Genomic DNA, 57,671 nt, shown 5'->3' on the forward strand with positions numbered 1-57,671 from the left:
GGCTTAGCTGCTGGCTTGGCACCCGGCTTAGCCGCCGCTGGTGCAGCGGGCTTGGCACCCGGCTTAGCTGCTGGCTTGGCACCCGGCTTAGCTGCTGGCTTAGGCGCAGCCTTAGTCGCTGGCGCCTGTGCAGATGCGTCAGCACCCGCGCCAGCGTTCTTCTCTTCGTAGACCTTCTTCATCTTCCTGACGACGGGTGGTTCCACCGTCGACGAAGCGGTCTTAACAAACTCGCCCTGAGCCTTCAGCTCGGCGAGTAGTTCTTTGCTGGTGACCCCGAGCTGCTTTGCGAGCTCATGGACACGTAGCTTTCCGGACACTGCTCTCCTCACTAGTGGGGGCCGAGCAGCGCCCGATGGCGGATTTGTCCGCGCACCGAGAGCGCCTGCAGGGCTCCCTCTTATCTATTGCCGTTCATCGCTGATGCTTCATCGTGTGCTCATCAGTGTTCAGGTCTTTCTGTTGTCATCTTTCCTGCCTCCCTGCTTATCGACGTGCACATCGACGACGGAAATGGAATCCTCCGCCTCCGCTTCGTAGTGCGTGGCGATAAACTGTTTAACCGGAAACGCATCTACCTGCGTAGATACCTTCAGTGCGCGGCCAAATGCGCGGCGCTTGTCGGCGATCTCCCAAGCTTCTAGCGTTGGGGTAATCCATGCGCCCCGTCCCTGCATCCGACGACGCGGATCAGCAATGACCGCAACGGAGCCGTCTGGACGGGTGGTGGCGACAATGCGCAGCAGCTCCGAGCAATTGCGGCGCTGCTTAGTTGCAATACAGGTGCGTGTGGGGCCAGGTGTATGAGTTGTCGAATTCGGGTTTATCACCCGCGAAGCCGTCATACTCCTGACGCACCCACCTTCCTGCACAGAAAATCAGCGCGAAAATTCGCATAAGAAAATCACGCCTTGTCGTTTGGCCGCTTCCAAGCATAACCCGAAAAGGCGGGAAAGTGCCAACCCCCTAGGCACTTTCCCGCCTTTTCGCAACTTTTAGGACGCTGACGTTGCGTTTACTCCTGCGGCTACTCCGCGTCCGAGTGGATGTCGATCCGCCAGCCGGTCAGACGAGCCGCCAGACGGGCGTTCTGGCCCTCCTTGCCGATAGCAAGCGAGAGTTGGTAATCCGGAACCACAACGTGAGCACGGCGCTCATCCATGTCCACAACCTTTACACTTACGACCTTGGCCGGCGCCAGCGAATTGCCAACGAACTTCGCCGGGTCGTCGTCGTAGTCGATAATGTCGATTTTCTCTCCCTTGAGCTCGTTCATAATCGAGCTCACGCGCTGACCCCGCGGACCAATGCAGGCCCCCTTAGCGTTGAGGCCCTTGACTGTCGGACGCACGGCTACCTTGGTGCGGTGACCCGCCTCGCGGGCGATGGAAATCAGTTCTACTGCCCCATCGGCAACTTCCGGAACTTCGAGTTCGAAGAGCTTGCGAATGAGCTCCGGGTGCGTGCGCGAAAGGTGAATCGCAACACCGCGCGGCGTCTTATGCACACCGACGACGTAGCACTTAATGCGGTCGCCGTGCTTGAGCTCCTCACCCGGCAGCTGCTCTGCCGGCATCAAAATTCCATCGCGACCATTGGCTTCCGAACCGATGTGTACGACCACGATGCCCTTTTCATTGGCATAGACATCGCGCTGGACAACACCGGAGATGACCTGGTTAGACAGGTCGGCGTACTCGTCGAGAACCTTGTCGCTCTCTGCATCACGCAAACGCGAAAGGATGGTCTGACGGACAGCGAATGCAGCGGTGCGCTCGAAGTCCTCCGGAGTGTCGTCCCATTCGGAGATGAGATTGCCCTCGTCGTCTCGCTCCTGGGCGAAGACTATGACGTCACCGGTCTCACGGTCGATTTCGACGCGCGCGTACTGAGCCGGTGCGGTGGTATTACGGTAGCTTTCACGCAATGCGCGGGCGACCAGTCCCAGCATTTCGTCGACAGGAATACCCTTTTCCTTTTCCAAGGTTCGCAGGGCAGCTAGTTCAATCTTCACTTGTTATCCTCCAGCCTGGTCAAGGCATCGTCATAGTCTAGTTCCGCAAAGTCTTTCTCGGCTGCGGGCGGATTAGAGAATTCAACTTGTACCACTGCACGAGACACATTGGTTAATTGGACGCACTGGCCAACCGCCTTCAAACGTCCCTTCGGTCCCTTAGAGGTAACGAGAATGACGGACTCTTCATCCGGTGACAGTGCACCAATGCGGGCTGCGATCGCGGAACCGTCGGCAAGCGAAATCTCCGCGATACGACCACGGTTACGGCGCCAATGCCGAGGCTGGGTCAGCGGTGCGTCAATGCCAGGCGTGGAAACTTCCAAGGTGTAGCCCTGTGCGCCGAAGTCGGCGTCACCACGTGCCTCAGCGGCATCCAGAGCCGAAGATACTTCATGCGTGGCCTGCTCTAGAACATCGAGGTCAGGACGCTGATCTGCGTCAACCAACACAATGACCTGAGACTTTGCGCCAGCGCGGACGACCTTGACATCTTCTACGTCCAGGCCGATTTGTGCGAGCACAGGGCTCACAAATTGTTCAATTTTCTCGGGTGCGGGTATCGCCATAGTCGTAGAGTCTACAGGTCAAGCACTACGAATTGCGCACCTGGGCGCGTTCCTCGCACCACATTGATACAAATTGCCGCCCGCCGTGGCACCATAGTGAGGTGATTGTTGAGCCTCCCTACCCCAGTTTTGCTTTCGCATCGCGCCGCCCTCGTACGTTCTCTCGCCGTGGTTTCCTCACTGCCGCTCTCTCCGTGGGATCACTTCCTGCGCTCTCCGCGTGCTCGCAGCTGGTGGCACCACGCCCGGATTACGCCATTGAGGTTCTCCACGCGCTGGCGGCGCGCGATGCACATTTGCTTATCGACGGCAATCCTGCCCTCGCAGCCGTGCGCTCCGCGCAGGTCACCGAACTGGATAAGGAAATCACACGCGCCTGCGGTACCCGCAAGGACGGTAAACCTGTCGATGAATGCGGCTCGGACGTCGCAGTCCCAGGATCCCTGGCTGCCGGTGCCGATGCGAAGTTACTGCTCACGGACTCGCGAAATAATCCAGTACTGACGAAGGCTCTGGATTCACGCACGGCACTGCGGGAGAGGCACGCTGCGCGCCTTGGTACGGCTGTCGATGGCGGTTTGGTCCTCGCTCTGCGCACTGCAGGCGCCGAGTGGGAAGAGCTCATCCCCACGGTTCCCAGTGACAGGGATGAAATCTCGGGTGCCGAAGAACAGGTGGCCACAGCACTGCAGGCTGAGTACATGATGATCTACGGTGTCGGTGTTGCCGCACCGCGCGTCGGAGGCGATACCACTGCCGCGCTTTTGGCCCGTGGCGAGCGCCACCGTATTTTGCGCGATCGCACCCGAATTGTTTTGGAGGATGCCGACGCAGAGGTGCCCGAAAGCGCCGCAGGCTACATGCCAGAAGACGCGTCCTCGCCGGACACCGCACCCGTCGATTACATGATTGCGTTGGAGCGCTATTGCGCCCAGGCGTGGGAAGACGTATTGCTCGCTGCCAATAACCCTCGGATGCGTATGTTCGCGTTGCAGGCAGCGGGCGTGGCTGCCGCCGGAGCGGCAGCGCTGGGTGGCAACAACTTGGAGCCGTTGCCCGGGCTCTAGGCCTTGCGGACCAGTCCCGCGACGTGAGCCGCGATCCCGTCTGCTGCGACCTCGCCTGTTTCGTTGGTCAGACGGTTGCGCAGCTCCACCTTGCCGTCGGCGTAGCCGCGGCCAAAGATAACCACGAATGGCATCCCGAGCAACTCGGCATCCTTGAACTTCACACCGGGGCTGACCTTCGGGCGATCGTCGAAAAGCACCTCAATACCCTGCTGGCTGAGGTCTTCCGCCAGCTGCTCTGCCGCCTCAGCAGCCTCGGCATTCTTACCGGCCACTGCGATGTGAACCTTGTACGGAGCTGCGGCGACCGGCCACTTTAGGCCCTTGTCATCAAGCTGCTGCTCTGCGAGAACAGCCACAAGTCGGGACACGCCAATGCCGTAGGAACCCATGGTTGGGCGGGCGCGCTTGCCGTTGACATCGAGAATGTCAATCTCAAAAGCGTTAGTGTACTTGCGGCCCAGCTGGAAGATGTGGCCGATCTCAATGCCGCGCTCAATCTTCAGCGTGCCGTGTCCCTCCGGAGCCGGATCGCCGTCACGAACCTCTGCGACATCGCAGATGCCGTCAATCTGGAAATCACGACCGGCAACCACACCGATGATGTGCTTGCCAGCCTCGTTGGCGCCCGCAATCCAATTCGTGCCCTCCGCCACGCGTGGGTCGGCTAGGACCTTCACACCGTAATCGGCGAGCCCCTGCGGGCCGACGTAGCCCTTGACCAGGAAGTCATTGGCTGCGAAATCCTTTTCATCCAGCAAACGCACCTCACCCGGTTCGAATGCAACCTCGAGACGCTTTTCATCGACCTCGCGGTCACCGGGAACCAAGATTGCGGTGAGCTGCTCCGGCAGCGCGTTACCCTCCTTGTCGACCTTTTTCGGGTCGACAGCAACGAGAACACACTTCAAAGTATCGGCAGCGGTGACCTCACGGCCGAGCTCCGCACCGTTGGCCCAATCAACAAGTGCTGCGATGGTGGTGCAGTTCGGCGATTCGTAAACTCTCGCCTCCGGCTGTCCCTCAATCGGCTGCGGTTCAACGGCCGGAATCTGCACGGCTTCAACGTTGGCGGCGTACTCGCCATCGGTGGAGACCACGAAGGAGTCCTCACCGTTTTCACTGATAGCCAGGAACTCCTCAGAGGCCGAACCCCCCATCGCACCGGAGGTGGCGTGACAGATTTCGTACTTAATGCCCAGGCGGTCAAAAATGCGCTGGTAAGCACCGCGATGCTGCAGATAGGAATTCTCCAGCCCCTCGTCATCCATGTCGAAGGAGTAGGAATCCTTCATCACGAACTCGCGGCCACGCAGAATACCTGCGCGCGGACGAGCCTCATCGCGGTACTTGGTCTGAATCTGGAACAGCGTCGTCGGGAAGTCCTTGTAGGAGCTGAAAAGATCCTTGACGGCCAGCGCGAACATCTCTTCGTGCGTCGGACCCAGCAGGTAGTCCGCGCCCTTGCGATCCTTCAGGCGGAACAGCTCGGGGCCATACTCGGTCCACCGGTTTGTCGCCTCGTACGGTTCACGCGGCAGCAGTGCTGGGAATGCGAGCTCCTGTGCGCCGATGCCTTCCATCTCTTCGCGTACAACCTTTTCGACGTTGCGCAGAACCTTCAGGCCCAGTGGCAGCCAGGAATACACACCGGGGGCGGTTCGCCGGATATAGCCGGCACGGACGAGCAGCTTGTGGCTAGGGACCTCGGCGTCAGCGGGATCCTCACGCAGGGTGCGCAGGAACAGCTGGGACATTCGCGTAATCATGAATGCTGATTTTACCCGTCGATCATTCTTCGCAACATGCGGGGCATTAGTATGGTCCGCATGCTCGTAGTCCTACCCCCATCTGAGACCAAATCCACTGGTGGAAGCCATCCAGCAGTGGACTTTTCCTCGCTAAGTTTCAGTTCCCTCAACCCCATCCGGGAGCGCATTGCAACCGACCTCGTAGCCCTCAGCGCAGACCGGGATGCCGCGATGGAAACGCTGAAGCTGGGGCCGCGTCTTGCTGACGAAGTCACGGCCAACGCCGCTCTCTTGGCGTCCCCGACCATGCCGGCTCTCGAACGTTATACCGGAGTGCTTTACGACGCGCTCTCCCCCGCTGACCTACCGGAGGCCGGCCGTGCTCGACTCGCAGTCGGATCAGCGCTCTTCGGCGTCATCGGTGGCGAGGACCTCATCCCCCACTATCGTCTCTCCGGCACGGTGAAACTCCCCTTCGCAGATCACCCCGCCGACGCAGCCCCGACGATGAAGCGCCGTTGGGGCACTGCAATCACCGATGTGCTCAATGACATCGACTTCCTCATCGACCTTCGTTCCGGCACCTACGCCAATTTGGGCAAAGTCAAAGGCGCGACGACCATGACCGTGATCACCGCCGAGGGTAAAGTCGTCAGCCACTTCAACAAGCACTACAAAGGGCTGTTCGCACGCACCATCGCCCTGGCCGACACCGCGCCGACCTCCCCCACAGAAGCCGTCGATATCGCCCGCGCCGCAGGGCATGACGTCTCGCTTGACGACGGCACCCTCATCTTCCGCGTCCCGGAAAACTAAATGTCGTTGTTGTAGCGCTTACGGCCTGCCACAATGGCGGCGATCAGAGCAATCACAGCGATGAAAATGCTGTCGTAGCGCGAGCCCTCTCCGCCGAGGAGCAGCAGGCGGAAGATAATCATAGCCCCGAGGTAGAACACCAGGAAGGTCGCCGCGCCCAACCAAATGGCACTACGCAGCTGTTCGTCGGCAAGCAGGCGGGTAATCAGTCCCGCCTTTTGCTGTTTCGGATTCTGCTTGTTCGACTTATTGTTCTTACTCGGTTCGCTGTTCTTACTCATCGCCCTCATCCAGGCCAGCGACCTCACCGATAACGATGACGGCCGGGGGCTTGATTCCTTCTTCGACCATCTTTTCCCCCAGTTCACCGAGCGTGCAGCGCAGCGACCGCTGATTCGGCAGCGTGCCGTCCTGGATGACCGCGGCCGGGGTCTTGGGGCTACGGCCGGCATTCATTAGAGCCTCGGCAATCTTGGGGCCGTTCTTCACACCCATGATGATGGCAATGGTGCCGTGCATACGCCCCAAAGCGTCCCAGTTGACCAGGGAGGTCTTGTGCCCTGGGGGGACGTGGCCGGAGACAACAGTGAACTCGTGGTTGACCCCACGCATGGTCACCGGGATGCCAATCGTCCCCGGCACCGAAAGTGCCGAGGTGATACCTGGTACGACGCGCACCGGCACGGCCGCCTTTTGCAGCTCTTGAAGCTCTTCAAAACCGCGGCCGAAGATGTACGGGTCACCGCCCTTGAGCCGAACCACAAAGTAGCCTGAACGAGCACGATGAACTAGCAGTTCATTGATGCGCTCCTGAGCCATCGCGCGGCCGTAAGGCAATTTGCCCGCATCAATAATCTCCACATCCGGTTCCAAGTCGCCGAGCAGCGACAGTGGGCCGAGGTGGTCGGCCACGACGACGTCGGCAAGCCGGAGCAGGCGACGCCCCTCAACGGTAATCAGGCCGGGATCGCCCGGGCCACCACCTACGAGTGCGACCTGACCTGCCAGGTCACCAGCGCGAGACGCGCGACGACCAGTTAGCGCCACAGGAGTCAGAGGGCTGGAAGACCCGGTTTCATCATCGACGAGGATGCCCCGGCGGTGCCCCTCGAGTGTCACCTCCCGCAGCAGCGACTCGTCACAGCAGACCATGAGAGCCTTGCCCCAGCTCATCGCCTCGGTAAAACCGGTGCGACTCAAAGTAATGCGGCCGTCTGCAGCCCAGGCTTCAATGGCAGTTGTTACTTCCCCGCCCTCACACACAGTGACGTCAGCGCCAGAGTCCAACAGCCGAGGAATCACGCGCTCTGCAGCCGTGGAACCGCCAATCACCAACACACCGTAGTCTTTGAGAAGCAAACTCATAGCTAATACTTTACCCGGCGCACGAGGCGACGAAGCGACTGACGTTGCCCGGCGCACCCGCCGGATGAACATGCAGGTAGCCTGCGTGAATACGCCCAGACTTGGAAACGAAGCCGTCACGGACGGTCTCACCGTGATATCCGCGCCAACCCCAGGCAGGCTGCCACCCGTCCGCCGCAGCAGCCCTTGCGGTGTCATCGGTGAGCGCTGTCTTGTGGAACTCGTGCCCGCGCATCCGCGTCCCTGTCGGGCACAGGACAGAATCAGTCAGCGCAACAGCCTCCCGGTAACCCAACTTCAGTCGCGCCATGTTCGCGCGCCCCGGGATGATCCCACACATGCGGCGCCCACCGAGATCTTCAAGCAGCCAGAGCAGCCCCGCACACTCGCCGTGAATCAGTGCGCCATCGTCGGCGGCCTGCCGTAGATCCCGGCGAATGTCATCGCGAACAGACAGCGCATCAGCATGCTCTTCCGGGAAACCACCGGGCACGATGTAGCCTTCGGCTTCCGGCAGCTCGTCAACCAGCGGGTCAAAGTCCACGACTTCGGCGCCAGCGGCCTGCAATAGCTCACGGTGCTCTGCATAGGTAAACGAGAACGCAGGTCCCGCGGCGACCGCTACACGCACGCTGCGCTTAGTAGCCAGCGATTCAACGAACTGCGCTGGCGTCCAGGGTTCAGCTGGATAAGGCTGCCGCGCAAGCTGGACAAGCCGGTCGATGTCGATGTAAGTCTCCACCAAGTTGGCCATCGATTCGATGACCGCTTCTAGCTGCTCGCCTTGCTCGACTGCAGTGACCAGGCCTAAATGCCTGCTGGGAACCTCGATATCAGTCACTCGCGGAATAGCACCGAGCACTTCGATACCCATGGCCTCCACAGAACGGGTAATGATGTCCGCATGCCGCGGGCTGCCCACCTGATTAATAATCACACCGCTGACGCGGACATCAGTACGTAGCGTGGAAAACCCGTGAACGACGGCCGCCGCCGACTGCGACATGTGCCGGGCATCGATAACCAACACCACCGGCAGCCCCAACAGCGAAGCAATCTCAGCCGTCGACCCCTCCACCGACAGCGGATCGTCACCAATTCGGCCGTCGAAAAGCCCCATGACGCCTTCGACCACAGCAATATCGCTATCGGCAGCTCCGTGTGCGTAGAGCGGCCCGATCATCTCAGGGGCGCACATGAAGGAATCCAGATTTCGGCCGGGGCGACCAGCCGCTACCCCGTGATAGCCAGGATCGATATAATCCGGCCCGACTTTGAATGGCGCCACCGCGTGGCGGCGCGACAGTGCACGCATAAGACCAGTGGAAATTGTGGTCTTGCCCGTGCCCGAAGCCGTCGCCGCAATGACAATTCCAGGTGCTACCACTCGATGCCCTTTTGTCCCTTACGTCCGACATCCATCGGGTGCTTAATCTTGGTCATCTCAGTCACCAGATCCGCGACCTCCACGAGCTTCGGATCCGCATCACGGCCAGTCATCACCACATGCTGGCGCCCAGGACGGTTCTTCAATGTTTCCACCACATCGTCGACATCAATCCAACCCCACTTGATTGGGTAGGTGAACTCGTCGAGGACGTAGAAGTCGTGCACCTCATTTTCGAGGCGCCGCTTGATCTCCTGCCATCCTTCTGCAGCAGCTGCGGCGTGGTCCTCCTCGGTGCCCTGCTTGCGCGACCAGGACCAGCCTTCGCCCATCTTGTGCCATTCGACCGGGCCGCCCTCTCCCGTTTCGTCGTGAAGCGTGCCCAACCGACGCATGACAGCTTCCTCGCCAACCTTCCACTTTGCCGACTTCACAAACTGGAAGACACCAATGTTCATCCCCTGATTCCACGCGCGCATCGCCATCCCGAATGCCGCCGTGGACTTACCCTTACCTGGGCCGGTATGCACGGCAGTAATCGGAATCATGCGACGCTGCCTGGTGGTCAGCCCGTCGTTGGGAATTGATTTGGGGTCAAGCTTTCCTTGTGCCATGGTCTCGATGATAGGCATGGACTACGCCCGCCACGGCCTCGGCATTAAGCTCGGAAAGGTTTATGCAGGTCGCCCCTAATTCGACACTGAGTTCCCGTGCTAGCCCCAGTCGCACGCGAGAGCGTTCGCAGTCGATAACCACCGTCGCCGCCAACGCTTGACGACGAATCTTTGCGGCCACAGCCCGCGCCTGCTCCAGGCCATTCTTACCGGTTGCACGGCCATCGGAGAGCAGCACCATGATTGCGCGGCGCGTGGGCTCCCGGTGCGCTTCCCGCACCACCACTTCGTGCGCCTTCAACAGTCCTTCGGCCAATGGGGTTCGGCCACCAGTACGGACGTCTGCGAGACGACGCACCGCGGTATCAATGGACTTGGTCGGTGGTAAAACCAATTCGGCACTGTTGCCTCGGAAAGTAATAACGGCGACTTTGTCACGGCTTTGGTAGGCATCACGCAGCAGCGAAGTGACGGCGCCGGTGACGGCTGCCAGACGGTCGCGCGCGGCCATAGACCCCGAGGTGTCCACAACGAAGACGACCAGATTGGACTCAGTTCCCTGTCGGATGGCACCGTGAACGTCTTCCGGTTCCAGAGGGATCATGGAGGTGCCCATGCGGGCACCACGATTGGCCGCGGCCAGCACTGTCGCCGGCACGTGGAGACCATGACCGCCACGTTCGGCGCCAATGGTGCTGCCCCGGGGGCCAATGGCCTTAGAGCGACGGCCGGAATCTCCTTGGCCGACGCCGTCGACACTGATTTTACGAACGGCGAAAGGGGGCGCCTTCAGCGGCGCGACCTCCCTTCGTTCCGGCGGAGTTCGGCTGCTGTGGCTCCTGCGGCTCGGAATTGGCGTCGAACTCCGAGGGCTGCTCAGGTTTGGCTTCGGGCTGGTCTAAGGTCTCCGGACCCGAATCTGGCTGATTCTGGTCATCTCGGAACTGCTCTTCCGCATCCTCAAGAGCATCGTCGAGCTGCTTCTGATCCAATCCTGGTTCATCAAAGGGGTCACGGCGACGACGGTGCGGCAGTGCCATTTCTGCAGCTACCCTGATGTCTTCCGCAGTGATCTCAATTGGCTTACCCGGTTGTGGCTGCGCTGATTCGTCCCCAGCTACTCGCCATGCAGCGTGAGCGCGGGCGGTACGTGCAATGACGATGTCGGCACGCATCCCGTCCACATCAAAAGCAGCACATACGGTTGCAATTTGACCAAGAATGTTGGGAGTCAATTCGACGTCGTCAAGCAGTGTGCGTGCGCGATCGATGCGAGCGTACAGCGCATCGTCGTCGGCGGCGAAGCGCGTGACGAAGTTCTCCGGGTCGGCGTCAAAGTCGAGTCGACGGGCGACGATCTCCGCGCGGACGGCCGGATCCTTGGAGGCGGTGACGTCGATGGCGAGACCGAAGCGGTCGAGAAGTTGGGGACGCAATTCACCCTCTTCCGGGTTCATCGTGCCCACCAACACGAACCTGGAGGTGGCGGAGTGCGAGATGCCATCACGTTCAACAACCACACGTCCGGTGGCTGCAGCATCCAGAACGGAGTCAACGAGGTGGTCCGGCAACAGGTTAATCTCGTCGACGTAGAGAATGCCGCCATCAGCAGCGCTGAGTAGCCCCGGATTGAACCGTGCGTGTCCGGTGGTTAGCACAGTCTCCACGTCGATAGAGCCTACGACTCGATCCTCCGTAGCGCCGAGTGGCAGGTTTACCAACGATCCGCTGAGAAATGGCGCCAATGCGCGGACGGTAGTGGTCTTGGCTGTGCCCTTCTCACCTCGGATGACCACGCCACCTATCTCCGGGGATAGGGCGGTCAGAATCAACGCAAGCTGTAGTCGCTGCTGCCCGACAATCGCAGTAAAGGGAAAAGTGGGCTCTGTCTGTGCAGTGGTAGCTGACGTGATTTTTTCCATAAACACAGTTCTACCCCACTGCGAGCGAATGGCTCACGGCGGGGTAGAAAATGTTGGCTTAATTGAACTCTTTGAAGCTCTTCAGCGAGTTATTAGCGCTCCAGCTTCAGGGTCTTCTGGGAGGCTTCCCAGACCTCCTTGAACAGAGCCGGGTCATCAGCCAGGTGGGTGCCGTAGGACGGGACGAGCTCCTTGAGCTTTGGAGCCCACTTGCCCATGTGGCGACCGAAGCAGCGCTCAATCAGGCTAATCATCACAGCCGGAGCGATGGAAGCACCCGGGGATGCACCCATCAGGCCGGCGATGGTGCCGTCCCAAGAGTTAATGACCGCAGTACCGAACTCGAGGGTACCGAAGACCGGAGCCTTCATCGGCTTAATGACCTGAACGCGCTGACCAGCGACAATCAGCTCCCAGTCCTCTGGGCGAGCGTTCGGGACGTACTCACGCAGGGACTCGATACGAGCGTCGAAGTCCTTCAGAACCTCAGTAATCAGGTACTTGGTCAGGCCCATTTCCTGAACACCAACGCCCATCATGGACGGCAGGTTGGCCGGACGCAGAGACTTAATCAGGTCCAGGTTGTTACCGTTCTTCAGGAACTTCATGTTCCAACCGGCGTACGGACCAAACAGCAGGCCACGCTTGCCGTCGATAACACGGGTGTCCAGGTGTGGAACCGACATCGGCGGCGTGCCGACGGAAGCCTTACCGTAAACCTTGGCGTCATGCTGAGCAATAACGTCCTCATTGGTGCAGCGCAGCCACTGTCCGGAGACCGGGAAGCCACCGAAACCACGGATCTCATTAATACGAGCCTTCTGCAGCAGCGGCAGTGCGTCACCGCCGGCACCGACGAAGACGAAGTTAGCAACCAGGGTGCGAACGTCCTTGGTGTGCAGGTTCTTCACGGTAACAATCCACTTGGAACCGTCGCGCTTCAGACCGGTGACCTCGTGGCCGTAGCGAATTTCGGTGCCCATGTCCGACAGAGCGGCCAGGTACTGCTTAGTCAGTGCACCGAAGTTAACGTCCGTACCATTCGGGTTACGAATAGCAGAGACCGGCTTGGAGAAGTCACGCCCCTCCGACATCAGCGGAAGGTATTCTGCGAAACGATCCGGATCCTCGATGAGCTCCTGACCGTGGAACAACGGCTCCTTCTCAAGTGCCTCGTAGCGACGACGCATGAACGCCATCTGCTCCGGCCCCTGAGCGAAGGTGGTGTGGTCAACCGGGTTGATGAACTCCTTCGGGTCAGTCAGGGTGCCGTTTTCAATCAGCGAGGTCCACAGCTGACGGGAAACCTGGAACTGCTCGTTAATGGTCTTAGCCTTGGTGACGTCGACCTTGCCGTTCTTCTCCGGCGTGTAGTTCAGCTCACACAGAGCAGAGTGGCCCGTACCGGCGTTGTTCCACGGGGAGGAAGACTCCTTGGCGGGCTGATCGAGACGCTCGAACAGGACCTGTGACCAGGATGGCTCGAGCTCCTTGAGCAGCACACCCAGCGTCGCACTCATTACACCTGCACCGATGAGGACGACATCTACCTCGTCGCCACTGGAGGCAGGAAGCTTGTTATCAGCCATTTTGCTGTCAACATCCTTACTAACTTGATTAGTGATTCAAACTAGCGCTCGCTCACATGCGCGCACACACAACTAAAGACGCAAAAGAGAGCTGCCGTCTCAGTCCATAATCTATTGTGTCACACATTCACACTACCCCCGGTAATCGGCGCTAGGCTTGACCCTGTGACTACCGATATTCCCGATTTCACTACCCCCGCCTTTAACCCCGATAACCTAGGCGATGGCTACAGCCAACATGTCATCGAACTCGGCCAGGACCCCGACGGCGAGGGGTCAGTACGCGCGGTTTTGGTACGATACTGCCCCGATTCGTCGGCAAGCGACTTCCAAGCGCGTCCGGCAGTTCTTTGGATCCACGGGATGTCGGACTACTTCTTCCAAAAGCACGTGGCAGAGCGTTACCACTCCGAAGGGTACGCGTTTTACGCCATTGACTTACGTAAGTGCGGGCGCGCTCACCAGCCGGGACAGACTTGGCATGGTTGCAGCGATCTAACGCATTACTTCGAAGACCTCAATGGCGCACTCGCGGTGCTAGACCACGCCGACCATAAGACTGTCACTGTTAATGCGCACTCCACGGGCGGCCTCATTGCAGTCCTGTGGCTCGACTGGCTACGCAGTCTGGGCGGCCATTGCCCGCAGGCACCTAATATTTCCGTCACGTCCGCTGTCTTGAACTCACCGTGGCTGACTCTGCACGTTTCCCGCGCAAAGGCTCCCGTGTACTCGCTGGTGACTCGCGTTATGTCGCGACTGCGCCCAAACAGTCTCATTCCGGTGCAGTCTTCGGGCGGCTATGGCAAGTCGATTAGCGTCGACCACGAGGGGCGCTGGGAGTATAACCGTACCTTCAAGCCGCTGGCTGGACATGACAAGAACTGGCGATGGCTCAACGCCATCATCGTCGCCCAGCAGCGTGTCAGCCGCGGTATCGACACCGGTGTGCCGACGCTCGTCCTTCACTCGGACAACTACCTTCTCGGCTCCGACTACACCCCGGAACTCAGCCGCGTTGACTCGGTCCTCAATACTGAGCAGATTGCCGATGCCACTGCCCACCTAGGTCCACAGGCTCGCAATGTTCCAATTCCGGGAGCCCTCCATGACGTGTATCTCTCGGAGCCCGAGGTCCTGAAACGCGCTTTTGATGAGACCTTCCAGTTCCTCGCCACGGTCAAGCCGGAAGGCAGCTCGGAATAAGAGCTCGGAATAAATCAGCATTCAGTACGGTTGAACAAAACTAGTTCGACCAGAATGCTAGGAGTGCTTGTGACCACTGAGAATTCCCCTGAGACTTCCCCCCGCCACTACGACGTCATCATCATCGGAACCGGGTCCGGTAATTCCATTCCCGCCCCGGAGTACGACGATGTTCGAATTGCGCTCGTAGAGGAAGGACGTTTCGGCGGTACTTGCCTCAACGTTGGTTGTATTCCCACGAAGATGTTTGTTCTGGCCGCTGATGCCGCCCGCAACATCCGCGAGGCCAGCCGCCTGGGCGTGCACGGCACCTACGACTCCGTTGATCTCAAGCAAATTCAGGATCGCGTTTTCGCCCAGCGCATCGACCAGATTGCCGTCGGCGGCGAGGCATACCGCCGCGGGGACGAGACTCCCAATATCGATGTCTACGACCGCCACGCGACGTTCGTCGGCCCCCGCACCATCCGTACGGGCATCGGCGAGGAAACCGTCGAAATTACAGCCGACAACATCATCATCGCCGCGGGCTCCCGTCCTCACGTCCCGGGCCCCATCGCAGAGTCCGGGGTGGATTACTACACGAACGAGAACATCATGCGCGTCGAAAAGCTCCCGCACGAGATGATTATCGTGGGCGGTGGCTACATCGCCAGCGAGTTCGCACACGTCTTTGCTTCCTTCGGCACGAAGGTGCACATGCTGGTGCGCTCCGACGTCATGCTGAGAGGCTCCGATGCCGCAGTCTCGGAGCGCTTCCACGAGGTTGCCCTCCGCGACATTGACATCCGTCTGAACACCTCCATCACCGAACTCTCCCAGGAGGGCGAGATTGTCACGGCCACGCTTAACGACGGCACGGAGCTTGCCGCCGACGCCCTGCTTGTGGCAACCGGGCGCATCCCCAACGGCGACCGCATGGACCTTGCAGCCGGTGGCATCGAGATGCACGACGACGGTCGCATCAGGGTTGACCAGTACGGTCACACCTCTGCCGAAGGTGTGTGGGCGCTGGGCGATGTCTCCAGCCCCTATCAGCTGAAGCACATTGCCAACCACGAGGCCAAGGTTGTCTTCCACAACGTGCTGAACCCGTCCGATCTGCGGGCATTTGACCACCGCTACATTCCGTCGGCAGTCTTCTCACATCCGCAGATTGGCCAGGTCGGTATGACCGAGGACGAAGCTCGCGAGTGGGCTGCGGAAAACGACACAGAAATTACCGTGAAGGTACAAAACTACGGGGACGTTGCCTACGGCTGGGCACTGGAAGACCGCGACGGCTTTGCCAAGTTGATTGCCGACCGCGCTACCGGCCACCTGTTGGGTGCTCATTTTATCGGCGAGCAGGCCGCGACCTTGGTGCAGCAGTGCATCCAGATGATGAGCTTCGAGATGGACGTCCGCGAAGTTGTCAAGGGCCAGCACTGGATTCACCCAGCACTGCCCGAGCTGATTGAAAACGCCATCTTGGGCCTGGAGTTCGATAATTAGCCCAACTGTTCAATACCTGTAGCCTGGGCCAATGCGGGCCCAGCCAGGTGTTCTTCGACCGCATCGGCCAACAGGTCGACCTGCCGCAGGCGCTCTGCGGCAAAAGAGGTATCAGAGCTGGCCTTAAATCCGTCCCGGCCGACGGCAGCGGCCACTTCGCTCAGCAACTCACGGCGCACCTGGTCATTTTCTAGGCATCCGTGCCGATGAGTGCCGATCAGCATGCCACGCCGCGCTCCTTCTTCCTCAGGCTCAGTGATAAAGGGCGCCTCGCTGCTTCGTACAACCTGCCCATTGTGCACTTCGTAGCAACCATCAGGGTGGCTCACCAGTGTCTTTTTGTCCGCGAATTCAATGTCGGTGTCGAACACTCCGAGCCCGTTCACGGTTCCGGCTGCCGACTCCACCGAGTCAGTGATGGTGGTGCAGAGCATTTGGAAACCACCGCAGATGCCAATCAGCGGCAGCCCCCGGGCGGCTCGGTTCTCCAGCACGTCGTCAAGCCCGCGCTCGCGCAACCACTTAAGATCGGCGACCGTCGACTTTGACCCGGGCAACACGACCAGATCTGCGCGAGCCACGACCGAAGGGTCAACGGTCCACTGCACCTGTACCCCTGGTTCACAGGCCAGCGCCTCGATGTCCGTGGCGTTGGAGACACGTGGCAGGCGAATGGCAGCCACGGACAGCGTTTCCGTTCCCAGCGGGGCGCTCGCAGGCCCTACCGACGCACCAGCGACTGTGCCGAGCGAATCCTCCGCATCAATCCACAGCCCCGGAATAAACGGCACCACGCCGAGTACGGGCACGCCGGTGTGCTCGCGCACCACGTCCAATCCCGGAGTCAACAACGACACGTCACCCCGGAACTTGTTGACAATAAAACCGGTAATCCGCGCGCGGTCTTCGGGGCTCAAAATTGCATGCGTGCCGACGAAATGTGCAAGCACCCCACCGCGGTCGATGTCACCGGCAACCACTACGGGCAGATTAGCGAGCTCTGCCAACCCCATGTTGGCAATGTCTGACTCTCGCAGATTGACCTCGGCGGGACTGCCGGCGCCTTCACACAGGACGACATCGTACTGTTGCCGCAGCTCTGACAATGTTTCTGCGACTACCCCGCGCAGCGCTTTCCTCCGCGATCGGTAGGTCAGCGCGCTCACGTGCCCATCGGCCTTGCCCTTGACCACCACCTGACTGGTGTGATCCGAGCCCGGTTTGAGAAGTACCGGGTTAAAGGAGACATCTGGCTCCAGCCCGCAGGCCAGCGCCTGCAGAGCCTGCGCGCGCCCAATCTCGCCGCCGTCGAGCGTGACAGCGCAGTTGTTGGACATGTTTTGGGCCTTGAAGGGTGCGACGCGCACGCCGCGGCGCGCGAGCAGCCGACACATACCGGCGACCAGAACCGACTTACCGGCATCCGAGGTGCAGCCGGCGATCAGAGCTGCAGGAGCCTGCACGGGTTAGGCCTCGGGTTTCCAACCAGTCTGGAACTGGCCGGGAACGTTCTGCTCATCCGGCAGGGTGAGGATCTCATAACCGTCGGCAGTCACCAGCACCGTGTGCTCGAACTGAGCAGTGAACTTGAAGTCATCATTCTGCACAGTCCAGCCGTTGTCCCAGATGTGGTACGGCAGCTCACCGAGGTTAATCATCGGCTCGACGGTCAGAGTCATGCCTGGCTCGAACACGGTGTCCTGGCTCGGCTCGTCATAATGCAGCACAATCAGACCATTGTGGAAGGTGGTACCGACGCCGTGACCGGTGAAGTCCCGAACGGTGTTGTAACCAAAACGCTTGGCATAGGACTCAATCACACGACCGATGACGTTGATCTCGCGTCCCGGCTTGATGACCTTAATTCCGCGCATAGTAGCGTTGTAAGTGCGCTCCACCAACTGGCGGTGCTCCTCCGAGACATTGCCGGCGAGGAAAGTAGCGTTGGTGTCGCCGTGGACGCCATTCTTGTAACCGGTGACATCGACATTGACGATGTCGCCGTCCTCAATAACCTGAGTATCCGGAATACCGTGACAGACAATCTCATTGAGAGAAACACAGCAGGACTTCTCAAAACCGCGGTATCCCAGCGTGGACGGGTAGGTGTCATGGTCCAACAGGTACTCGTGCACCACCCGGTCAATCTCATCCGTGGTCACGCCCGGAGCTACCGCCTTACCGGCCTCCACCAGGGCGTTGGCGGAAATGCGAGAGACCTCTCGCATATTTTCAATATCTTCCGGGGTCTGTACCAGCGGCTCGCCTACGCCTTCCTGAACCTCGTCCTTCCAGGCGTACTCCGGCCGTTCAATATGAGCCGGAACAGTGCGAATTGGCGTGGACTTTTGCTGAGTAAGTGGAGAACGCTGAGTCATGGCACATACTCTACCCCTACCCCGGATTGGCCTTTCGGCCTGTGCCGGTTTCGAAGCCAGTAGTGCTCTACCCCTCGGCCTCTGAACCTTCATCCATATTGGCGAAGAAGGCATCGGTAATCGCCACGGCATGCTCGGAACCGCCACCGCCAACGATGAGCGTGGCAAAGGCCAAATCATCGCGGTAGCCAGTAAACCAAGCGTGGGAGCCGCCAGCGTACTCGGCCTCACCGGTCTTTGCGTAGACTTCGCCTCGACCGGCAATGGCCGAACCAGTACCAGAGGTCACAACCGCACGCATTAGTGTGCGAACTTCATTCAAAACCTCAGGTGGCAGAGGCTCCGACGTCTGCGACTGCCAGGTCCCCGCGCTGGGCACGAGTGACGGCGTCGGGGTGCGTCCGGCCGCCACTGTCGCGGAAACAAGAGCCATGCCAAACGGGCTGGCCAAGTCATTTCCCTGCCCATAGCCCGCATCAATGCGTTCGACTTCGTCACTGCCGTCAGAGACGCTGCCGGTAATAGTGTCAAGTCCTGCGATGTGATAGTTGATGCCGATACCGAAGTTCTTGGACTCCTCCTTGAACTGCCCGGGCTTCAACTTGTGAGAGATATTGCCGAACGTGGTGTTGCAAGACCGCGCGAACGCATCGCTCAGCGATGTATCTCCGACACCACTTCCGTTGTAGTTGGTGACAATACGCGGCCCAATCTCCATCGACCCTGGGCACGGCACAGTCGATCCCGCGTTCAGCCCCTCGTGCTGCACACCTGCAGCGGCAGTGACGATCTTGTACGTCGATCCCGGCGGGAACTGCCCCATCAGTGCTAGGTCGCCATCCTTATCTGCTTCCGCCGTCTGCGCTACCGCCAGAATCTTGCCGGTCGACGGCTGCACAGCCACCAGCATCGCCTTCGCATCTTGGCGTGTATCCACTGCCTTCTGCGCGGCATCCTGCACCTTCTTACTAATCGATGCCTGCACCGCCGGCGCTACATCCGGAGACACCTCATAGAGCGTGCCGACGACGGCTCCGCCCTCGTTGGCCGCCACAATATTCCAGCCATCGGCACCGTGATCACCGGTGTCCACTAGTCTTTCCACGCGGCTCATCAAATCGGGCGCGAACCCCGGGTCGGGTCGCACCATAGCGGCTTCATCGTTAACCGAAATTCCATCAATGTCAGCGAGATCATCTTTGACACGCTGTGGCGTGGATGCCGGCAACACGATCAGCGAAAAATTACCCTTTCCGCCGCTCGCCTGCTCCCCCACAGCGCGTGCGTCGAGCTTCGGACCGTCTTCCGGCATTTCATTATTGATGACCGTCGCCGCCCGATTAATGGATGACTGCACATTCTCCACCCGATCACGATCGACGATCACGCGGTGCACAGTCCCTGGCTCGAGCAAGGCCGCACCGTCCGAGCCAACTACAGACGGACGCGGAGCTGCGATAGTGCGCAACTCCGGGTGCTGGTTTCGCCCCAGCTGTGGATGCAGTGATGCTGGCGACCAGCGCAGTGCCCAATCCCGTTGCCCCGACTCAGTCTTGGTCAGCGTGAAAGTAGTGTCATAGCCCCAGCGTCGCTGATGTGGCAGCTGCCAATTCATGGTGACTTCGGCCGAGGACTGATTCGAGCTGGTATCGATACCCTCGATCTCGTAGTCAAGCCCCTCCGGCTGCAGGCCGTCAGTGGCCGCCTTCAGATCCCCCTCAGCGGAGTCCGGGTGATCGGTCAGCGCCGCCGCCTTAGCGACATCCCCTCCCGCCAGCGCCCCCAGGAATTCCTCTAGCACCTCGCGCCCGGTGTCAGGCCGCGGCGTACACGCGGCGGATGACAACACCAGACCCGTGATTGCCACAGCCGAGATACTGCGAAGCAGGGGCTTGCGGCGCGAAGTTTGTTCCATGTGGGCTGACGTTAGCACCGCTTTGCTTTACGACGATGCTGGCACGCCGCAACCTGCTGTCAGCGGTTCAGCACAATTGGATTGACCACGTCAGCGGCCATGACCAGAACACCGAACACCAGCAAAACTGCGGTAAAGGCCATAGTGATTGGCATGAGCTTGGTGTAGTCGGCAGGGCCGAGCGCTGGCTTGCCGAATGTCTTACGAATTCGATCCCGAATGCGCTCGTAAATGACAACAGCGATATGACCACCGTCCAGTGGTGGCAGCGGCACCAGGTTGAACACGGCCAAGAAGTAGTTGAGGTTGGCCAGCAGCAGGAAGAAGGACGGCCACTGGTTCATCTCTACAAGTTCACCGCCGGCACGCGAAGCACCGACGACACTCATGGGGCTGGCCGGATCACGCTGAGCGCCGAAGATGGACGCAACCACACCGGGAACCTTCTCCGGGATGGAGAGCAGCCCGTTCCATACCGCCCCGAAAAGGCTGCCTGTGAAGCTGGCAGCACCACCGATGGCGGTCACTGCGTTGTACTCGTGGAGAACAGTTTCTGGGCGTTGGAAGGCGATACCAATCGCTGGCTGGTCGATGTCCTGGCCGTCGTTAGTCTTGCGTTTGACGACTTCCGGGGTGACCGTGACCGTCTGGGAGGTGCCATTGCGGTCGATGATCATTTTGATGTCCCCGCCTGCAGAGCTGCCGATGAGGGACACAGCTTCGGGGTAGGAAGTGATTTTGGTGCCATTGATCTTCTCGATTACGTCTCCAGCACGCAGCCCTGCACGCTCTGCGGGCCCGGAGCCGGTGCAGGGCTCGAGGGTACCGTCGGCACGCTGTGCCGGCGAGACACACTGCACCGCCTGAATGCGTGGTGCCATTTCCTTACCCATATTTGGCAACCCCCACGTCACGGCGATGAAGTAGAGGATGAGGAATCCAATGACGAGGTTCATAGCCACTCCGCCGAGCATCACGATAATGCGCTGCCACCACGGCTTTTTGTACATGGCGTAGGGCTCTTCGGCAGGGTCGATTGGATCCATTGCAGTCATGCCTGTGATGTCGCAGAATCCGCCGAACGGAATTGCCTTGACTCCGTATTCAGTGTCGTGCCCGCCTGCCGCGGCGTGATGCCGCTTGAAGGAAAACAGCGTTGGGCCGAAGCCGATGAAGTAGCGGCGCACTCGCATTCCGCACAGTCGAGCTGCGGTGAGGTGGCCCCATTCGTGAAGGGCGATTGTCACCGCGATGCCGATTGCGAAGAGTAAAACTCCAAGAAGAAATGTCACGAGTGCTCACCCTACCCCCACTTTGGGCGAACCAGAACACCGGCGGAGAGTTTCCGGCCGGGCGAAGTCCCAATTTCAGCAAGTTCTAAGGTATCCTTACACCCGATACTCAAGATTGTCTGAAAATGCGCTCAGTCGCTTTCAGCAAAATCGCAGATAGACTGAAGTGCATATAGAGTGCAATTCGCCGAAAGTGTTAACAGGAGGACTTTCAAGTGAGCAACCACGAGCCAAAGGAAGAGATTTACCGCGGCGTCAGCACCCTCGACGAGCCGTCGGCGAAGTGGGGCTGGCACGGCCTTAGCAAGAGCGCTATGCAGAAGGCCGGCTGGATTTCTGTGATCTTCCTGCTGGGCATGACCATCGGTAACCACAAGGGCAACGTCGAGAACTGGTGGCTGGTCGCCATTGCTGCCCTTATTGCCATTGGGCTGCTGCTGCAGCTGTTCGCCCCGCAGGGTTCCCAGGTCCGCACTGTTACTGCTCACAACAAGCCGGAAGGCCACATTGAGCCTGAGTGGGCACGCGACCAGGTCAACGGAACTGGCGTCTACGCTGACCTGACTGACTCTCAGCTGCGCTCCTGGAACCGCTTGCCGGAAGGCCAGGATCAGTAAAGCTAGCTGCTTTTTCAAAGAAAGTCTGGCTCTAACAGCTCTATAGCGCTACAGAGCACAAAAAGATCCGCACCGGATTTGGTGCGGATCTTTTTCTATTCGCTGGCTAATCCTCTTCGGCTGCCAGCTGGCCGCATGCTGCGGCAATCTCGTTGCCACGGGTATCGCGAACCGTACATGGCACTCCCTGAGCCTGTACGCGGCGGACAAACTCTTCCTGCTGCTTCTTCGGGGAGGCGTCCCACTTCGAGCCCGGAGTTGGATTGAGTGGAATCAGGTTGACGTGGACGCGTGAGCCCAGAGCATTGTGAAGCTTCTTACCCAGGAGATCGGCACGCCAATCCTGGTCGTTGATATCGCGAATCAAAGCGTACTCGATAGATACGCGACGGCCAGTCTTATCGGCATAGTAGCGGGCAGCATCGAGAACCTCGGCCACCGTAAAACGATTATTGATTGGCACCAGCTCGTCGCGAAGCTCATCATCCGGAGTGTGCAAAGATACCGCGAGGGTGACGGACAGGTCCTCGTCGGCAAGCCGTCGGATGTTCGGCGCGAAACCGACCGTAGAGACAGTGACGTTGCGCATCGAGATACCGAAGCCCTCCGGCGACGGGCGCGTAATGCGGTGGACAGCGGCGAGAACGCGGTTGTAGTTCGCGAGCGGCTCGCCCATGCCCATGAATACAATGTTGGTCAGACGGCCACCCTCTGCGGCCATGGTGGCAGCGGCCTCACGAACCTGATCGACAATCTCTGCAGTGGAGAGGTTACGCTGCAAACCGCCCTGACCCGTCGCACAGAACGGGCATGCCATACCGCAGCCGGCCTGCGAGGAAATGCAGAGCGTCGCACGATCCGGGTACTTCATCAGCACGGATTCCAGCAACGTCCCGTCACCTGCACGCCACAGAGTCTTACGGGTTTCGCCGTCGTCACAGGTGATGTGACGCACGGGCGTCAGCAGAGGTGGGAAGAGACTGTCCTTGACCTTTTGACGATCTGCTTCCGGCAGGTCAGTCATCGTCATAGGGTCAGCTTCAAGCCGACCGTAATAGTGCCGGGCAATCTGATCGGCGCGGAAGGCCGGCAGACCCAGTTCCTTGACCGCAGCCTTCCGTTCCTCAACATCGAGGTCCGCAAAATGGGTCGCGGGCATGCCGCGACGTGGAGCTTTAAGAACGATTGGAAGTGAAGTTGCCATGATGGCACCTATTTTCGCATGTAACGACGGTTTTGGCCTAATGAGCGACTAGGCGAGCGCGGCTAAGTGGAACTTTACAAGTGGTACATACCTGCCAAAACGTGTTGAATGATAGGTATGACTAACGCTAATCAGCCGAATAATGACAGGCCGCTTTTCGACGATGCTCCGTCGTACTCCCCTAATGATTATGAGGCTCCCGCAACTGAGCAGGACAACCTGCCAGAACCAGTCGTTGACGCGCCGGAAGAAAAGGAGCCCGCACCGGCTCCGACGCCTGCCCCTGGACCGCGCAAGGTAAAGAAGACCACAGCGGGCTCGATGTGGGTTGGCCTGGTCATCAGTGCAATTTTGCTGATTGTTCTGCTGGTATTTATCCTGCAGAATCAGCAGGAGACCGCACTAAACCTGTTCGGCTGGACCTGGAACTTCCCGGTCGGTGTCGGAATGCTGTTCGCTGCTATCCTCGGTGCCCTCATCACCGCGCTGATTGGCGGCTGGCGAATGCTGGATTTGCGACGCCAGATTCGTAAGGGCGACAACTAGAACCTGATTAAAGCAGCCTGACTAGCCCAACCTGACTAGACCAGGCTGAAAAGCTGCAACATCAGCCATGTCATCGCGGCTGATGGCAGCATGCCGTCCAGACGATCCATCAGACCACCGTGGCCCGGCAACATCGATGACATATCCTTAATGCCCAAATCTCGTTTGAACTGGGATTCCATCAAGTCCCCGAGCGTGGCAGAGATAACCAGGGCTATGCCCAACACGATGCCCTGCCACCACGGCGCATGCAACATAAAGATTGCACAGAGCGCTCCGGTAATAGTGGCAAGCACAAGAGAGCCGCCGAACCCTTCCCAGGACTTTTTGGGACTGACCTTCGGGGCCATCGGGTGCTTTCCGAACATGACACCGGCGGCATAGCCTCCGACGTCATTGGAAATAACGCCAAGCATAAAGGTCACAATGACCAGGCGGGGATCAACTCCCCAGGGATTATCCATTTGCACCAACTGCACAGCTAGCGCAGCAAAGAACGGAATCCACATCACCACGAAAACTCCGACTGCGACATCCCGCAGCCAATTCCGTGGTGCTTCGGCCATGCCGTGCAAAAACAGACGGGCGACCAACAAAAGCATCAGGGTAACAGCCAGGCCCATGACCAGGCCGTCAATCCCCCAATAGGCGGACAGCCACACCATTAGCTGGCCACCGAGAATCATTACCGGGCGAGGGACCTGCCAATCGGACTCGCGGAGTCGCTCACAGACCTCCCAGGTGGCGAGCCCAACCGCGGCTGCGACAAGTACCGTCCATGCAAGCGCCCCTAGCAGCAAGCCGATGATGACGACTGCACCAAGTGCTACGCCCACTGCAATCGCAACCGGCAGATTTCGCCCTGCCGAGTTGCGTGGCTTGATAAGACGTAGCTCGTCTAGAACACGATCCTTATTGGACGCTGGCTTCAACGTTGGCATTGGCGCCTCACATCCCCTCTCCCGGTTGAATATGAAGGCCTAAACCTCCATCAGCTCCGCTTCCTTGCGTTCAACCAAGGAGTCAACCTGCTCGACGTAGTTCTTGGTGACCTGGTCCAGCTCCTTCTCGCCTGCCTGCACCTCATCCTCGCCAGCGTCGCCGTCCTTCTGAATCTTCTTCAGAGTCTCCATGCCCTTACGACGGACATTGCGAATCGCAATCTTGGCGTCTTCGCCCTTCGAACGTGCAACCTTTACCATCTCACGACGGCGCTCCTCGGTCAGCTGCGGAATAGTAACGCGCAGTACCTGGCCATCGTTAGTCGGGTTCACACCCAGGTCGGAGTTGCGAATCGCATTTTCGATGTCACCCATGACGCCCAGCTCATACGGTTTGATCAGCAGCATGCGTGGCTCTGGAACCGAAATGGTAGCCATTTGGGTAATCGGAGTCGGAACACCGTAGTATTCCGCAATAACGCCGTTGAACATCGCCGGATTCGCACGACCAGTGCGAATGTGCGTCAGCTCCTCGCGGCAGTGTTCTACGGAGCTACCGTACTTTTCTTCGCAGTCAAGCAGGACTTCATCAATCATTGTGTTTTTAACCTCGGGTTTCTTGTACTCGGGTATAGAGAGTTCTAGAGCGCTCTGGGCAAAGAACGTATTACGAACAAATTTATCAGCTGTGAACGAGAGTACCGATTCGTTCACCGGCTACCGCGCGCGCAATGTTTCCGTCGGTAAGCAGATTAAACACCAGAATCGGCATATTGTTGTCCATGCACAGAGAGAAGGCGGTGGCATCGGCAACACGGAGGTCGCGTTCAAGAACCTCACGGTGGGTGATGTCGTCGAAGAGCTCAGCGTCCGGCACCTCACGTGGGTCGGCCGAGTAGACACCGTCAACGGCCTTGGCCATCAGCAGCACCTCGCAACCAATCTCCAGGGCGCGCTGGGCGGCGGTGGTATCGGTGGAGAAGTACGGCATGCCCATACCTGCACCGAAGATAACCACGCGTCCCTTCTCCAGATGGCGCTTAGCACGCAGCGGCAGGTACGGCTCTGACACCTGTGCCATGTTGATAGCAGTCTGAACGCGGCAGTCCACACCCTCCTGCTCGAGGAAGTCCTGCAGAGCCAGACAGTTCATGACCGTGCCGAGCATGCCCATGTAGTCAGAGCGTGCGCGGTCCATACCGCGCTGCTGAAGCTGCGCGCCCCGGAAGAAGTTTCCTCCGCCGATGACGACGCAGACCTCGACACCCTTTCGGGAAACTTCCGCAATCTGTCGGGCAACGTTCTGCACCACGTCCGGGTCAACGCCAACCTTGCCGCCGCCGAACATCTCACCACCGAGCTTGAGCATCACACGTTTGAAGCCATTGCGCTCGACAGATTCTGCCATGACCATGCACCTTTCTCGCACCGTTTAAAAAGTCGCAGACGAGTCTACCCGGTCACGACAGCAAGGCACACTTGACGCTCCGTAGTGTCGGCAACATGACAGCAAAATGCCCCACTCGGACTCCCGAGCGGGGCATGTGAACTAGCTCGCAGCTAGAGGTTAATGCACAAACTGCAGCGAATTAGTGCTGGCCAACCTCGAAACGAACGAAACCGGTCAGGGTAACGCCAGCCTCGTCCATGAGCTGCTTAACGGTCTTCTTGTTGTCAGCGACAGACGGCTGCTCCAGCAGGACGACGTCCTTGTAGAAGCCGTTCAGACGACCCTCGACAATCTTGGCGATAGCCTGCTCCGGCTTGCCCTCTTCGCGGGTGATCTTCTCGTAGACAGCGCGCTCTGCCTCGACGCGATCGGCCGGGACATCCTCGCGGGACAGGTACTGTGCCTTCAGAGCGGCGACCTGCATAGCTGCTGCGTGAGCAGTCTCTGCGGCGTTGTCACCCTCGCCGGTGTAAGCAACCAGAACACCGACAGCTGCCGGCAGGTCTGCTGCACGGCGGTGCAGGTAGACAGCGATGTTGTCGCCCTCGAGAGTAGCGGCGCGACGCAGCTCCAGCTTCTCACCGATCTTTGCCGAGAGCTCCTGGGTAGCGTCGGCTGCGGACTGACCATCAAGGTCAGCGGCAGCGAGCTCTTCCGGAGAGTTTGCCTTGACTGCTGCAGCAGCGTCGGCGACCTTGTTGGCGAAGTCGATGAACTCCTGGTTCTTGGCAACGAAGTCGGTCTCGGAGTTGACCTCGACCATGGTGTTACCAGAAACAGCAATCAGACCCTCGGCAGCGGTGCGCTCTGCACGCTTGCCGACGTCCTTAGCGCCCTTAATACGCAGGATCTCGACAGCCTTGTCGAAATCGCCGTCGGTCTCGACGAGTGCGTCCTTACAAGCCTTCATGCCGGAGCCGGTCAGCTCGCGGAGCTTCTTGACGTCAGCAGCAGTGAAATTCGCCATGCTGGGCGTTCCTCCTTGTGGTGGTTAGAACTTGTGGTGGTTAGAAAGTTCAGCTTTACTCAGCGGATGCCGTCTCAGTTGCAGTGGAACCCTCGGCGTCCATCTCTGCAGCCTGGTCGGTGTTCTCCGTGGCGGACTCGATCGGAGCGTCGCCAGCTGCCTCGCGAGCAGCGTTGGCCTCGCGCTCAGCGCGAGCCTTGCGGCCCTCTTCAACAGCGGTGGAGATGATGCGGGTCAGCACGGAAGCAGCGCGGATAGCGTCGTCGTTGCCCGGGATCGGGTAGTCAACGTCATCCGGGTCGCAGTTGGTGTCCAGGATGGCAACAACCGGGATGCCCAGCTTCTTGGCCTCGGAGACAGCGATGTGCTCCTTGTTGGTGTCAACGATCCACAGTGCGGACGGAACCTTGGACATGTCGCGAATGCCGCCCAGGGTGCGCTCCAGCTTGGTGCGCTCGCGGGTCAGCATCAGAATTTCCTTCTTGCCGCGACCCTCGTAGCCGTTTTCAGCAGCGTCCATTGCCTGAAGCTCCTTCAGGCGAGCCAGACGCTTGGAAACCGTGGCGAAGTTGGTCAGCATACCGCCGAGCCAGCGGTGGTTGACGTACGGCATGTCAACGCGCTCTGCCTCGTTCTGAACGGCTTCCTGAGCCTGCTTCTTGGTACCGACGAACAGGATGTTGCCACCGTGAGCGACAGTCTCCTTGACGAACTCAAAAGCCTCGTCGATGTAGGTCAGGGTCTGCTGCAGGTCGATGATGTAGATGCCATTGCGCTCGGTGAAGATGAAACGCTTCATCTTCGGGTTCCAACGACGGGTCTGGTGACCGAAGTGGACACCTGCATCGAGCAGTTCTCGCATGGATACAACAGCCATGTCATATTCAGGGAAGATCCTCACGTCCAGCCTGACTAGGGCTGCGGCTGCTTCCCTTCCTTTCTTATCCGATATAGGTGGTTACAGTTCACGCACAGGCTTTCCCTGTGCCCTAGCGCTCCCCCGCTGCTTCACACCCGACAGACGTTCCTGCCGAGCACCCGTGAACCAGCCGGAATGGGTCGCGCGCGTAGTCTTTGTGCTAGTGGCCGCCCCATTAAGGCAGACACCGCGAGCGTCATCTTATCTGATACATCGTGCAGGTCGCAAGATCTGACACACCCCGCTATCCACAGGGCAAAAGGTCATCCACAGCTAGGACCATTTGCAATGCATTATCGCTTGTCGACGGGTGCAGCGTCCGCCACACTATCGCGCATGACAACCAATCAGAGTTTCAGCCGCTCGCTAATGCGCACATTAGCGCTATTTGTGCTCGCTGTCGCGCTAACAACACCCCCAAGCCCACCTGTAGCGGCCAGCAAGCCCATTTCCACTATTGCACACACCCTCCCCGTCCACGGCAAAGTTCTACGCGACTACGCCCCGCCGGAAAAACGCTGGCAGTCCGGACATCGTGGAGTGGACCTGAACGCCTCTCCGGGCCAGCCAATCCGAGCTTCAGCTCCCGGTACGGTGCACTTCGCCGGTCCGATTGCCGGCATGACGTCGTTGTCGATAATGCACGCCGATGGCATCCGCACCACCTACCAACCCATAGATACTGCACTGAAAAAGGGCGACCACGTGACCGCAGGCCAGGTAATTGGTCATCTTGCAGTCAACGCCAAACATCCCGAACCGGGCTTGCATTGGGGAGCTCTTCGCGGCAAGGACTATCTCAATCCGCTTGATTTGGTACAGCGGAGGCCAATCGTGCTCAAACCTGTGCGCCATTAAGCGCGCGGATGTGCTCGCTTATGCACCTCACGGAGGCGATCCGCCGAGACGTGGGTATAAATCTGTGTAGTAGCCAGACTCGAATGACCGAGCATCTCCTGCACCACACGCAAATCAGCGCCACCTTCCACCATGGCCGTGGCCGCAGAGTGCCTGAGCGCGTGCGGTGAAACATCAGCCCACTTATGAACAACTCGGCGCGCCTGCCGCGGATTCAGCCTACCTCCGCGCACGCCGAGAAAAAGCGCCTCCTCTGCCTGTGACGAAGGGTGAAAGTCTCCACGCACCTGCAGCCAGTCTTTCAGCGCCGCCTCCGCTGGAGCACCAAAGGGCACGATGCGCTCTTTGTTGCCTTTTCCCACCACCGAGATGATGTGGCTGGAGAAGTTCACATCAGAGACATCAGCTTTGCACAGCTCTTCTACACGCATGCCAGTGGCATACAACAGCTCAACAATGGCCAAGTCGCGAGCTGCTACTGCACCATCCTCAGAGGACAGGTTCTCGATTGCTGTCTCAACTTTCTCTGGAGAGAGCAATTCCGGGAGGTGCTGGTGCTTTTTGGGTGTTGACAGGCGCAGCGACGGGTCCGCGTCGAGAATTTGCCGAGCTACGAGCCAGCTGCAGAACTGCCGAATGGACGTCGTCAAGCGAGCCAGCGATGACCGCGCCGCACCCTCCGCATACTTCGCGCCGAGATGCGCACGGATAACGGGCGTTGAGAGCTCACTGATGTGGTCCAACCCGACGAGGAGGGGGAGGAGGTCGGCCCGGTAGGCGCGGACGGTTGCGTCGGAGAGCCTGCGGGAATACGTCAACTCATCGAGGAAATCCATGAGTACGGCCTCAATATTGGCGGATACCCCCAGATCCTGCTTAGCCTTTTCGTCGTTATCGGATGCGCGCGTCACGGTCATGACCCTACAGGGCTAATACGGAAAAAGGCAGTGACCCCGACTTTCGCCAGAGCCACTGCCCTATTGCCTCACCCATGTCACAAGCCCGTTTCCGTAACAGTTACTTAGGCTTGCCTTGCCTATATTACTGAGCGTACGGAGAATTGCAATACCTAATTCAAAATTTTTTTGAAGTTCTCTACAGAGGTTTTCACGAATGTCTCACTCACGTTTCTATGTCTGGCGCAACCACCCACCCTCCACTCGAGTAGTCAGCCCCTGTACCTGCAGCTCTAGCAACAAATGTGTCGTAAGCGCCACGGATAATCCCGCCTGCGCGGCGACCTCTCCCACCGGCGTTGGCTCCGCAGAATTCAGGGAGTCGTAGACGGCGAGCTCGTTACGCGAGAGCTTCTGCACCGCCGACTGCTCCCACAACAATTCCAGTTGAGCATCCTCATTCACTGTGCCAACTGTCCGATACAGTGACCGCACATTGTCGGCACTACACACCAACACAGCCTCGCCGTTGCGTATTAAGTCATGACAGCCAGATGTAGTCTGCAGCGTCACCGGCCCCGGCACCGCCCCGAGGGGCCGGTTCAACCGCACTGCCCAGTGCGCTGTATTGCGCGCACCTGAGCGCCAGCCTGCCTCGACAATGGCGGTTGCTTGTGCGAGGGCTGCTACCAGCCGATTCCTGGTCAAGAACCGGTGGCGCGCCGGCCGCACTCCCGGTGGATACTCCGTAATCAGCGCACCCCGCCCTGCAATCCGATCGAAGAGCTCTGCATGCGCCCGCGGATAGTCAACCCCTACACCACCTGCTCCCACCACAACCGTAGTGCCGCCAGCGTCGAGCGCAGCTCGGTGCGCCGCGGCATCAATCCCTAACGCACCACCGCTGATGACACTCACCCCGGCACTCGCGAACTGTCCCGCGAATTGGGCCGCCACCTGTGTTCCGTAGCTGCTGGCTATCCGCGTTCCTACAATCGCCACCGCTTCACTAAGAATCTCCCGCAGGTCACGACCACGCACCCACAGCGCAAGTGGTGGCGCATCTGCGCGGTCACGAACTTCGAGCGTCGTAAAGCAGGAAAGCAATTCCTCTGGCCACTCTGGGTGACCTGGATAAATAAGCCGCCACCCCAGCGTCGCTGCCACATCCAAATCACGGGCGCTCTGGTCAATTTCCGCCCGCGCCTGAGTCGTATTAAGCAGGCTCTCCGGCAGCCCGGCGCGAACCTTGATTCTTTCCGCTACTTCTACCGGCCCAAACTCCGTCACCAACGGCACAATCTGCGGATGCGTCGCCTCTATCACACGGTTCAGGTAGGCCCATGCGTGAATTTCGTCCATTGTCTCCCCCTTGATAATGGTTCGGTTGTATTAGCCACTCGTTGTATTAGCCGCTATCGCGGTCGTGCAGCTGGCAAGCGCGTTGCACATGCTCGAAGGTAAACGCGTCGACCCCCTCGAGATCTGCGAGCGTCCACGCTACTGCGACTACTTTGTCCACTCCGCGCTGGGTAATCTCTCCACTCCTCAGCTGGAAGTCCAATAACGCCATGGCCTCCTCGTCCAGTTCCGCGTGACGACGGAGAAGCGAGCGTGGCACACTCGCGTTGGTGACGGCGGTCTCGTCGGCAAGCCCGAGGGACTGCCATCGGTGACATGCACGGTCGCGAGCGGCTTGCACCCGTTCGCGAACTGCCGCAGAGGTCTCATTGTGGGCCTTGTCTTTGATCCCGAGCGTGGCGCCAGCAGGACTGAGCGTGACGTTGACGTCCATGCGGTCGCGCAGCGGACCCGACAGTGCGCGACCATGTTTGACTCGCTCGGTACTAGAGCAAGTGCATTCGCTGGCATACGCGGCCCCACAACGGCACGGGTTAGTCGCCATGACCAACTGCGTTCTCGCCGGAAAGGTCACTCGATGATGCGTGCGCAGATGGACAACCAGGCCGTTTTCCATCGGCATCCGCAGCGCGTCCAGTACCGCCGGGCGCATGAGAGTAACTTCATCCAAGAAGAGCACCCCATGGTGGGCGAGGCTAATCGCGCCGGGCTTGGGCACAGCACCGCCTCCGACTAGTGATGCCACAGTCGCGCTGTGATGTGGAGCCACAAAAGGCGGATGATGCACAAGAGTGTCCGTAGTATCGAGCGCTCCGGCCACCGAATGCAGCGCGGTGACCTCCAGCTGCTGCCACTTCTGCAATGGCGGCAGGATTGTCGGCAGGCGCTCGGCGAGCATGGACTTCCCCGTCCCCGGAGAGCCTTGCATGAACAGATTGTGCCCACCTGCTGCGGCCACCTCGAGGGCGAAGCGCGCCTCGGGTTGGCCATCGACATCAGCTAGGTCTACCGAGAAGGCTGGTTCGCTGGGGTCGTCGTTAAGCGCAGGCGTCAAACCGGAACCGGTGAGTACCCAACCCCACAGTTGTGTCAGATCGGCGGCGGTGCAGACGGCTATGCCGTCAACAAGGGCCGCCTCAGCGGCATTGGCAACGGGGACGACAACCCAGCGGGCACCGGCCTCGCGGGCAGCAAGGACCTGTGGCAGTACCCCGCGCACCGGGCGAATGGAACCGTCGAGCCCAAGTTCGCCAATGAGCACCGTGTGGCGGAGACGGCCGCGGGCCTCCATGTCATCGCTGGTTGCGATAAGGATGGCGCAGACGATGGCGAGGTCAAAGCTGGTGCCGTGCTTGCGGATATGCGCCGGCGACAGACTCACCACGACCTTTGTCTTCGGCCAGGGCAGCTGCGAGTTAGCAACCGCCGTGCGCACGCGATGCTTGGCTTCCCCGACGGCTGCATCGCCGAGCCCTCCGATGTACATTCCCGGCAGGCCACGGCCGACATCTGCTTCCACCTGCACAATTGTTCCCTCAATGCCGCTGAGGCTAACTGCGAGAGCTGTTCCGACAGTCATCTAGCAGTCCCACATGGTGGTGTCGCAGATTGCGGGAATGTACGTCACCACTACGACGGGAGGACTGGGCGAAGGACTGGACACGGTGACTTCTGCACAGTCGATTACTACAGCACCCAGCCAGTAGGTGGAGCTTTCCGACAGCCACTGCGCCACTGCCTTGCGCAAATGACGAAGTTTGGCTGCTGTGATTGCCTCTCTGCCGTCCCCAAACTGGCTGCTTCGCGAGCTCCGCCGCGTTTTTACTTCCACAAAATGCAGCTTGCCGTCGGCGTCTTCAGCAATAAGATCGAGCTCATAGCGCCCGACGCGCTCATTGCGAGCGATGACTTCCCACCCCTGATCCTCCAGCATCTCAGCGACGAAATCCTCCCCAAACGTGCCGAGCTGCCTCGTAGTCAGTTCTTCAAAGCTCTGTGTCATGTCCGCGGTCCCCCTAGCTCCCCGTTGAATTGTGCCTTGGTTGATCTTTGCCTTGGCGGTTGGGAAACACTCTTGCACAGCGAGCATGACAAAGGCCTTCCGAAAGGTGCTCGGAAGGCCTTAACTGTGGATAATTTTTCGACTGTGGATAACTACTCGCAACTAGCTATAACAAACTATGACTAGCTACGGCAGTCGCAGGTCAGGCTTATCCAGTTCCTCGATATTGACGTCCTTGAAAGTGATAACGCGCACGTAGCGGACAAACCGCGCCGGGCGGTGGACGTCCCACACCCAGGCATCCGACATACGCAGCTCGAAGTAGACCTCGTTTTCGCTGTTGTGCGGGATTAGCTCCACAGCGTTGGCAAGGTAGAACCTGCGCTCCGTCTCAACAACGTAGGAAAACTGGCTAACGACATCGCGGAACTCCTTGTACAGGGATAGTTCAACGTCAGCCTCGTAGTTTTCTAGATCTTCTGCGCTCACGACCGCGACGGCTCCTTCGAGTGTTTACATGTTGCTCTTTTGTACATGTTGGCCTATTCGGGGTGCTCAAGGTACTCCGCGTGCGCCAGGCGCACATTGCGGTATGACCACCGATGCTCCGGGGTCGCGCCATGGCGTGAAATCGCTTCCATGTGCGATGCCGTGCCGTAGCCCTTATGCCCCGCCAGACCATAGTCCGGATACTTCTCCGATAGATCAACCATAATGCGGTCACGGGTGACTTTGGCTAAGACACTCGCAGCAGCGATGCATCGGCAGGCAGAATCGCCACCAATCACGGGCAAATAGGGTGCCGTGAAGCCAGACACCTTGAGTGCGTCGGTAAGCACATAGCCAGGGCGCTGCCCCAACCCGGCCACTGCGCGTCTCATTCCGGTGACATTCGCGTCCTGGATGCCGAATTGGTCGATGTAGGACGCGGAAATCGTCGTCACGCAAAAAGAGGTCGCGAAGCGTTCGATGAGCGGAAAGAGCCGTTCGCGTGCAGCCGGCGTGAGCTTCTTAGAATCGGTGAGCTTATCGAGCTCTGCGATGGGGCGTTCAGGAAGACAGCAGGCGGCAATAACAATCGGGCCTGCACAGGCACCGCGACCAGCCTCATCGACCCCAGCCACAGGGCCAAAGCCACGCTTTGCCAGCGCGACCTCCATCGTGCGCGCTTGCTTCAATCGACGCAGTTTCGGCGCCAGGGGTGGCGCGGGCAGACTGTGCAGACTGTGCAAACTAGTTGTACTGAATTTAGTTGTGTTGGATGTCCGGATCATCGACGCCACCGATGCGATTGAACGGCAGAATGATTGCCTGCACCTTGCCGACGACGTTATCCAGCGGCACAGTACCCTGCAGCTCGTCGCCCATGTGGTAGCGCGAGTCCGCGGAGTTAGTGCGGTTGTCACCCATGACCCACAGGTTCCCCTCCGGCACCGTCACAGGGCCGAAGTAAGGACCGCCGCACTGTTCGGAGCCAAGATTCTCCACCACTGGCTTGTCCGCCGGAGTTTTAATGAAATCCTGCTCTGTCATCTTGCCGTCGACCATGATTCCGGGATCCCCTGGGCGACACTGCACAGTCTGCCCGCCGGTGGCAATCACACGCTTGACCAACGCATTTTCATCCGGGGCGACAAGGCCAATCCAGGATCCAACCGTCTGCAGCGAGTTCGCCACCGGGTTAGTAGAACGCTGTGACACGTAAGTGCTGTTCCACGATTCCGGGCCATTGAAGACGACAACATCGCCAGGCTTGGGATCTGAGAATTGGTAGGAAACTTTGTCCACCCAAATGCGGTCACCGGTGCACCCGGCACAACCGTTGAGCGTCGGTTGCATCGACTCGGACGGAATCACGTAGACGCGGCCGATAAACGACTGCACACCTGCGCTAATGAGCAGGGCAATCACGATAATGATGGGAATTTCGATGTACCACGGCGTTTGCTTTTCAGGCTCCTCGTCAAGTTTTCGGAAGCCTTTCAAGTCCTCAGCACGGTCTTCTTCTTGGCCGTCAGTCTGTTCGCGCGAATCGTCGTCGGTCATGGGAAAAGACTATACGCGATAGAAAAATCCCCACCGAGCTCAACACTCGATGAGGACTATCTTCCGCCAAAAGATTAGCGGCGCTCCTTGATGCGTGCAGCCTTACCGCGCAGGTTGCGCAGGTAGTACAGCTTCGCACGGCGAACGTCGCCCTTGAAGACAACGCGAATCTCATCGATGTTCGGGGAGTGCACCGGGAAGGTACGCTCAACAGCGATACCGAAGGATACCTTGCGGACGGTGAAGGTCTCGCGGACGCCACCGCCCTGGCGACGGATAACGACGCCCTTGAAGACCTGAATACGCTCAGTCTTACCCTCGACGATCTTTACGTCGACCTCGACGGTGTCACCAGCGCGGAACTCCGGGATATCGTCGCGCAGGTATGCTGCATCAACCTTGTCAAGAATGTTCATGGAAACTTATTCCTTTACTTTTTGCATAGACAGAGGACCCTGGCGGCACTTTCCCTCGGAGGGACGCTCGGCCGGTTCATGCCCGAAACAGGTAAAGCTGCCTATAAAGACAACTTGGCGATTATTACACACCCCCTGGTCAGAAACCAAATTCATCTATGTTCGGAGGGTCTTCGGTGTCGGGTGAATCGGTGTCGGGTGAGTCAGTGTCGGGCGAGTCAGGGTCTTCGCCCTTGCGTGCTTCCTCGACCAATTTCTGCGATTGCTCAATCAGCTCTTGGCGATACTGGTTATATTCTTCCAGCGCTTGCGCCATTCGCAGGCCCCGCTTGTCAAAGGTGTAGCGCCCATGCCCGGCGAGCGGCCCATCTTCCATGCTCACCGTCTTTTTGCCCGTGCTTGACGACGTCCAAAGTTCCACACCATCTCGATCCCGTGCAACATTCCATAGCCCAGCCGTTTTCATGTTGTGGTGTCGGCGACAGAGGCAGTGGAGGTTAGGAGTTTCTGTTGCCCCACCCTCGGCTGGGTTTTCCTTGTTGTAGGGCTCGATATGGTCAATGTCGCAGAATTCCGCTGGGACATCGCAGCCGGGGAAGCGGCATGTCCCGTCACGGCCTTGGATGTACGCCCGCTGACTTTCGGTTGGGGTGTAGCCCTCCGCAGATTCGTCGGCAAGCAAGCGGATATGCGTAACCTTGTCAATCCACGCCTGCGTTGCCAACTGCGAGATCCACCCCACACCACCAAGCCAAGCCGTGCGCGGGCGTTCCTCGGTGGCGGGACAGTACAGGTTGAGAACGACCTTCGCCTCCGCGGTGCCACGGATGAGATGCGTTAGAGCTTCGACACGGGTACAGCCCGCCGAGGTTGAGATAGCTTGGAGAGTGGTCTTGAATTCGAGAGCGCGGGTCTTTTCCAGCTCCATGAAAACTTCCGCGAAGTTGTCGCCTTCTTCAAATCCGATGCTCTCCCCCACTATCTCGCGCTCACCGGGGGGAACTAGCGGGTCAACGTCCCCCGGAAGATTTTTCGGACGCAGCTGGGGTTCAATTTGCTCGATTACCTGTTGCAAGAACTTGTGCAGACTACGAATTCCTCGGAGAACTTCACCTTGTCTGCGAGGAATAACAAAGCGCGCAATCTGTTCCTCTACGACCTCGCGCACCTCTGGGTTTTGCAGCGGCGCCGTTGCGCGGGCGATGGTGAGCAGATGCCGAAAAGGCAAGTGAGCACGAGCCTTGACGAAAGCCCCCAGGCGAGGCATGAGGGCTAGCTGGATGCCGACCTCCACATACTCCAACGCTTTACCGCGGGCAATCCCCAGCTCAGGTGCAATCTCAGCAATGTAGGCATCCACATCTATTTCAAGCGACTGAGGCGCACAGCTCAAAGAAATATCCAGCTCTAAGCGATTGCGCTGAATCCCCGCTACGGCCAACGGATTAGTGGATGCCTCATGGAAAAACTGCGGCGCTTCAGGCAGCAAAGCCGCTTCGTACACATCGGACGGTCGGTTGGCTGGACTAACTTGATTAGACATTGTTCCCCCAAAAGCCCCAACACCGAGAAAAGATGCTCAAGCACTTCAAGTTCTTGATACCCCTATTTTAGCACTCGCTTTCGATTGCGCAACCCTTATTTGACAACTTTTATCGCACTTCTTTTCGACCTTATTGTTCGAGCCGAACCATGCATTACCAAGGCACACGAGCAACGTGCATCACCAACGTGCAATACCGCCCCACCTCAACTGCTAAATTGTCTCCATGCAGCAGATTCCACGCTTTGACCCCTGGGTTGTTCGAGGAACAATCATCGCCCCGTGCGTACTGGCCATTGCACAGCTTCTGTGGGTAATTGCTATTTCCGATCGACTACCGGAGCAAATAGCAACGCACTGGAGCGGCAGCGACACCCCCAACGGTTTCATGCCGCCAATTCAGAGCACATTAATCATGGCTGTTGTCGTCATCGCATGTGCGCAAATTGGTTGGATCGGCGCTAAGACCAGCACGCCCCTAGTCGTTCGCAAACCCATTGCGATAATCAATCTCGCCCTGTGCGGCTTCTTAATCGCCTTAGAATTCGCAATCATCATCCCGCAAATCGGCACGACAAACCCTACGACCGCCCGAATTAGCTGGGTATATGCAATAGTTGGTGTGGTCATCGGCCTAGCCGCGGCCCTGCTCGTTGCGCGCCGCCTCAGGGACTACTCTTCGCTTACCGACGCCACGGTCACCGAACCTACATCGCCAGAGTTGCCACATCGAGAAGGAGACCCGACGCCCATCGATGTCAGCGTAACTATCTCCAATGGTGTCAAGGTTGCCTTCACAGTTTGGTGCGTAGCGTCTATAGCACTTGCGGTATTCCTGCCGAGCCTCGGCATCGTTTTTCTGCTGTGCACGCCGCTATTCCTCATCGCATATGAGACCGGAATGACGCTGGATACTAACCCGATGACAGATTCCATCACCGTTTTTAACGGTTGTGGACCGCTAAAGATGAAGCACCACATCGAACTTCGAACCATCAAGTACGCGAAGCCGGGGAAATACAACTGGGCCGACGGTGGCGGTATTGGCCTCCGCCTCGGCAATGACGGCCGCATCACCGTAGCGGCCAGGTCAGGCGAGGCCGTCAAGATTGAGACCTCGGGAGCCAATTACACCATCGTCGTGGCAGATGGAACGTCTTCGACTGTCGCAGGGGAAATCAACAGCCGCATCGACGCTATGCGCTAATAACGCAATGCGCTAATAGGTCAAACGCTAAAAGCCCGCTCTGCGTAGCGCGTCAGCCATAGAACCGCCGGCTCCACCGCGAGCTCCACCGCGCTTCTTATTCTGAGAGCCCCGCTTTCGGCCACCTCCACGGCCTTCTTCGCGACCACCGGCACGCTTCGGCTTGGCATCCGACGTGTCGTCGTCAAGCCTGAGCGATAGACCGATGCGGTTTCGTTCGACGTCAACGTCGAGCACCTTCACCTTGACGACCTCGCCCGAGCGGACGACCTCATGTGGGTCGGAGACGAAACCGCGGGCCATGTTGGAGACGTGGACGAGACCGTCCTGGTGAACTCCGACGTCAACGAAGGCGCCGAAGGCCGCGACATTGGTGACGGTGCCCTCGAGGATCATGCCGGGCTGAAGGTCAGAGACCTTCTCCACGCCTTCCTTGAAAGTGGCGGTGACAAACTCGGGACGCGGATCGCGGCCGGGCTTGTCCAACTCGGTCAGAATGTCCTGGACTGTGGGCAAGCCGATGCCGGCGGACTCGTCGACGAAGTCTTCGGCACGCACCTTGGACAGGACGCGGGAGTTGCCGATGAGCTCCTGGACACTAACGCCGGTCGAAGCGGCGATGGCATCGACGACGCGGTAGGACTCCGGGTGCACGGCTGACGCATCGAGCGGGTTGGTGGCGCCGTGGATGCGCAGGAAGCCAGCGCACTGCTCGAAGGCCTTAGGGCCGAGCCGCGGAACCTTCAGAAGCTCCTTGCGAGAGGTGAAGGCGCCATTTTCGTCTCGATAGGCGACGATATTGTCCGCAACGGTCGAGGACACGCCAGCAACGCGACCGAGCAGCGGAGCGGAAGCGGTGTTGACCTCCACGCCGACAGCATTCACGGCGTCCTCCACCACAGCATCCAGGGAGTGCTCCAGTTTGGTCTGGGAAACGTCGTGCTGGTACTGGCCGACGCCGATGGACTTCGGGTCGATTTTGACGAGCTCGGCAAGCGGATCCTGCAGGCGACGGGCAATCGAGACTGCTCCGCGGAGAGAGACGTCCATGTCCGGGAACTCAGCTGCGGCCAGGGACGATGCGGAGTACACCGAAGCGCCGGCCTCAGAAACCACCACAGGGGTCGGCTTCTTTCCACCGGCCTGAGCGATGAGGTCGGCGATTTCGCGGGCCAGGGTTTCGGTCTCGCGGGAAGCGGTGCCGTTGCCGATAGCCATGAGCTCCACGCGGTGCGTGGCACAGAGAGTGGCCAGCTGTTCTTTGGCACCGGACCAGTCATTGCGCGGCTGGTGCGGGTAGACGATGGCAGTGTCGAGCACCTTGCCGGTGGAGTCGACAACGGCGCACTTCACACCATTGCGGTACCCCGGATCCAGGCCGAGCGTCGCGCGTTGGCCAGCGGGGGCAGCCAGTAGTAGGTCGCGCAGGTTACGGGCGAAGACATCCACGGCCTCGGCCTCAGCACGCTCCTTCAGTCGAGTGCGGGCATCGAGAGCAGCAGAGACCTCCAACTTGGTGCGCCAACCGAAACGAACGGCCTGGTCAATCCACTTGGAGGCACCACCGTCGGGAAGCTCGAAGGCCTCACGAATCATGTGCTCGTAGGTCTCATCTTCACCCGCATCGATGTTGAGAGTCAGGATGCCCTCGGCCTCTCCACGCAGCACGGCCAGCACGCGGTGGCTGGGCATGGTCTCCAGCGGTTCGTTGTGCTCGAAGTAGTCGCGGTACTTCGCGCCCGCAGTCTCCTTGCCCTCCACCACGGCAGCGGCGGCGGAACCGGAAGACCACACCTGCTCACGCACGGAGCCAACAAGGTCGGCGTCGGTGGCGAAGCGGTCGACCAAAATGGCACGAGCACCAGTCAGGGCGTCCTTCGCATCCTTGCCAGCTGCCTCACCGTACTTGGCGGCCAGAGCCTCTGGGGCCGCCGCGGGGTCGGCCAAGAGCTCCTCCACCAGCGGTTCGTAACCGGCCTCACGCGCAATATCGGCCTTGGTCTTGCGCTTCTTTTTGTACGGCAGGTAGAGATCTTCCAACCGTGCCTTGGTGTCGCAGGCGAGGATGGCGGCCTTGAGGTCGTCGTTAAGCTTTCCCTGCTCTTCGATGGCGGCGAGAATCGTCTGCTTGCGCTCTTCTAGTTCGCGCAGGTAGACGACGCGTTCCTCGATGAAACGCAGCTGTGTGTCGTCGAGCCCGCCGGTTACTTCTTTGCGATAGCGGGCGATGAAAGGCACGGTGTTGCCTTCGTCGAGAAGCTTGATAGCGGCTGCGACGGCACTTTCGGCAACGTCCGCACCAGTGGCGGCGAGTTCTCGGGCAATTACTGATGAAATCACCCGGGCAACTTTACTATCGTGGAAGTACCAATTGGCGAACGCCCCACAGAAGGCTCGCAGTTAACACCGGAAAAGGAGCCCCATGAAGCAAAAACTCTGTGCCGAATACCTGCGCATTTCCGATGAGGAGGCAGCGCGGTTAGTTGAGGTCGCAGCACCTGCGGCGACCAGCGACGGCGGCACGGCGGGGCTCGTTAACGACGGCGCGGAGAAGATTATTCTGCAGCACTTCGTCGACGTTCCGGACGAAGATGCCCTGGACATCGACACGGACTGGGAGTCCCTGCTGCGCACCCTGACCGGCAATCCCATCGACGGCCAGGCGCTCGGCGACCCGCTGGCGGAGGCCATCCTCGGCGCCGACCGCGTCTGCCGCAAGCCGCTGTCTGCAGTCATCCGCGCCGATCGCGTCGGGGATGTGTACCAGACGCTGGCGAACATCGATCTCGCCGCCCGCATCAAGGACAACGGTTCGCTTATCGACGAAGCCACTGCGACCAAGCGCTACCGCGAACTCGTGACCTTCTACGAGGAGACTAAAGCAGCGCGTAGCGCCGTGCTCGTGGCCATCTCCTAAGTACGAGCAGCGCAACAACCAAGCCCACGACGCCGGCGATGAGGCCGCCGATGACATCGGTGAGCCAGTGCGCCCCAACCCACACACGAGAGAGTGCCACGGCGCCGATAAGCGCGACGATGGCCAGGTCGAGCAATTTACGGGCTGTGCGACGCAATACCGGGATGGCCAGCTGCATCGCGGCCATACCGCTGGAAGTAACTGCCGCCACATGCGCGGAAGGAAACGCTGCATCATGCAGGTTGACCAGCGAGAACTCATCCCCGGGCCGGTCGCGATCCAAAAACCACTTCATGGCATACGTAACCGCAATCGCGGACCCGAATGATGCCGGCAGCAACAGCGCCCACGCGCGGAAACGGAACCACAGGAGTGCCGCCGCAACGAGCGTGACCGGCGCAATGTAAATCGGTCGGATAATCTCGCTCAAAGTCAGCATCAAACTATCGACGCGGCCATCCTGTGCTCCATGCAGGTCACTGACCCAGCCTGCAAACGACTGATCTACGCTCCCCGCCAGCTGCGTTTGAGTGAACCACGCCAGTGCCCCTAGGACAGCTAACCAACCAATGACGTGCCGGGGTCGCGCAATTCGAACACGTGCCACTAGCAGTTCTCCTCGGTTACTTCCTCAATGGCTTCTTGAATTACTTCTCGGTCACGGGCGCTGAGGTCGACGTCGGCAAGCAAATCCGGACGACGTTCGGCCGTACGAATGAGTGACTGATCGCGCCGCCAACGGTCCACCAGCGCGTGATTGCCGCTGAGGAGAACGTCCGGCACTTCTAGTCCACGCCACTCGCGCGGCTTTGTGTAGGACGGCCCTTCGAGCAGACCGTCAGAGAAAGAGTCCTCCTCGTGGCTCTTGCGGTTGCCCAACACACCTGGGATTAACCGCACGACGGACTCCGCAATCACCAGCACCGCCACTTCCCCGCCGATCAGCACATAATCCCCAATAGAGACCTCACGCACGCGATAACGATTAGCGGCATCATCAATAACGCGCTGGTCAATGCCCTCGTAGCGCCCGCACGCGAACACAATGTGCTCCTCGTGTGAGAACTCCTGCGCCATCTGCTGCGTAAACGGCTCGCCCGCCGGGGTCGGGACAATCAGCAGGGGCTTCGCTGAATCTTCTTCGCTTAACGACGGCACTTCCACTGCAGCATAGGAAGATTCCTCGGCCAAACCCAGTTTCTGATCATGGCGGACATTGTCCAAATGGGGCACAGCGGATGTCAACGACTGCTCCACTTTCAGCGTCGCGACCTCGTCGAGAGCGGGACCCCAGACATCCGGCTTCATAACCATGCCGGGGCCACCGCCGTAGGGCGAGTCATCCACGGCTTGGTGTACACCTGGCGCCCAGTCGCGCAGGTTGTGCACTCCGACGCTCAAAATGCCCTGTTCAATAGCCTTGCCTAGCAGCGCATGACGCAGCGGCTCGAGGTACTCCGGGAAGATTGTGACTACATCGAGACGTAAGCTCACAGCTCCAACAGTCCTTCCGGCGGGGTGATGGTGACTGTTGAATTCTCAAGGTCAACCTCCGGAACGATTTCCTCTACCAGAGGGACGAGAACCTCCCGGGCGCCGTCGTCAAGCGTGACTTCAAGGAGACGGTGGGCGGGTGCGCGGACGATAGAAGTGACCTCGCCGATATCGGCGCCATTGTGGACTACGCGCAGACCTTCAAGCTCAAAGTCGTAAAAATCCTCATCTTCGAAGACGGGCTCAGCATAAAACTTCATACTTCGATGACGCTCGGCTTCATTGCGACCTGGGATTTCCTCAAAGCGAACCAATAGCCGCCCCTGGTGCGGACGTGCCGTTTTCACGGTCAGCTGTTCCTCGCGGCCAGCTTGTACACCCAACAGCGTGGTCCCGGCTGCGAAACGCCCCTCCGGGTCATCCGTTGTTGCATCGACGACGACTTCCCCGCGCACACCGTGGGGCTTAATCACTCGGCCAATAAGCACCATGTCAGCTACCGACACGTGCACACTCCCTCTCTTATAATGACTCTGTAAAAACGTCCGCGTAAAGCAAAGGGGCGCCACCCAACACTTCGTCTTGAAGTATAAGGTAGCGCCCGGATTAGCTAAGCGGCGTACTCAGCGTCCTTATTACTCGGCGTCCTCGGAAGCCTCGGACTCAGCAGCCTCAGCCTCGGCAGCCTTTGCGGCCTCCTCAGCTTCCTTAGCAGCCTTAGCTGCTTCCTTGGCCTCACGGCGCTTAGCGGTGATGGCCTCAGCGGACGGGCCGTTGTTGGCCTCTTCCAGAGCCTTGTTGAACAGCTCGAGCTTGGTCGGCTTCGGCTCAGCAACCTTCAGGGTGCCCTCTGCGCCCTCGAGGCCCTTGAACTTCTGCCAGTCGCCGGTGACCTTCAGCAGAGCCAGAACCGGCTCAGTCGGCTGTGCGCCGACGCCCAGCCAGTACTGAACGCGCTCGGAGTCGATCTGGATAACCGACGGCTCTTCCTTCGGCTGGTAGATACCCAGGTTCTCGATGACCGCGCCGTTGCGGCGGGTACGAGCATCAGCAACGATAACGCGGTACTGAGCGGTACGAATCTTACCCAGTCGCTGCAGCTTAATCTTGACTGCCATGAGGAGTTCCTCTTCCTTCTATGTCACTGGACAATACTTATGCATCCGAGCTCACTAGTAATTACTAACGAAGTGCCTCGGACCGGTTTTGCCCTTGGGATATTTACACTGCGCGTGACCACCGGGCGGCCGTGGCCGGATCCGATGAATTCGCAGTTGTGTCTCGGCCAAGCATTTTCAATCAAATGAGCAATCTCACCGAAACAACTCGAGGTATATTACCAGCAGGTTTCGAAAACTAACAAAACCCCACACTCGAAACGCTAGGTATCTTCTAAAGCTGAACGCCGTTGACAGTGGGGTAACGTAACAACCTATGAAAACCACCGGCACCCAATATAGATATGACTTGGACGGACTACGGGGCATTTCTATTGCCCTTGTAGTCCTTTTCCACGTTTACGTCGGCCGCGTTTCCGGTGGTGTGGACGTTTTCCTCCTGCTCTCAGGATTTTTCTTCTTCGGCGCGCAGTACCGCAATGCCATCAACCCCAGGCAATCCATCAATCCATGGTGGAGCATCTGGCGCACGCTGCGTCGTCTGATTCCAACACTGGTGCTGGTCCTCTTCGCGACGACCCTGTTTGTCATTTACTTCATTCCCTCGCTGCGCACTATCGATATTGCCCAGCAACTCCGTGCCAGCCTGCTCTACTACCAGAACTACGAACTGGCGCTCCAGGGCTCGGATTATGCCGCCGCAGAGAGCGAAACTTCCCCATTACAGCACCTGTGGTCCATGTCGGTACAGGGGCAGTTTTACCTCGGCTCAATTCTGCTCATCTCCCTGCTCGCCTGGATGACACGCTCACCCCAGATTGTCGGCGCGGTTACCTCGCCTGTGGAGGCCAAGCGTACCGATGCCACCGGCGGTAAACTCCGCCGAATCCTCATTCCGCTGTTGACAGTGATTACTGTAGGTTCACTTGCCTACGCCTTTTATATGCACTCCGAGAATCAGGGATGGAACTACTACTCCACCGTCAGCCGCCTCTGGGAGCTCTGCCTCGGCGCACTACTCGGACTAATCCTCGTCCGGGGCGCCGTCCCCATGGCCAAACCTCTTCGAGTGCTGTTGGCAGGCATCGGCCTCGCACTGGTCGTCTCCACCGGGTTCATCTTCGACGGCGCCGCACAGTTCCCAGGGCCTTGGACACTGTGGCCCCTCGGCGGTGCCGCGCTGATTATTATCGCCGGCCCCGATGCAGGTTGGATCTCCAAGTTCCTGGCCAGCCGCCCAATGCGTGAAATAGGTCAGAGCGCCTACGCTCTCTACCTGTGGCATTGGTCGCTGCTTATCCTGGCCATGAACTACCTCAACCGCGATGCCCCGGGGGTGAAGCTCGGTACCGCGGTCATCATCGTTTCCTTCATTCTGGCCAAGCTCACCAATAAATATGTCGAGCTGCCGCTGGCCCAATCGACTCGTCGACCGACCCGGACACAACCCGTCGTCGGCGATGCCATCCACGCAATCAAGCATCGTCGCCCGGCTCGTCGTCAAGCAGTAGTCGGCGCTGTTGTAATCATTGCGTTGGTTGGCATGACCAGCCTTGTCAACGTGCAGCAGCTGCGCGTCAATCGTGCCTCTGCCACCAGCCTAGATCCAATGGTCTATCCAGGTGCGCTCGCGCTTACCGACGGGTACGAGGTGCCGAAGGCAGCCACAAAGCCGAATACCGATTTCATCACTGACCTTTGGCCGGAACCCGCCCTCGATGGTTGCCTTGCGACAGGCGGCGAAGACGTCGGGTATTTCCCGCCAAATCGCCGTTGGCGCGATGAGACCCAGCCGTGTGTCTACGGTGACCCGGATGCCAGTGAATCGATTGTCATCATCGGGGGCTCTCACATCGAACATTGGTTTGCCCCAATTGATGCCTACGGCAAGAAGCACGGTTACCGAGTGGTCGTTCTCCTGCGACAGGGCTGCCCGGCGACCTTGGAGCCAATCCACGGAGTCGGCGACATCTGCGTGCCCTGGACTTTCGAGGCACTGCAGAAAATTGACGAGATTCAGCCAGAGATGGTTTTTACCACCTCGACCAGGCCCTTGTTCCAGGCGGACCCACCGCAGCCCGGCGACTATACGCCGGATGGCTACGTCTCGTTTTTCGCTGCTCTACAAGAACGCGGAATTGATTTCTTCGCTATCCGCGATAACCCCTGGGCACTGCGTAAGGATCTGAGTCAGTTCTCCCCAAGCGTGTGCGACGAAGCGAACGAAGATTGCACCATCCACCGCAAAACTGCTCTAAATGCAGAAAATCCCGCTGAGGAGATTCTTGCGAACTTCCCCAACGGGCACAGTCTGGATTTCTCCGACATCTTCTGCGGCCCGACTACCTGCCGCAATGTTATCGGCAATATCTACGTCTACCGCGATAGCAATCACATCACCGATGAACTAGCGGCCACCTTCAGTGCCGAAATGGGCCGCCAAATCCAGAAGAGCCTGCGAGACTAGCTACTTCTTGCCCCAGCTACTTCTTGCCCTGCCCGAAGTCGAGATTATTGAGGTCAAAGTCCTCCATGCCTTCTGGCAGCTGGTTGCCCATCTGCTTCTGTAGCTTCTGCAGCTCGGCCATGCTAGGCATCCCCGGCATGCCCTGCATACCTGGCATTCCAGGCATACCTGGCATTCCGCCACCGCGCATTGCCTTCGGCGGCGTCGGGCCGCGGTTAGCGCCCTTGCGCTTATTCTTGCCCTTGCCCTTTCGGCCACGCTTGGCCTTGCGGTTCGATGGGCGGCCACCGCCCATACCGAAACGACCGGCCATCTGAGCCATCATCTTGCGTGCCTCATTGAAGCGCTCGATAAGCTGGTTAACTTCCGAGACGGACACGCCGGAACCGTTGGCGATTCGACGACGTCGTGAAGCGTTCAAAATCTTTGGATTCTCGCGCTCTTCCGGAGTCATACCGCGGATGATTGCCTCGATGCGGTCAAGCTGCTTTTCGTCGACCATTTCGGCAGCCTTGGACATCTCTGCTCCGCCGGGGAGCATCTTGAGAATGTTACCGATTGGGCCCATCTTGCGGACCATCATCATCTGCTCGAGGAAGTCCTCGAGAGTCAGCTCGCCGGAACCGATCTTCTGGGCGGATTTCGCGGCCTGCTCATGATCGATTTCCTTGGAAGCGACCTCAACCAGAGTCTTCAGATCACCCATACCCAGGATACGGCTGGCCATGCGGTCTGGGTGGAAGACGTCGAAGTCCTCCAGCTTCTCACCCGTGGAGGCGAACAGAATCGGCTTGCCGGTGACTTCACGGATGGACAGCGCAGCACCACCGCGGGCGTCGCCATCGAGCTTGGTCAGTACCACACCAGTGAAGTCCACACCATCGCGGAAAGCCTTGGCGGTCTCGACCGCGTCCTGACCAATCATGGAGTCAATGACAAACAGGACTTCGTGCGGATTGATAGCATCGCGAATGTCACGCGCCTGCTTCATCAGCACCTCGTCGATACCCAGGCGACCTGCGGTATCGATAATCACCACGTCATGGCGGTGCTGGCGCGCATAGGCAAGGCCTCGGAATGCAGCGTCAACTGGGTTGTCCTCGCTGGTGCCCATCTCGTGGGTGGAGTCGAGACTAGTGCCCGGGAACGGCGCGAAGCATGGCACGCCTGCACGCTCAGCAACGATTTCGAGCTGCTGCACCGCGCCAGGACGCTGCAGGTCACAGGCGACGAGAACCGGGGTGTGGCCCTGATCTGTGAGGTACTTGGCCAATTTACCGGCCAGGGTGGTCTTACCAGCACCCTGCAGACCGGCCAGCATGATGACCGTCGGCGGCTGCTTCGACATATTAAGACGTCGGGTCTCGCCACCGAGGATGTTGATCAGTTCCTCATTGACAACCTCAATGATTTGGTTGGCCGGGTTGACCGTCTGGCTGCCAATAATTTCGTTGGCGCGTTCCTTGATGCGCTTAATGAAGGTACGGACAACTTCGAGGGAGACATCGGCTTCCAGAAGAGCCAGCCGAATCTCGCGGGCGGTGGCGTTAATATCCGCCTCGGTCAGGCGACCCTTCCCGCCTAGGCCCCGCAGGGCACCCGTCAAACGATCGGAAAGAGACTCAAACAAGTTTCCAGCTCCCCTTTTGCCTTGTCTTTTCTTAACTGTTCTACCGTACCCGCTGGCTACTCCGTTTGGCACATATCTACAGCTTCGCCTATCGACAACAATTGCATCCCATCCACCCTAAACCCCCTGATTCGGGTGTAACCAATAGGAAGTAGAAAACGACAATAAGGTGAAGCTCTTTTACTCTCGAGAACTTTAAATTACTATTCGTTATTTTAATGTAACAATTAAGCACGACCTCATACAGGGCTGTCCTACTGCATAAAGAACGTTTACACAACCAAGCCACCGCCAGTTAGATAACAGACAAATAACGCCAATAGCTAACTTTTACTAAGGGCAACCTTAGTGCATACCGCCCCCGAAGTGGTGTAAGTCAAATTGCAAACCGGCAGCATTGCAGCAGGTCAAAGCGTACCGCTACACACCTGGAGTTATTCCTATAACTACCTCCAATGCCATTCATGCATCAACCAGTTTATGGTTATCCATGAACCTAGTTAACCGCAGTTGGCCTGGTTTATTTTCCGCCGTGCACGATGAGGGATGAGCGGCGAAATCATATTCATCGGTCTCTGACCGTTTGACTCCTTGAGAGGTTTTCATGAAGAAGTTCACTACGGCTATCGCCGCCGCCTTCTCCGCCAGCATGATTGCAAGCACAGGCATCGCTACTGCACAGATTCCAGCCCCAATGCCGACCGAGTGCCCCGCCGACCAGCACTTTGAAAACGTCGACGGCACTTTCCAGTGCGTCGCAGACCAGCCTGAGCAGGATTCCACTGACGGAATTCCAGCCCCAATGCCGGACAAGTGCCCAGACGGCCAGCACTTTGAGAACGTCGGCGGAACCTTCCAGTGCGTCGCAGACAAGGAAGCCCCTAAGCCTGAAACGCCGGATAACAATGAGTCCCAGCCCGGCGACCTCGGAAACCCAGGTATTTCTGATAAGCAGTGCCCGGAGGGCGAGCACTTCGACATGAGCAAGCCAGTTCCGGGCAACCCGAACGTCTTCGGTGTCTGCGTCAAGGACGAGACGAAGCCGGATACTGACAAGCCAGGCACGGACAAGCCGGATACTGACAAGCCGGGCAAGAACGGCAAGGACGGCAAGGACGGCAAGGACGGTAAGCCAGGCAAGAACGGCAAGAACGGCAAGGACGGCAAGGACGGTAAGCCAGGCAAGAACGGCAAGGACGGCAAGGACGGTAAGGACGGTAAGCCGGGCAAGGACGGCAAGGATGTCAAGGTAAACGTTGACATCAAGATCTCTGCTGAGTGCAAGAACGAAAACAAGTGCACGAAGGAAGAGAAGAAGGCCAAGGAAAAGGCTGAAAAGAAGGCGTCCGAGTCCAAGAAGACGACCTCTTCCGAGAACGTAAAGAAGGTTTCAGACTCCAAGAAGTCTGAGCAGAATATCTCTGAGTCCAAGAAGGATTCTTCCACTCAGAGCACTGGCCTAGCAGCCACCGGCCTTGATGCCACCACCCTGGGCGGAGCCGCTCTGGTTCTCCTGGTCGGCGGTGTCGCCGCTACCCGCATCGCCCGCAAGAACCGCTAAGAAGTTTAGGGTTCTGCCCCGCTAGCGAAACATAAAATGCTCCTGATGCCAATTCAGCATCGGGAGCATTTTTGTGCGTCATACCTCCACCCTATAGCTCGAAGCATAAACCCTACAGGCACCGATTTTTTACCAAACCTCTACGCCCCACCCGCCTTTCGCCCCCGACACAACCAGGTACCACACTTCGCTAGCGAGGATGAGCGAAAACTATAAGACATTAGAAGACTCGGATCCATCAGCGAAGACAGAAAAGCCCCCTGCCGAGTCGACAGTGGCAAGTTCTATAAACGCTCCAACTACAACGGGTGTACACACTCAGCGTTGCAAATATAAGTTCCCGCTTTCCCTTACTGGGGTTTGGACGAGTCAACAATTTTGCTTTACCCCCTCCCGAAACTCATGCCATCAAAGACTGTAATTAGTTATTAAAATCAAAAGTGTGAACAGTGTTCCCCCTTAAGCCCATTGATAGCAGGGCTTTCCTATAGGAATTGTGAGGTTCCCCAATGAAGAAGCTCTCTTCGACTATGGTGGCCGCTGCCACTTCAGCCGGCATGCTCATCGGCGTTGGCGCCGCCACCGCACAGATTCCTGACCCGGTGCCATCGGAGTGTCCCGCGGGTCAGCATTTTGAAAGTGTTGACGGTACTTTCCAGTGTGTAGATGACGCTGCAAACCCCGATCCAGGGGAGCCATCGAACGATGGCATCCCACCGGGCATTGAGGATACCGAAACCTGTCCCGACGGTTCCCCGCGTGATATGAGCAAGATCGACCCAGCAACCGGAGCCTTCGGCGCTTGTAGCACCTCAGATGATTCCGGCCCCACTCCGGAGCCCGATGATCCGGAGCCTGATGAAGATGCCCCAGAGAATGACGGAATTCCGCCGGGAGTCGATGACACCGCAACGTGCCCCGACGGCTCCCCACGTGATATGAGCAAGATCGACCCGGCAACCGGAGTCTACGGCTACTGCCCGACTTCCGATGATGAAACCCCAGGTGACGACGACGCACCCGGTGATAATGACGCACCCGGTGATGAACAGCCTGGGAACGACGAGAAGCCTGGGGAGAAAAAACCAGGCGACAAGCCCAACGACCCCAAGAAAGACGGCAAGAAAACCGAGACCAAGAGCAATGGCCTTGCAGTCACTGGCGTTCAGGCGACTGCCCTCGGTGGTGCCGCGCTCGCGCTCCTGGTCGGTGGTGTGGCAGCTACCCGCCTCGCACGCAAGAACTCCAAGGATTCCTAACGCAGTGAAGGCCTCGGAGCCCCGCGTATCCTCTACGGAAAGTTACGCAATGGCTCCGAGGCCTTTATTTTTGCTGGGTGACAGTTGACGCTGTACTCACCGAACGATGGAAAATTCACTCATCGATGCTAGCTACTATTTGCGGCCACCGAGGAGTGCGTCTACAAAGCTCTCCGGTTCAAACGGCGCCAGGTGGTCAGCACCTTCACCGAGGCCAACCAGCTTCACCGGCACACCGAGCTCATTTTGCACCTGGAAGACAATGCCCCCCTTAGCGGTACCGTCCAGCTTGGTCAGCGCAACGCCGGTGATGTCCACAACATCCCGGAATGTACGAGCCTGCAGTAGGCCATTTTGACCAACCGTCGCGTCAAGAACCAGGATGACTTCGTCAACCTGAGCCTTCTTCTCCACGACACGCTTAATCTTGTCTAGCTGATCCATCAGACCAACCTTGGTGTGCAGGCGGCCGGCGGTGTCAATGAGCACGACATCAGCACCGGAATTAATACCGTGTGACACTGCCTCGAACGCAATCGAAGCAGGATCCGCGCCTTCAGCGCCACGAACGGTCTCGGCACCGACACGACGGCCCCAGGTTTCCAGCTGATCTGCAGCAGCGGCACGGAAAGTGTCCGCTGCACCGAGAACAACGTGGTGGCCACCGGCAACCAGCACACGAGCCAGTTTGCCCGTCGTCGTGGTCTTACCAGTGCCGTTGACACCGACCACCAGAATCACTGCGGGCTTGCCCTCGTGCGGAAGTGCGCGAATGGAGCGATCCATCTCAGGCTTGCACTCCTCAATCAGCACCTCACGCAGCAGGGCACGCGCTTGCTCTTCCGTGCTCACCTTCTGGCTGGCAATACGCTCGCGCAGCTTATCGACGACACGCTGCGTCGCAGTCGCGCCGAGGTCAGCCATCACCAGGATGTCCTCGACTTCTTCCCACGCGTCCTCATCGAGGTCACCAGCGCCCAGAATGCCCAGCACGGATTGCCCAATCGCATTCTGCGAACGAGAGAGTCGACCGCGCAGACGACCCAGACGCCCCTCAGCGGGATCGATGGACTCAATCTGCTGTTCTGGCTCTGGGGTCGGTTCTGACTGCGGTTCTGCTACTGGTTCCGGCTCAGGTGCAGGCTTCGGCTCCGGTGCAGGATCCGGTGCAGGGACTACCTCTACCTCAGGCTCTGCCTTTTCCTCGGGCTCTGCCTTCTGTTCTGGTTTCGCCTGTGGCTTTGGCTCAGATTCGGGTTCCTGTTCCCCCGCGGTAGGCAAATCAATGGGAATCTCCCGCATTACGCGGTTGTGATCCCCCTCCATTTCGGTGGGGTTATCGGGAATAGGCAGTTGGCCTTCCGGCTTCAGCAGGGAGCCATCCGTCGACTTATCAACAGGCTCATCTGCCCGCTTTTCAACTGGTTCCGGGACCTGCTTTTCAATGGGCTTTTCCGCCGGCTTGGGCATCGGTTTTTCAACCGGCTGCTTCTCGCGGGTATCCGTTCCACCACCGGCCGGAGCGAAGTTAAAACCACTAGTGGCCTGGTAATTTCCAGACTTCTCCTGCTGGGTGAGTTCCTTAGTATCTTCCTTGGAAAAAGAAATGCGCTGGTTCTTCCTACGGACATAGCCCGCAACAAAAAGCAGCGCGATAATAACGACAATCGCGACGACGAGGAGTATCCACTGAGTTGGAGTCATAACTCTCATTATGCAGTATCAACTACTCTTCATCACCTACTCCGCCGACGTCGCCTCGGGCGCGGACGCCGGTGACATTCGCTGCGAGATTACTCGTGTCACACCGTCGCCCCGCATGGTCACGCCGTAGAGCACATTCGCAACGTCCATCGTCGGTTTCTGGTGCGTAATGACAATCAGCTGACTAGTCGCGCGAAGTTCCTCTAGCAACGCAATGAGGCGACGCAGGTTAACGTCGTCAAGCGCGGCCTCCACCTCGTCGAGCACGTAAAAGGGACTCGGGCGAGCTCGGAAAATAGCAACGAGCATTGCCAGCGCCGTCAGCGACTTCTCGCCACCGGAGAGCAAGGATAGGCGCTTGACCTTTTTGCCCGGTGGGCGTGCTTCAACCTCGATACCTGTCGTGAGCAGGTTGTCCGGTTCAGTGAGAACCAGTCGTCCGTCGCCACCCGGGAAGAGCGTTTGGAAGACCGCGGGGAATTCTGCCTCGACATCCTTCCACGCGTCCGCGAAGAGCTGCAGAATCGTGGCATCGACTTCCTCGACAACATCGGTGAGATCCTGGCGGGCTTTGAGGACGTCATCGAGCTGCGTGGACAGGAATGAATAGCGCTCCTCCATCGCCTTGTACTCTTCCAGCGCCAACGGATTGACGCGGCCGAGCACACGCAAGTCCTTCTCCGCCTGCTTGAGCTGCTTCGTCACGGCCGCGCGGTCGAAGTTCTCATCGGGGGCGAAATCCGCGAGTAGGTCATCGACAGACAGCCCCAACTGGTCAACGATGCGCTCTGCAGCCTCGGTCACGCGCACCTGCGCCTGCGCACGGGCGATATCCCCCTGGTGCGCGGAATCCGTTAGCTGTGCCAGCTCACGCTGCGCTGTGTTCGCTTCCGTCCGGGCGGCCGACAGTGCCTGCGATACCGTCTTCTTCTGTGCCTCGGCATCGTCACGATCGGCCTCTGCCCGCGCCAGCGACACGTTGACCTTCCCGTGCAGATCCTCAGCCAGCTCTGCAACGACCTCTGCAAGCTCCCGCTGGGCAATCTTCGCCATCTGCGCCTGCTCATGGCGGGCCTTCGCTACGCGCTCCGACGCCGCCTGACGTCGCAATCGCTCGGCTTTACCACGCACACTCGACAAACGTTCCTCAGCCGTTCGCAACGACAAACGTGCTTCCGTTTCCATCGCGCGCACCGCCGTCAGCGCCTCCGACGCACGGTCTCGTTCGCTTGTCGACGGTTCCCCCTCCTCGGGGTCACGGTCAACGCGAGCCAGGCGGTCTGCGACTTCCGCCAACTCCTTCTGGAGCTTCGTTACTCGCGCAGCGGCCTCGGCCCCACGCTGCTCAGCGCGCTCGGCATCATGGACGACGCCGGACAGCTGTGCGGTTGCTCGAGTGCGAGCATCTGTAAGCACCTTCATACGACTCTGGTGCTCACGCAAAGCTGCGCGGGCCGCCGCCGCGTCCGTGCGACGGTCCTCTTCTTCGTCCTGGGCACCGGAGAGCACACCACCGAGGTCACTCAAACGCATCTGCGCTTCCGCCAACTCTTCGCGGGCTTTGGCAATGTCCGCGGCGATTTCAACACCTGATGCAGTGCCTCCAGCACCGCCAGCTACCCAGCCAGAGCCACGTAGCACACCATCGCGGTCAACAACGCGCAGTCGAGTATCTTGCGCCACCAGTTCGCGGGCCAGCTGGTCGTCATCGCAGGCTACGACATCAACGAGTAGTGAGGTCAGAGGACCGGAGAGGTTGGCTGGGACAGTCACGTGGTCTAGCAGCCAGGAGGCCTGTGCGGGCAAAGTGATGTCCAAGCGCCAGGAGTCGGATACGTCCGCAGAATTGATAACGACGGCGCTGCCCTTGCCCGAGGCCACGAGCTCGTCGATAAGCGATTCGCCACTTCCCTCGCTGACCAGCGCTTCGGCGGCCGCGCCGAGTGCTACGGTGAGCGCCTTCTCCCAGCCGGTGTCAACGTCAATGACCTCAGAGAGCGCGCCGAGCTCGTGCTTTTCACGCAGCCACGCTGTGCCGTCGTTGGCGGCGGCGGTGCGGGCGGTCTCCAGAGCTTCGATGCGGGCGGATAGACCTGAGACGCTGCGCTCGAGGTCGCGCTCATCAGAGCGGAGTTCTTGCAAACGCGTCGAAGCCTGCTCTGCTTCGCGGTTGGCCTGCTCATATGCGCTCTGTAGCTCGGGACCTTCGAATTCGGCCTCGGCGAGTTCCTGCGCGGCGATTTCCACAGCTTCGGTGGCATCGGCACGACGTTCGTCGGCCTCATCGGTTTGCTCGGTCAGGCGCGCAGCTTCGGCTTCAGCGGCTTCCAAGCGGGTGCGCAACGATTCTTCTGCGGAGATCAGACGAACAACGCCTTCGCGGCGGTCGGCGATAGCGCGAACGGCAGCGAGGTGCTCCGCTTCGGCTTCGCGGAAGGTTTCCTCGGCATCGAAGAGCGTTTCGCGGATTTCCTCCAGCTTTTCGCGAGCCTCTGCCTCCGCCTCAGCTAGTGTGGCTTCCTCGCTGGCGGCATCTTCGGCACGCTGCTCCAGGAAGTCCGGGTCGGGGCCTACCCACGGAGCGACGGAGTGGTCAGCTGCGCGATCGGCAGCGATGCGAGCGGTGGCCTGGATACGCTCGCCGAGCGCGGAGAGGCGGAACCACAGATCTCGGGCAGCGTCAGCTGCTGGAGTAATGTCCTCCAGCTCGGCTTCAAGTTCCGCGGTGCGTTCAGTAGCAATCTCGGCGCGCTCAGTGGCGGCCTCTACCTTTTCCTCAATGATCTTGGCCTGGCCAGCAATGTCATTGAGGCTGTCCTGCAAATCCACAAAGTCCGCAGCGGCCAGGCGCAATTTGGCATCGCGCAAGTCTGCCTGCACGGTCTGGGCGCGAGAGGCGGCCTCAGCCTGACGCTTCAGTGGTTTGAGCTGACGGGAAAGCTCACCTGTCAGATCCTGCAGTCGGTCGAGATTGGCCTGCATCGACTGCAGCTTGCGCTGTGCTTTTTCCTTGCGGCGGCGGTGCTTGAGCACACCTGCCGCCTCTTCAATAAATGCGCGGCGCTCCTCTGGCCGGGACTCCAGAATCTGCGAAAGCCGACCCTGGCCGACGATGATATGCATCTCACGGCCAATGCCGGTGTCGCTGAGCAGTTCTTGCACGTCCATGAGGCGGACGCGGGAACCGTTGATTTCGTACTCACTTGCGCCGTCGCGGTACATGCGACGCGTGACGGAGACTTCCTTATATTCAATGGGAAGTGCGCCATCGGAATTGTCGATGGTAAGAGTGACCTCCGCGCGCCCCAAGGGCTTTCGCCCGGAGGTTCCCGCGAAGATAACATCTTCCATTTTGCCGCCGCGGAGGGTCTTGGCGGAGTGCTCGCCCATGACCCACGCGAGTGCATCGACGACATTCGACTTTCCGGATCCATTCGGGCCAACAACGGCGCAGATACCGGGCTCGAATTTCATCGTCGTCGCCGAAGCGAAGGATTTAAAGCCCTTCAGAGTCAGCGATTTCAAATACATGGGGCAACATCTTACCTGCAGTAGCGGGTTGGAGCTGAATTACCCCAAGCACACTCTTGTTTACACAGCCATCTGCTTGGCAGACGTGTAGGCCGATTCTCCGTGCTGAGCGAAGTCAATACCGGAGTGTTCCTGTTCGCCGTGGATACGCCAGCCGACGGTCGCCTTCAGAACTCGGGCGATGATGTATGTCAGCACTCCGGAGAACACAGCTGCGACAACGGCAATAATGACCTGGATGGCAAACAGCTTCAGGCCGTCGATGCCACCGCCGGTGAGCAGGCCGCGATCGTTAGCCAACAGGCCGACCCCGATGGTGCCCCACATCGCTGCGACCAGGTGCAAGCCAACCACGTCCAGGGCGTCATCAAAGTTGAACTTGTACTTCAGCCCAACGCCCCAGCAGGCCACCACGCCGCCGATGTAGCCCAGAATGATAGAGGTCACCGGGTTCATATCTCCAGCAGCCGGAGTAATGGTCACGAGACCGGCAATAACACCCGATGCGGCCCCCAGCGAGGTGGGGTGTCCGTCGCGAATCCGCTCGAGCGAAATCCAGCCGAGCATACCCACACACGCTGCCACCGTGGTGTTCAGCCAAGCCAGGCCAGCAGAACCGTCAGCGGCAAATGCGGAACCACCGTTGAAACCGAACCAACCGAACCACAGTAGTGCCGCACCAAGCATGACCAGCGGCAGGTTGTGCGGACGGTGCTCGTTGGTAGCAACAGACTTGCGCTTTCCGACGATAATCGCCAGCACCAACGCTGCGGTACCAGCGGCAATGTGGACAACCGTACCGCCGGCGAAGTCAATCGGAGCGATAAGCGCTTCACCGTCAGCGGTGCCGAACAGCTTCGCCGACAGACTCTCTGCCGAGTGGCTCAGCAGTCCGCCGCCCCAGACCATGAACGCCATTGGGAAGTACACCAACGTCGTCCAGAAACCGACGAAGATCAACCAGGTGGAGAACTTCACGCGTTCAGCCAGCGCGCCGGAAATCAGCGCCACGGAGATCGAGCAGAACGTGAGCTGAAATCCGATGTCGATGATGTTCGGGTAGCCATTCGCCCCCGCAATGTAGTTGCCGTCGCCATCCGTAATCGAGTTACGCAGGCCGAAGAACTCGAATGGGTTGGCAAATACACCGCCAATCGACTGCGACCCGTAGGACATCGACCAGCCCCACAGCACGTAAATGGCACCGACAACGCCGACAGCACCAAAACTCATCATCATCATGTTGAGCACCGACTTCTGTCGCGACATGCCGCCGTAGAACAGCGCGAGCGCCGGCGTCATGAGCAAGACCAACGAAGCCGAGATCAGCATCCACGCTGAGTTTCCCGACTGTGCAATTACTTCTTCAGGCGTCATTTGTGCCTCCCCTGTCTGTCAGTAGGTAGTTATTAACTTAAATCACTTTTCCTCCGTATTTGCGTATTCTTTTTCTCACTTGCGTAGTTTTTAAGTACTCCGGGGCCTTTCCAGCGCCCCTTGCGACTACTTCAAGACACGAAAAATCCCCCGCTACCTGCGCAAAATCAATCACACAGAGCGAGGGATAAAGCTTTTTCGATTTTTTCGGCTTCCTACACCGAGATGGGGGAAAGTACACAGTTAGCACACGCTTAACG

General features: G+C 59.1%; 53 protein-coding genes (1 of these 53 running past the window's edge). 12 read left to right on the top strand and 41 right to left on the bottom strand.

Features of this window, described 5'->3' with window-relative positions; genetic code table 11:
• The 4 genes from ADA16_RS10340 to rimP form a co-directional block, all read right to left on the bottom strand.
• A partial coding sequence (locus ADA16_RS10340) for a translation initiation factor IF-2 N-terminal domain-containing protein (RefSeq protein WP_048761781.1) occupies positions 1-320 on the bottom strand: 320 nt, incomplete at its 3' end.
• A gap of 129 nt (positions 321-449) precedes the next feature.
• Positions 450-845 carry a YlxR family protein gene (locus ADA16_RS10345; RefSeq protein WP_048761782.1) on the bottom strand — a complete coding sequence of 132 codons (396 nt, stop codon included), beginning with the start codon at positions 843-845 and terminating at the stop codon, positions 450-452.
• 182 nt (positions 846-1,027) lie between these two features.
• Positions 1,028-2,014, bottom strand: coding sequence for a transcription termination factor NusA (gene nusA, locus ADA16_RS10350; RefSeq protein WP_048761785.1), 987 nt, complete (start codon positions 2,012-2,014; stop codon positions 1,028-1,030).
• Positions 2,011-2,583, bottom strand: coding sequence for a ribosome maturation factor RimP (gene rimP, locus ADA16_RS10355; protein ID WP_048761789.1), 573 nt, complete (start codon positions 2,581-2,583; stop codon positions 2,011-2,013). The genes nusA and rimP overlap by 4 nt, the downstream gene beginning before the upstream one ends.
• 101 nt (positions 2,584-2,684) lie before the next feature.
• On the opposite strand from rimP, the gene ADA16_RS10360 reads away from it, so the two are divergent.
• The gene (locus ADA16_RS10360; protein WP_239659445.1) at positions 2,685-3,650 is read left to right on the top strand and encodes a DUF4439 domain-containing protein; all 966 of its coding nucleotides are present in this window, start codon (positions 2,685-2,687) and stop codon (positions 3,648-3,650) included.
• Here ADA16_RS10360 and ADA16_RS10365 read toward each other — a convergent pair.
• Positions 3,647-5,419 (bottom strand): proline--tRNA ligase, encoded by a 1,773-nt coding sequence (locus tag ADA16_RS10365; RefSeq protein WP_048761795.1) that lies wholly within the window; start codon positions 5,417-5,419, stop codon positions 3,647-3,649. The genes ADA16_RS10360 and ADA16_RS10365 overlap by 4 nt on opposite strands.
• A 60-nt stretch (positions 5,420-5,479) precedes the next feature.
• On the opposite strand from ADA16_RS10365, the gene ADA16_RS10370 reads away from it, so the two are divergent.
• Positions 5,480-6,217 (top strand): YaaA family protein, encoded by a 738-nt coding sequence (locus ADA16_RS10370; protein WP_048761976.1) that lies wholly within the window; start codon positions 5,480-5,482, stop codon positions 6,215-6,217.
• Here the strand turns inward: ADA16_RS10370 and ADA16_RS10375 are convergent.
• The 7 genes from ADA16_RS10375 to mqo form a co-directional block, all read right to left on the bottom strand.
• Positions 6,214-6,498, bottom strand: a complete 285-nt coding sequence (locus ADA16_RS10375; protein WP_239659446.1) for a hypothetical protein — start codon at positions 6,496-6,498, stop codon at positions 6,214-6,216. The genes ADA16_RS10370 and ADA16_RS10375 overlap by 4 nt on opposite strands.
• Complete coding sequence (gene cobA / locus ADA16_RS10380) at positions 6,491-7,582, bottom strand: uroporphyrinogen-III C-methyltransferase (RefSeq protein ID WP_048761801.1); 1,092 nt, start codon at positions 7,580-7,582, stop codon at positions 6,491-6,493. The genes ADA16_RS10375 and cobA overlap by 8 nt, the downstream gene beginning before the upstream one ends.
• 10 nt (positions 7,583-7,592) lie before the next feature.
• Positions 7,593-8,969, bottom strand: coding sequence for a cobyrinate a,c-diamide synthase (locus tag ADA16_RS10385; RefSeq protein WP_048761804.1), 1,377 nt, complete (start codon positions 8,967-8,969; stop codon positions 7,593-7,595).
• Positions 8,963-9,583: a cob(I)yrinic acid a,c-diamide adenosyltransferase gene (gene cobO / locus ADA16_RS10390; protein WP_048761980.1), complete on the bottom strand. Its 621-nt coding sequence runs from the start codon at positions 9,581-9,583 to the stop codon at positions 8,963-8,965. Before cobO ends, ADA16_RS10385 begins: the two co-directional genes overlap by 7 nt.
• The gene (locus tag ADA16_RS10395; RefSeq protein WP_239659447.1) at positions 9,564-10,241 is read right to left on the bottom strand and encodes a vWA domain-containing protein; all 678 of its coding nucleotides are present in this window, start codon (positions 10,239-10,241) and stop codon (positions 9,564-9,566) included. The genes cobO and ADA16_RS10395 overlap by 20 nt, the downstream gene beginning before the upstream one ends.
• Before the next feature lie 106 nt (positions 10,242-10,347).
• Complete coding sequence (locus ADA16_RS10400; RefSeq protein WP_048761809.1) at positions 10,348-11,505, bottom strand: ATP-binding protein; 1,158 nt, start codon at positions 11,503-11,505, stop codon at positions 10,348-10,350.
• A gap of 92 nt (positions 11,506-11,597) precedes the next feature.
• Complete coding sequence (gene mqo / locus ADA16_RS10405) at positions 11,598-13,094, bottom strand: malate dehydrogenase (quinone) (RefSeq protein ID WP_048761812.1); 1,497 nt, start codon at positions 13,092-13,094, stop codon at positions 11,598-11,600.
• Between the two features lie 165 nt (positions 13,095-13,259).
• Between mqo and ADA16_RS10410 the strand changes: the two genes are divergently transcribed.
• On the top strand, positions 13,260-14,300 hold the full coding sequence (locus ADA16_RS10410; RefSeq protein WP_048761814.1) for an alpha/beta hydrolase: 1,041 nt from the start codon (positions 13,260-13,262) through the stop codon (positions 14,298-14,300).
• A 54-nt stretch (positions 14,301-14,354) separates the two neighbouring features.
• On the top strand, positions 14,355-15,794 hold the full coding sequence (mtr, locus tag ADA16_RS10415) for a mycothione reductase (RefSeq protein WP_048761817.1): 1,440 nt from the start codon (positions 14,355-14,357) through the stop codon (positions 15,792-15,794).
• On the opposite strand, the gene ADA16_RS10420 is transcribed toward mtr, so the two are convergent.
• The 4 genes from ADA16_RS10420 to ADA16_RS10435 all read right to left on the bottom strand — a co-directional run bounded on the left by ADA16_RS10420 (position 15,791) and on the right by ADA16_RS10435 (position 21,379).
• Positions 15,791-17,257 carry a cobyric acid synthase gene (locus tag ADA16_RS10420; RefSeq protein WP_048761820.1) on the bottom strand — a complete coding sequence of 489 codons (1,467 nt, stop codon included), beginning with the start codon at positions 17,255-17,257 and terminating at the stop codon, positions 15,791-15,793. The genes mtr and ADA16_RS10420 overlap by 4 nt on opposite strands.
• Positions 17,258-17,260: 3 nt before the next feature.
• Complete coding sequence (map, locus tag ADA16_RS10425) at positions 17,261-18,172, bottom strand: type I methionyl aminopeptidase (protein ID WP_048761823.1); 912 nt, start codon at positions 18,170-18,172, stop codon at positions 17,261-17,263.
• Positions 18,173-18,239: 67 nt separating this feature from the next.
• Positions 18,240-20,087 (bottom strand): penicillin-binding transpeptidase domain-containing protein, encoded by a 1,848-nt coding sequence (locus ADA16_RS10430; RefSeq protein ID WP_048761825.1) that lies wholly within the window; start codon positions 20,085-20,087, stop codon positions 18,240-18,242.
• 59 nt (positions 20,088-20,146) lie between these two features.
• Positions 20,147-21,379 carry a M50 family metallopeptidase gene (locus ADA16_RS10435; protein WP_048761827.1) on the bottom strand — a complete coding sequence of 411 codons (1,233 nt, stop codon included), beginning with the start codon at positions 21,377-21,379 and terminating at the stop codon, positions 20,147-20,149.
• Positions 21,380-21,594: 215 nt separating this feature from the next.
• On the opposite strand from ADA16_RS10435, the gene ADA16_RS10440 reads away from it, so the two are divergent.
• Positions 21,595-21,996 (top strand): DUF2631 domain-containing protein, encoded by a 402-nt coding sequence (locus tag ADA16_RS10440; RefSeq protein WP_048761830.1) that lies wholly within the window; start codon positions 21,595-21,597, stop codon positions 21,994-21,996.
• A 106-nt stretch (positions 21,997-22,102) separates the two neighbouring features.
• Here the strand turns inward: ADA16_RS10440 and rlmN are convergent, their stop codons facing one another.
• Positions 22,103-23,200, bottom strand: coding sequence for a 23S rRNA (adenine(2503)-C(2))-methyltransferase RlmN (gene rlmN, locus ADA16_RS10445; RefSeq protein ID WP_048761832.1), 1,098 nt, complete (start codon positions 23,198-23,200; stop codon positions 22,103-22,105).
• A 117-nt stretch (positions 23,201-23,317) separates the two neighbouring features.
• On the opposite strand from rlmN, the gene ADA16_RS10450 reads away from it, so the two are divergent.
• On the top strand, positions 23,318-23,746 hold the full coding sequence (locus tag ADA16_RS10450; protein WP_414629663.1) for a LapA family protein: 429 nt from the start codon (positions 23,318-23,320) through the stop codon (positions 23,744-23,746).
• 35 nt (positions 23,747-23,781) lie between these two features.
• Here the strand turns inward: ADA16_RS10450 and ADA16_RS10455 are convergent, their stop codons facing one another.
• From ADA16_RS10455 to rpsB, 5 genes are all read right to left on the bottom strand, one after another.
• A complete protein-coding gene (locus tag ADA16_RS10455) occupies positions 23,782-24,687 on the bottom strand; it encodes a phosphatidate cytidylyltransferase (RefSeq protein WP_048761837.1) in 906 nt (301 codons plus the stop codon).
• A gap of 39 nt (positions 24,688-24,726) precedes the next feature.
• Entirely contained in the window at positions 24,727-25,284 is a 558-nt protein-coding gene (gene frr, locus ADA16_RS10460; protein ID WP_048761839.1) for a ribosome recycling factor, read from the bottom strand.
• Positions 25,285-25,369: 85 nt separating this feature from the next.
• The gene (pyrH, locus tag ADA16_RS10465) at positions 25,370-26,101 is read right to left on the bottom strand and encodes a UMP kinase (protein ID WP_152680762.1); all 732 of its coding nucleotides are present in this window, start codon (positions 26,099-26,101) and stop codon (positions 25,370-25,372) included.
• 175 nt (positions 26,102-26,276) lie between these two features.
• Positions 26,277-27,104, bottom strand: coding sequence for a translation elongation factor Ts (gene tsf / locus ADA16_RS10470; protein WP_048761842.1), 828 nt, complete (start codon positions 27,102-27,104; stop codon positions 26,277-26,279).
• Positions 27,105-27,159: 55 nt separating this feature from the next.
• Complete coding sequence (gene rpsB, locus ADA16_RS10475) at positions 27,160-27,981, bottom strand: 30S ribosomal protein S2 (protein ID WP_048761845.1); 822 nt, start codon at positions 27,979-27,981, stop codon at positions 27,160-27,162.
• A gap of 378 nt (positions 27,982-28,359) precedes the next feature.
• Here rpsB and ADA16_RS11065 point away from each other — a divergent pair, with 378 nt between their 5' ends.
• Positions 28,360-28,881 carry a murein hydrolase activator EnvC family protein gene (locus tag ADA16_RS11065; protein WP_161797601.1) on the top strand — a complete coding sequence of 174 codons (522 nt, stop codon included), beginning with the start codon at positions 28,360-28,362 and terminating at the stop codon, positions 28,879-28,881.
• Here ADA16_RS11065 and ADA16_RS10485 read toward each other — a convergent pair.
• The 9 genes from ADA16_RS10485 to ADA16_RS10525 all read right to left on the bottom strand — a co-directional run bounded on the left by ADA16_RS10485 (position 28,878) and on the right by ADA16_RS10525 (position 37,146).
• The gene (locus ADA16_RS10485; RefSeq protein WP_082150709.1) at positions 28,878-29,792 is read right to left on the bottom strand and encodes a tyrosine recombinase XerC; all 915 of its coding nucleotides are present in this window, start codon (positions 29,790-29,792) and stop codon (positions 28,878-28,880) included. The two genes, ADA16_RS11065 and ADA16_RS10485, sit on opposite strands and share 4 nt — an antisense overlap.
• Positions 29,793-30,011: 219 nt before the next feature.
• Complete coding sequence (gene dprA, locus ADA16_RS10490) at positions 30,012-31,139, bottom strand: DNA-processing protein DprA (RefSeq protein ID WP_048761851.1); 1,128 nt, start codon at positions 31,137-31,139, stop codon at positions 30,012-30,014.
• 46 nt (positions 31,140-31,185) lie between these two features.
• Positions 31,186-32,718 (bottom strand): YifB family Mg chelatase-like AAA ATPase, encoded by a 1,533-nt coding sequence (locus ADA16_RS10495; RefSeq protein WP_048761854.1) that lies wholly within the window; start codon positions 32,716-32,718, stop codon positions 31,186-31,188.
• A complete protein-coding gene (locus tag ADA16_RS10815) occupies positions 32,719-33,141 on the bottom strand; it encodes a YraN family protein (protein WP_161797602.1) in 423 nt (140 codons plus the stop codon).
• A 186-nt stretch (positions 33,142-33,327) separates the two neighbouring features.
• Entirely contained in the window at positions 33,328-33,630 is a 303-nt protein-coding gene (locus tag ADA16_RS10505) for a DUF2469 domain-containing protein (RefSeq protein WP_005509529.1), read from the bottom strand.
• A 53-nt stretch (positions 33,631-33,683) separates the two neighbouring features.
• Positions 33,684-34,328 (bottom strand): ribonuclease HII, encoded by a 645-nt coding sequence (locus tag ADA16_RS10510; RefSeq protein WP_082150710.1) that lies wholly within the window; start codon positions 34,326-34,328, stop codon positions 33,684-33,686.
• A 61-nt stretch (positions 34,329-34,389) separates the two neighbouring features.
• Positions 34,390-35,187, bottom strand: coding sequence for a signal peptidase I (lepB, locus tag ADA16_RS10515; RefSeq protein WP_048761857.1), 798 nt, complete (start codon positions 35,185-35,187; stop codon positions 34,390-34,392).
• 74 nt (positions 35,188-35,261) lie between these two features.
• Positions 35,262-35,603 (bottom strand): 50S ribosomal protein L19, encoded by a 342-nt coding sequence (gene rplS, locus ADA16_RS10520; RefSeq protein WP_048761860.1) that lies wholly within the window; start codon positions 35,601-35,603, stop codon positions 35,262-35,264.
• 139 nt (positions 35,604-35,742) lie between these two features.
• Positions 35,743-37,146 carry an HNH endonuclease signature motif containing protein gene (locus ADA16_RS10525; RefSeq protein ID WP_048761862.1) on the bottom strand — a complete coding sequence of 468 codons (1,404 nt, stop codon included), beginning with the start codon at positions 37,144-37,146 and terminating at the stop codon, positions 35,743-35,745.
• 226 nt (positions 37,147-37,372) lie between these two features.
• Here ADA16_RS10525 and ADA16_RS10530 point away from each other — a divergent pair, with 226 nt between their 5' ends.
• A complete protein-coding gene (locus ADA16_RS10530) occupies positions 37,373-38,353 on the top strand; it encodes a DUF1648 domain-containing protein (protein ID WP_048761865.1) in 981 nt (326 codons plus the stop codon).
• 27 nt (positions 38,354-38,380) lie between these two features.
• Here ADA16_RS10530 and ADA16_RS10535 read toward each other — a convergent pair whose 3' ends face one another.
• Positions 38,381-40,693, bottom strand: a complete 2,313-nt coding sequence (locus ADA16_RS10535) for a Tex family protein (protein WP_048761867.1) — start codon at positions 40,691-40,693, stop codon at positions 38,381-38,383.
• An 82-nt stretch (positions 40,694-40,775) separates the two neighbouring features.
• On the opposite strand from ADA16_RS10535, the gene ADA16_RS10540 reads away from it, so the two are divergent.
• A complete protein-coding gene (locus tag ADA16_RS10540) occupies positions 40,776-41,270 on the top strand; it encodes a DUF1877 family protein (protein ID WP_048761870.1) in 495 nt (164 codons plus the stop codon).
• Here the strand turns inward: ADA16_RS10540 and ADA16_RS10545 are convergent.
• The 4 genes from ADA16_RS10545 to rpsP form a co-directional block, all read right to left on the bottom strand.
• Positions 41,230-41,877, bottom strand: coding sequence for a phosphatase PAP2 family protein (locus ADA16_RS10545; RefSeq protein ID WP_048761872.1), 648 nt, complete (start codon positions 41,875-41,877; stop codon positions 41,230-41,232). The genes ADA16_RS10540 and ADA16_RS10545 overlap by 41 nt on opposite strands.
• Entirely contained in the window at positions 41,877-42,764 is an 888-nt protein-coding gene (gene trmD, locus ADA16_RS10550; RefSeq protein WP_048761874.1) for a tRNA (guanosine(37)-N1)-methyltransferase TrmD, read from the bottom strand. The genes ADA16_RS10545 and trmD overlap by 1 nt, the downstream gene beginning before the upstream one ends.
• Positions 42,761-43,255, bottom strand: a complete 495-nt coding sequence (gene rimM, locus ADA16_RS10555) for a ribosome maturation factor RimM (protein WP_048761991.1) — start codon at positions 43,253-43,255, stop codon at positions 42,761-42,763. The genes trmD and rimM overlap by 4 nt, the downstream gene beginning before the upstream one ends.
• 144 nt (positions 43,256-43,399) lie before the next feature.
• On the bottom strand, positions 43,400-43,882 hold the full coding sequence (gene rpsP / locus ADA16_RS10560) for a 30S ribosomal protein S16 (protein WP_048761876.1): 483 nt from the start codon (positions 43,880-43,882) through the stop codon (positions 43,400-43,402).
• A 349-nt stretch (positions 43,883-44,231) separates the two neighbouring features.
• Here rpsP and ADA16_RS10565 point away from each other — a divergent pair, with 349 nt between their 5' ends.
• On the top strand, positions 44,232-46,349 hold the full coding sequence (locus tag ADA16_RS10565; protein ID WP_239659448.1) for an acyltransferase family protein: 2,118 nt from the start codon (positions 44,232-44,234) through the stop codon (positions 46,347-46,349).
• Positions 46,350-46,365: 16 nt separating this feature from the next.
• Here the strand turns inward: ADA16_RS10565 and ffh are convergent, their stop codons facing one another.
• The gene (gene ffh, locus ADA16_RS10570; RefSeq protein WP_048761881.1) at positions 46,366-47,979 is read right to left on the bottom strand and encodes a signal recognition particle protein; all 1,614 of its coding nucleotides are present in this window, start codon (positions 47,977-47,979) and stop codon (positions 46,366-46,368) included.
• Between the two features lie 604 nt (positions 47,980-48,583).
• Here ffh and ADA16_RS11250 point away from each other — a divergent pair.
• Together ADA16_RS11250 and ADA16_RS10580 are read left to right on the top strand one after the other, a co-directional pair.
• Entirely contained in the window at positions 48,584-49,540 is a 957-nt protein-coding gene (locus ADA16_RS11250) for a hypothetical protein (RefSeq protein ID WP_048761884.1), read from the top strand.
• A 509-nt stretch (positions 49,541-50,049) separates the two neighbouring features.
• Entirely contained in the window at positions 50,050-50,799 is a 750-nt protein-coding gene (locus ADA16_RS10580; RefSeq protein WP_048761886.1) for a hypothetical protein, read from the top strand.
• A 135-nt stretch (positions 50,800-50,934) separates the two neighbouring features.
• Here the strand turns inward: ADA16_RS10580 and ftsY are convergent, their stop codons facing one another.
• The 4 genes from ftsY to ADA16_RS10600 form a co-directional block, all read right to left on the bottom strand.
• The gene (gene ftsY, locus ADA16_RS10585; protein ID WP_048761889.1) at positions 50,935-52,503 is read right to left on the bottom strand and encodes a signal recognition particle-docking protein FtsY; all 1,569 of its coding nucleotides are present in this window, start codon (positions 52,501-52,503) and stop codon (positions 50,935-50,937) included.
• Positions 52,504-52,539: 36 nt separating this feature from the next.
• Entirely contained in the window at positions 52,540-56,034 is a 3,495-nt protein-coding gene (gene smc, locus ADA16_RS10590; protein ID WP_048761890.1) for a chromosome segregation protein SMC, read from the bottom strand.
• 60 nt (positions 56,035-56,094) lie between these two features.
• Positions 56,095-57,411: an ammonium transporter gene (locus ADA16_RS10595; RefSeq protein WP_048761894.1), complete on the bottom strand. Its 1,317-nt coding sequence runs from the start codon at positions 57,409-57,411 to the stop codon at positions 56,095-56,097.
• A gap of 254 nt (positions 57,412-57,665) precedes the next feature.
• On the bottom strand, positions 57,666-57,671 hold the final stretch of the coding sequence (locus ADA16_RS10600) for an acylphosphatase (RefSeq protein WP_048761896.1). 276 nt of this gene lie beyond the right edge of the window; 6 of the gene's 282 nt are visible here — the last part of the coding sequence; its start codon lies off the right edge, out of view; it ends in the stop codon at positions 57,666-57,668.

This window comes from Corynebacterium vitaeruminis, from assembly GCF_001054325.1.
GTDB lineage: Bacteria > Actinomycetota > Actinomycetes > Mycobacteriales > Mycobacteriaceae > Corynebacterium > Corynebacterium vitaeruminis_A.

What these genes read in the sequence shown, in the direction of transcription:
- ADA16_RS10345 (WP_048761782.1), bottom strand. Translation starts at nt 845, where the DNA reads ATGACGGCTTCGCGGGTGATAAACCCGAATTCGACAACTCATACACCT.
- rimP (WP_048761789.1), bottom strand. Translation starts at nt 2,583, where the DNA reads ATGGCGATACCCGCACCCGAGAAAATTGAACAATTTGTGAGCCCTGTG.
- ADA16_RS10365 (WP_048761795.1), bottom strand. Translation starts at nt 5,419, where the DNA reads ATGATTACGCGAATGTCCCAGCTGTTCCTGCGCACCCTGCGTGAGGAT.
- ADA16_RS10370 (WP_048761976.1), top strand. Translation starts at nt 5,480, where the DNA reads ATGCTCGTAGTCCTACCCCCATCTGAGACCAAATCCACTGGTGGAAGC.
- ADA16_RS10375 (WP_239659446.1), bottom strand. Translation starts at nt 6,498, where the DNA reads ATGAGTAAGAACAGCGAACCGAGTAAGAACAATAAGTCGAACAAGCAG.
- cobA (WP_048761801.1), bottom strand. Translation starts at nt 7,582, where the DNA reads ATGAGTTTGCTTCTCAAAGACTACGGTGTGTTGGTGATTGGCGGTTCC.
- cobO (WP_048761980.1), bottom strand. Translation starts at nt 9,583, where the DNA reads ATGGCACAAGGAAAGCTTGACCCCAAATCAATTCCCAACGACGGGCTG.
- ADA16_RS10400 (WP_048761809.1), bottom strand. Translation starts at nt 11,505, where the DNA reads ATGGAAAAAATCACGTCAGCTACCACTGCACAGACAGAGCCCACTTTT.
- mqo (WP_048761812.1), bottom strand. Translation starts at nt 13,094, where the DNA reads ATGGCTGATAACAAGCTTCCTGCCTCCAGTGGCGACGAGGTAGATGTC.
- mtr (WP_048761817.1), top strand. Translation starts at nt 14,355, where the DNA reads ATGCTAGGAGTGCTTGTGACCACTGAGAATTCCCCTGAGACTTCCCCC.
- map (WP_048761823.1), bottom strand. Translation starts at nt 18,172, where the DNA reads ATGACTCAGCGTTCTCCACTTACTCAGCAAAAGTCCACGCCAATTCGC.
- ADA16_RS10430 (WP_048761825.1), bottom strand. Translation starts at nt 20,087, where the DNA reads ATGGAACAAACTTCGCGCCGCAAGCCCCTGCTTCGCAGTATCTCGGCT.
- rlmN (WP_048761832.1), bottom strand. Translation starts at nt 23,200, where the DNA reads ATGGCAACTTCACTTCCAATCGTTCTTAAAGCTCCACGTCGCGGCATG.
- ADA16_RS10450 (WP_414629663.1), top strand. Translation starts at nt 23,318, where the DNA reads ATGACTAACGCTAATCAGCCGAATAATGACAGGCCGCTTTTCGACGAT.
- ADA16_RS10455 (WP_048761837.1), bottom strand. Translation starts at nt 24,687, where the DNA reads ATGCCAACGTTGAAGCCAGCGTCCAATAAGGATCGTGTTCTAGACGAG.
- frr (WP_048761839.1), bottom strand. Translation starts at nt 25,284, where the DNA reads ATGATTGATGAAGTCCTGCTTGACTGCGAAGAAAAGTACGGTAGCTCC.
- pyrH (WP_152680762.1), bottom strand. Translation starts at nt 26,101, where the DNA reads ATGGTCATGGCAGAATCTGTCGAGCGCAATGGCTTCAAACGTGTGATG.
- tsf (WP_048761842.1), bottom strand. Translation starts at nt 27,104, where the DNA reads ATGGCGAATTTCACTGCTGCTGACGTCAAGAAGCTCCGCGAGCTGACC.
- rpsB (WP_048761845.1), bottom strand. Translation starts at nt 27,981, where the DNA reads ATGGCTGTTGTATCCATGCGAGAACTGCTCGATGCAGGTGTCCACTTC.
- ADA16_RS11065 (WP_161797601.1), top strand. Translation starts at nt 28,360, where the DNA reads ATGACAACCAATCAGAGTTTCAGCCGCTCGCTAATGCGCACATTAGCG.
- dprA (WP_048761851.1), bottom strand. Translation starts at nt 31,139, where the DNA reads ATGGACGAAATTCACGCATGGGCCTACCTGAACCGTGTGATAGAGGCG.
- ADA16_RS10495 (WP_048761854.1), bottom strand. Translation starts at nt 32,718, where the DNA reads ATGACTGTCGGAACAGCTCTCGCAGTTAGCCTCAGCGGCATTGAGGGA.
- ADA16_RS10815 (WP_161797602.1), bottom strand. Translation starts at nt 33,141, where the DNA reads ATGACACAGAGCTTTGAAGAACTGACTACGAGGCAGCTCGGCACGTTT.
- lepB (WP_048761857.1), bottom strand. Translation starts at nt 35,187, where the DNA reads ATGACCGACGACGATTCGCGCGAACAGACTGACGGCCAAGAAGAAGAC.
- rplS (WP_048761860.1), bottom strand. Translation starts at nt 35,603, where the DNA reads ATGAACATTCTTGACAAGGTTGATGCAGCATACCTGCGCGACGATATC.
- ADA16_RS10525 (WP_048761862.1), bottom strand. Translation starts at nt 37,146, where the DNA reads ATGTCTAATCAAGTTAGTCCAGCCAACCGACCGTCCGATGTGTACGAA.
- ADA16_RS10530 (WP_048761865.1), top strand. Translation starts at nt 37,373, where the DNA reads ATGCAGCAGATTCCACGCTTTGACCCCTGGGTTGTTCGAGGAACAATC.
- ADA16_RS10540 (WP_048761870.1), top strand. Translation starts at nt 40,776, where the DNA reads ATGAAGCAAAAACTCTGTGCCGAATACCTGCGCATTTCCGATGAGGAG.
- rimM (WP_048761991.1), bottom strand. Translation starts at nt 43,255, where the DNA reads ATGGTGCTTATTGGCCGAGTGATTAAGCCCCACGGTGTGCGCGGGGAA.
- rpsP (WP_048761876.1), bottom strand. Translation starts at nt 43,882, where the DNA reads ATGGCAGTCAAGATTAAGCTGCAGCGACTGGGTAAGATTCGTACCGCT.
- ADA16_RS11250 (WP_048761884.1), top strand. Translation starts at nt 48,584, where the DNA reads ATGAAGAAGTTCACTACGGCTATCGCCGCCGCCTTCTCCGCCAGCATG.
- ADA16_RS10580 (WP_048761886.1), top strand. Translation starts at nt 50,050, where the DNA reads ATGAAGAAGCTCTCTTCGACTATGGTGGCCGCTGCCACTTCAGCCGGC.
- ftsY (WP_048761889.1), bottom strand. Translation starts at nt 52,503, where the DNA reads ATGACTCCAACTCAGTGGATACTCCTCGTCGTCGCGATTGTCGTTATT.
- smc (WP_048761890.1), bottom strand. Translation starts at nt 56,034, where the DNA reads ATGTATTTGAAATCGCTGACTCTGAAGGGCTTTAAATCCTTCGCTTCG.
- ADA16_RS10595 (WP_048761894.1), bottom strand. Translation starts at nt 57,411, where the DNA reads ATGACGCCTGAAGAAGTAATTGCACAGTCGGGAAACTCAGCGTGGATG.